Here is a 56,023-nt window from a genome sequence, read left to right as displayed (position 1 = left end):
TGCGCCCCGCATCCGCTGTGGGATGGTGTTGACGATGAGGCGCGTTTTTATTTTGTGCACAGCTACTATGTGGTACCTGAAGCTCAAGAGATCGTGTTGGCAGACTGTGAATATGGTGAGCGTTTTGCAGCAGTTATTGGGCAAAACAATGTGTTTGCAACGCAATTTCACCCAGAAAAAAGCCAGCAGGCTGGGCTGAAATTATTGGGCAACTTTCTTAGTTGGGATGGAACAGCATGCAATTAATACCTGCAATTGACCTTAAAGATGGCCAATGCGTGCGCTTGCGTCAGGGCAAGATGGATGACTCAACGGTTTTCTCAAAAGATCCTCTGGCCATGGCAGATCAATGGGTGGCCGCCGGTGCTAAGCGTTTGCACTTGGTTGATCTTGATGGGGCGATAGCAGGCTTTCCGGTCAATGCTGACATCATTGGGCGGATTGCTGAGGCGCACCCATCAATCGAAATTCAAATTGGGGGTGGAATTCGCAATGTCGATGTTATTCAAACGTATTTGGATGTTGGCGTTGATTTTGTGATTTTGGGTACCCAAGCGGTACGTGACCCAGATTTTGTAGATAATGCCTGCCTCGAGTTTCCTGGCCACGTGATCGTGGGGTTAGATGCGCGGGATGGGCGCGTGGCAACGCATGGTTGGGAGCAAGTCTCAGAGATTGCCGCTAGCGAACTAGCAAAACGCTTTGAGGATGCGGGAGTTGAGGCCATTGTGTTTACCGACATTGGGCGCGATGGAATGATGAGTGGTTTTAATGCAAAGGCCACCGCAGATTTAGCGCGCGCCATCGATATTCCAGTGATTGCCTCGGGGGGGGTTAGCAGCATGGCCGACGTTGAGCGGTTATGTGAAATCGCTGAGGCTGGCGTAACGGGTGCCATTGTGGGCAGAGCGCTGTACGAGCGCAGCCTAGACCTTGCCGAAGCACAAGCGTTGGCCGATCAACGGATGGGTCGATAGCCGGTGGCGCTGGCAAAGCGAATTATCCCTTGTTTGGATATCGATGGTGGCCGCGTTGTTAAAGGCGTTCAGTTTGTTGATATTCGGGATGCGGGCGACCCCGTGGAAATTGCGCGCCGCTATGACCGAGAAGGCGCGGATGAACTAACATTTTTAGACATTACGGCAAGCCATGAAGAGCGCGAAACATTGGTGGCCGTGGTTGAAGCTGTCGCAGCCGAAGTGTTCATACCACTGACCGTGGGGGGTGGCATTCGCACAGTCGATGATGTGCGCCGAATGCTGAACGCAGGCGCCGATAAAGTGGCGATTAACACCGCAGCGATTCACGACCCCGCGCTAGTTGCTAACGCCGCCGAGCGTTATGGCTCGCAATGCATTGTTGTGGCTATTGATGCTAAGCGCGTGGAAAGTCCCGGATCTGATATCCGCTGGGAAGTTTTTACCCATGGCGGCCGGCGCCCCACCGGGATTGATGCGTTGGCGTGGGCTGAGCAGATGGCCGCGGCAGGCGCAGGAGAGCTGCTGGTAACCAGTATGGATCGCGACGGCACTCGGCAGGGCTTTGATAATGCGTTAAATAAGGCAATTTCTGCTCGTGCGGGCGTGCCCTTAGTGGCCTCTGGTGGGGTGGGTAACCTGCAGGATTTGGTGGATGGCGTGATACAAGGTCATGCTGATGCCGTATTAGCCGCCAGCATTTTCCATTTTGGCGAATATACGGTTGCTGAGGCAAAAGCATTTATGGCAAGCGCGGGTATAGAGGTAAGGCAGTGAGTTGGCTGGATGAGGTCCGATGGAATGCAGATGGGCTAGTGCCGGTTATCACCCGTGATGTGGCAGATGGCGCCGTGCTCATGATGGCGTGGATGAACCGTGATGCCCTGCAGGCCACGGTATCCAAGGGTGAGGCGGTGTATTGGTCGCGGTCGCGGAAAAAGTTATGGCATAAAGGTGCCGAGTCAGGCCATTTCCAGCGCGTACAGCGAATGGCATTAGATTGTGATGGCGATACGCTGCTGCTCGACGTAGAGCAAGTAGGCGGCATTGCGTGCCATACGGGTCGGCGGAGTTGTTTTTATCGGCAGTACCAGGATGGCGCCTGGGTTGAAATATCCGAGTAGGTTTGTGATGAACGATGATATTCTAAATCAATTAGCCGGTGTGATTGCCGCCCGGCGTGATGCCGAGCCTGAAACATCCTATGTGGCATCGTTGCAGGCGGCAGGGCTTGATCGTATTTTGCGCAAAGTAGGCGAGGAGTGCACAGAGACGATCGTGGCCGCCAAAAATGGTGAGCCGCAATCAATCGTTTATGAAACGGCTGATCTGTGGTTCCATACGTTAATCATGCTGGCGCATCACGGCTTGGGGCCGGCGGATGTACTAGCAGAGCTCGAGCGTCGGTTTGGGCTCTCGGGAATTGAAGAAAAGGCGTCTCGAGCCGATCAATAAATTGGAGGTGAGTCTGATGGGTCCAGGTGGTATTAGTCCGTGGTCTCTATTGTTAATTTTAGCGATTGTCCTGTTGCTCTTTGGCACCAAGAAGCTGCGTAATGTTGGCACTGATCTGGGTGGAGCACTCAAAGGCTTTAAAAGCGCCATGAAAGACGGCGAAAAAGAAGCGAATGAGGCCAAAGAGAGCATTGAGGAGGTCACAACCGAGCATCGTGAGCAGGTTGACGATGCTGAGGGTGAGAAGAAAACGAACAACGAAAAGCCCTGAGCGTCTCTGGATAGGCTGCTATGTTCGATATTAGCTTCTGGGAAATCCTGATCATCGGGGCCATCGCTCTGGTGGTCGTTGGCCCAGAGCGTTTACCTAAACTCTTGCGTACCATTGGCCTTTGGGTGGGTCGTGCGCGTGCGTCCTTTCAGTCGATTCGTGATGAGGTTGAACGAGAGGTCAATGCAGAAGGGTTGCGCGAAACGAAGCGCGCCATTGAATCCGACACCCGCGATGCAATGAAAACGGTCGAGAAGTCCGTTAGTGAAGCCCAAGCTGATGGCGATCCGCCTGAAAGCGACAAGCCCAAAGGAGACAGCCAGTCGTGAGTGCGGTCAGCGAAGATGAAGATCGCCCCCTGCTGGCGCATCTTTTGGAGCTGCGCACGCGTCTTATGCGTGCCGCTGGCGTGGTTTTGGTGCTCTTCTTGGCCGCTTACCCATTTCGTGAGCCGCTCTATACGGCACTAGCGGGTCCGCTGATTGCGGTTTTGCCTGAAGGCTCATCAATGATTGCCACGCAGGTGGCCACTCCGTTTCTTATTCCACTTAAGGTGGCGCTGGTTGCCGCCTTTTTCCTCAGCATCCCCTATTTGCTCTATCAGTTATGGGCCTTTGTGGCGCCAGGGCTTTATCGCAACGAACGTCAATTAGTGTGGCCATTGTTGTTTTCAAGCGTTGTGCTGTTTTATGCCGGCATGGCGTTTGCCTATTTTTTGGTCTTCCCGCTGATTTTTGAATTCTTTGCGGCTGCTACCCCGGTTGGGGTATCGATGATGACGGATATCGGCGAATACTTGTCGTTTGTCATGAAGCTGTTCTTTGCGTTTGGTGCTGCCTTTGAAGTGCCGATTGCAACGATTTTGCTCGTTAAAACGGGAGCAACGACAAGGCAGTCGTTAGCGGCAAAGCGGCCTTACGTGATTGTGGCTGCCTTTACGATTGGGATGTTGCTTACGCCACCGGATGTGATCTCGCAGGTGCTTTTGGCAGTGCCGGTTTGGCTGTTATTTGAGCTAGGGATATTTCTTTCCCGTTGGTTTTCGCCGTCAGTACCCGCTAAAGAGTAACGCGGGTGGGGAGTGAGAAATTCCTGACCTAGAGGTCAGATAATGAACGGCTCCAAAATAAGTCACTGGGTTTTCTTGCGATTGGCCGTCGAGAACGGTATGGTTAGCGGCATTAATGTCAAGCCTGCTTGCGCAAACGTCAGGTGATCTTTTATGAGTGGTGCTTTCGAGCAGTTCCTGCAGAATTCCTACCTCAATGGCAGCAATGCCACCTATATCGAAGCTTTATACGAAAACTATTTAAGCGATCCAGACTCGGTTGAGCCTGTATGGCAGGAATATTTTCGTGATCTGCAGGCCAAAGAGCCGGGCCGATTGCGGGATGTGCCGCATGGCCCAATACGTGAAGCGTTTGAGGCGCTGGGGCGAAGTTCTCGTAACGGTCGCGCGGTTCTAGCCGGTGAGGGCATGGACGCCATGGCGGCGCAAAAGCAGGCGGCCGTGTTGCGACTCATTAACGGCTATCGCGTACGCGGTCATCAGCATGCAGATACCGATCCATTGCATTTGCGTGAGCTGCCGGTAGTGCCTGATCTTGATCCGGCCTTTCATGGTCTGGATGAGTCTGACATGGACACCGCATTCAACACCGGCTCTTTGTTTGCACCAGACCGTATGAAGCTGCGCGAAATCATTGATTTGGTGCGCTCAGTGTACTCCGGCAAAATTGGCTCTGAGTACATGCATATTACCGACACCGATCGGAAGCGATGGATTCAGGAGCGGCTGGAAAAACCCCGGGCAAGAACGGAATTTGATGCCGAGCAAAAGCGGGCATTACTACGCCGGCTGACGGCAGCTGAGGGCATTGAAAAGTACCTCAACAGCAAATATGTGGGGCAAAAGCGTTTTTCCTTAGAAGGGGGTGAGTCCACCATTCCGGTGCTTGATGAAATTATTCAGCGTGGCGGCCGGCACGGGGTTAAAGAGTTGGTCCTCGGCATGGCGCATCGGGGTCGGCTCAATGTGCTGATTAACGTGATGGGTAAATCGCCGGCTGAGCTGTTTGCTGAATTTGAAGGCGAGCATGCGCCAGAGCATGCGAATGCCGGTGATGTGAAATATCACATGGGCTATTCATCGGATATTCAAACAGACGGTGGGGCTTTGCATTTAGCGCTTGCCTTTAACCCGTCGCATCTGGAAATCGTTAATCCGGTGGTTGAAGGCTCTGTAAGGGCGCGGATGCAACGCCGTGGCGATGCAACGGGCGAGTCTGTACTACCCTTGCTGATTCATGGCGACGCGGCCATGGCTGGCCAAGGCGTGGTCATGGAAACGTTTCAGTTATCTCAAGCGCGTGGCTTTTATACCGGCGGCACCGTGCATTTAGTGATTAACAACCAAATTGGCTTTACCACCTCTAACCCGCTCGATACGCGGTCGACTTTTTACTGCACAGAAGTGGCCAAGATGGTTCAGGCGCCGATTTTTCACGTCAATGGAGACGACCCTGAGGCCGTCTTATTTGTGACGCAGCTGGCCATGGATTATCGCCGTGAATTCCACTCTGATGTGGTGATTGATTTAATTTGTTATCGCCGGCATGGCCATAACGAGGCCGACGAGCCGTCGGCAACGCAGCCGGTGATGTATCAGAAAATTAAGGCCCGCCCGTCGGTGCGCAAGCTGTACGCGGAGCAGCTCGAGCAGGAAGGCGTTATTGCCGCTGACGATGCCAAGGCCATGGAGCGAGAATATCGCGATGCCATGGATGCCGAGCAGGTGGTAGCGCCGGGTGCCCTGCCTCCGCAGCAAACCGATTTTAGTGTGGATTGGTCGCCCTATTTTGATGCGCAGTGGGATGAGTCGGTCGATACGGCTGTCACGCCTGACCGGGTGCGGCGTCTGCAAGAGGTGCTCCAACAACTGCCTGAAGGCTTTGAGCTTAATGCGCGCGTTGCTACGGTGATGGAGAGCCGCCGAAAGATGGCAGCCGGCGCGCTGGCCATGGACTGGGGTTTTGCCGAAACCATGGCCTATGCCACGCTGCTTGAAGAGGGCTATAACGTTCGGCTGACGGGGCAGGACTCGGGCCGCGGCACCTTCTTCCATCGTAACTCGGTGCTGCATAACGCAACCGATGGAGCAACACATACCCCGCTTAAGCAGATTGGCGAAGAGCCCGATAACTTTGTGGTTATCGATTCGCTGTTGTCTGAAGAGGCCGTGCTGGGCTTTGAATACGGTTATGCCACGGCAGACCCAACCACCATGGTGATTTGGGAAGGCCAGTTTGGCGACTTTGTGAATGGCGCGCAGGTGCTGATTGATCAGTTTATTGCCTCGGGCGAGACAAAATGGGGCCGGCTTTGCGGGCTTACTCTTTATCTGCCGCACGGGTATGAAGGCCAAGGCCCAGAGCACTCATCGGCGCGTTTAGAGCGGTTTTTGCAGCTATGTGCCGAAAGCAATATTCAGGTGGTGGTGCCCTCAACCCCCGCTCAGTTTTTCCACATGATTCGCCGCCAAATGCTGCGCCGCTGGCGTAAGCCACTGGTGGTGATGACGCCAAAAAGCTTATTGCGCCACAAGCTATCTACCTCGGTGTTAGATGATTTGGCGACTGGCGGTTTTCAGCTCGTGATTGATGAGGTCGAGCCCATTAAGGCGAGCGGTGTGAAGCGCGTGGTTTTATGCAGCGGCAAAGTCTATTTCGATCTGCTCGAAGAGCGCCGCCGCCAAGAAAGAGACGATGTGGCGATTGTGCGCGTTGAGCAGCTCTATCCGTTTCCGGAAGCGGCACTCTCAGCCCTACTTAAGCGGCGATATAAGACGGCTAAAGAGGTCGTTTGGTGTCAGGAAGAACCCAAAAATCAGGGCGCCTGGTATCAGATTTATCACCACTTAACGCAGTGCGTCACGCGTGAGCAAAAGCTGCGGTATGCCGGCCGTGATCCATCTGCTTCACCGGCAGTGGGTTATGCCAAGGTGCATCACGAACAACAACGAAGCCTGGTGGCGGATGCCCTCGGGTAAACCCGATTATTCAAGGAGAGCGAAAAGCCCATGAGCACTGAAGTCAAGGTACCTGCACTGCCCGAGTCGGTCAGTGAGGCAACGGTTGTTACCTGGCATAAACAGGCAGGAGACCGGGTAGAGCGCGATGAAAACCTGGTTGACCTTGAAACCGACAAAGTGGTGTTAGAGGTGCCTGCCCCAGAAGATGGGGTGTTAGGTGAGATCCTCAAACCCGAGGGTGAAACGGTTACCGCTGGCGAGGTGGTCGCCTTGCTGCAGGCTGGCGAGGCTGCGGCCGCACCCGCTGCGGCGCCCGCTGCTGCGCAGCCGGCAGCAGCAACAGAGGCACCCGCTGCCGATGCAGCGATGCCCAGCTTAAGCCCTGCCGTACGCAATTTGGTGGAGGAGCATGGCCTTGATGCCCGGCAAATCCCGCCAACAGGCAGGAATGGACGGTTGCTGAAAGAAGATGTTCTTAACTTTCTGAAGTCGAACGAGTCAGCGCCTGCTGCCGCTGCGCCCGAAGCAGCGCCCGCGCCCGCGCCGAGTGCTGAGCAGCCGAAAAAAGCAGCCGCGCCGGCCGCCGCCGCCATGCCAGCAGGCGATCGTGAAGAGCGCCGTGTGCCAATGACCCGACTGCGCCAGCGAATTGCTGAGCGATTAGTGGAGGCCCAACAAACCGCTGCCATGCTGACGACCTTTAATGAGGTCAACATGCAGCCGGTGATGGAGCTGCGTGCGCGCTATAAAGACCAGTTCTTAAAAAACCACGACACCAAGCTTGGTTTTATGTCGTTCTTTGTTAAAGCTGCGGTTGAGGGTCTTAAGCGCTACCCGGCGGTGAACGCGTCGATTGACGGCACCGATGTGCTGTATCACGGTTACTACGACATCGGTATTGCCGTGTCGACCGAGCGGGGTTTGATGGTGCCGGTGCTAAGAGACGCCGATCAGTTATCGTTTGCTGAAATTGAAGCGGCCATCGCAGATTTCGGACAACGCGCACAGGCCGGCAAGATTGATATCTCTGAGCTAACGGGCGGTACGTTTACCATTACTAATGGCGGTATTTTTGGCTCGTTGCTTTCAACGCCAATTCTCAATCCGCCCCAAAGCGGCATTTTAGGAATGCATAAAATTCAGGAACGCCCCATGGTTGAAAATGGCACCGTGGTGGCGCGCCCTATGATGTATCTGGCTCACTCCTATGACCATCGCATTATCGATGGCAAGGAAGCGGTGCAGTTTCTAGTCACGATTAAAGACATGCTCGAAGACCCGGCACGTTTGCTGCTTGCGGTCTGAGCCTAAACGGAAAAATTCGGGAGTCATTATGGCGAATCCCTACGACGTTATCGTAATTGGTGCCGGCCCTGCCGGTTATGTGGGCGCAATCCGCTGTGCACAGCTCGGCATGAGCGTGGCCGTTATTGATGAGTTTGTGCGCAAGGATGGTGAGCCATCACTCGGTGGTACTTGCTTAAATGTGGGGTGTATTCCATCCAAAGCATTGCTTGATTCCTCTGAGCATTATCATCGGGTACAGCATGAGCTAGCCGGGCACGGCATTAAGGTGGACGGCACCCGGCTTGATGTACCGCAGATGATTCGGCGCAAAGATAAAGTGGTGTCCGATCTGACTGGTGGCATTAAGCAGTTGTTTAAGGCTAACCGAATTGAGTGGTTGGCAGGGCACGGCAAATTGCTGGCAGACCGGCAGGTCGAATTCACGCCGCATAAAGGGAAAGCGAAAGTCTTTAGTGCCAGCAATGTGATTATTGCCACCGGCTCGCGGCCCATCGAAATTGGCGCCGCGCCACTGGATCATGATCGTATTGTCGATTCAGCCGGTGCTCAGGAATTCCAAGAAGTCCCCAAACGCCTTGGCGTGATTGGCGCGGGTGTGATCGGCCTTGAGATGGGCAGTGTTTGGAACCGACTTGGCTCAAAAGTTGTGCTGCTTGAAGCGCAAGATACATTTTTATCGCTGGTTGACCATCAAGTGGCCCGCGAGGCGCGCAAGCTGTTTGAAAAACAAGGGCTTGAGATAAAGACCAATTGTCGCGTTACCGATACACGCAAGGGTAAGACCATCAGCGTGCATTATGAGGATGCAGACGGTAAGCAAAATATTCAGGTCGATAAGCTGATCGTGTCGGTGGGCCGTCGCCCGCATACCGATGGTCTGGCGTCTGAAGATGCCAACCTGATTACGGATGAGCGCGGCTTCGTGAACGTCGATGACTACTGCGAGACCAATATTCCAGGTGTTTATGCTGTGGGTGATGTGGTTCGTGGGCCCATGCTGGCTCATAAGGGCTCGGAAGAAGGCGTGATGGTGGCCGAGCGTATCGCGGGGCACGCCGGGCACGTGAATTACGAGACCATTCCGTGGGTTATCTATACCGATCCAGAAATTGCTTGGGTGGGTCGCACCGAAAATCAGTTAAAAGCCGCTGGTACGCCGTACCGGAGTGGCACATTTGGTTTTGCGGCAACCGGCCGTGCTCGCGCCATGGATCGTGCCGATGGCATGGTGAAAATTTTAGCTCATGCTGAAACGGATCGAATTCTCGGTGTGCATATGGTCGGCCCACAAACGAGCGAGTTGATTGCCGAGGCCACACTTGCCATGGAATACGAAGCAAGCGCTGAGGATTTGGCGCGGACCATCCATGCCCACCCCACCTTGTCTGAAGCGGTTCATGAAGCTGCCTTGGCGGTGAACAAACGGGCGATTCATAAGGCGAACTAAAATGGCGGAAAATACTGCAGGATTGAGAGGGATTACAGCCGGCGAAACAGCGCTTTGCACGGTAGGCCAGGAAGGCACGGGCCTGACGTATTGCGGCTATGACATTCATGACTTAGCCGAGCATGCCGAGTTCGAAGAGGTGGCCTATCTGTTGCTGTATGGCCAGCTTCCTACAGCGGCAGAGCTAGACAGTTATCGCAGCCGCCTTCAAGGGCTTCGTCAGTTGCCAGCGGCCTTGCGTGAGGTGTTAGAACGTATTCCTGCTGACGCACACCCGATGGATGTGATGCGCACGGGCTGCTCCATGTTGGGCAATTTGGAAACGGAGCAGGATTTCTCGGAGCAGGATCAGCATATCGACCGACTGCTTTCGGCTTTTCCCGGCATCATCACTTACTGGTATCGCTACAGCCATCATGGCGAGCGCATTGAGACCGATAGCGATGAAGCCAGTATTGGTGGGCATTTTCTAAAGTTGTTGCATGGCAAAAAGCCTTCCGATCTGCATGTCAAAGTGATGCATGCCTCGTTAATTCTTTATGCCGAGCATGAGTTTAACGCCTCTACCTTTACCGCAAGAACCTGTGCGTCGACGCTGTCGGATCTGCACTCTTGCATTACCGGGGCGATTGGTACTTTGCGCGGGCCATTACATGGTGGGGCCAATGAGGCCGCCATGGCCATGATTGAGAACTGGCAGACCCCTGATGAGGCAGAAGCCGCCTTGATGGGCATGCTTGAGCGAAAAGAAAAGATTATGGGATTTGGTCATGCCATTTACCGTAAGAGCGATCCGCGGAATGCGATTATTAAAGAATGGTCACGCCAGCTAGCTGAGCAGGTAGGCGATACCCGGCTATATCCAGTATCCGAACGCGTAGAAGCCGTTATGCAGCGTGAAAAGGGGCTCTTCCCCAACGCAGATTTCTTTCATGCGAGTGCGTATCACTTTATGGGTATTCCTACCCCCTTGTTTACGCCGATTTTTGTGATGTCGCGGTTGACTGGTTGGGCAGCCCACATTAAAGAGCAGCGGGCGAATAATCGGATTATACGGCCGAGCGCTGATTACACCGGGCCAGAACTCAAAGCCTGGCAACCGATTGAGCAGAGGGGGTAAGAAGATGACAGAAGTAAAAGTGCGCAGCGCTGAGCGTCCAGAGCCAGATCCATTATTGCGGTCATTGGCTGATTATGTGACCGGAGCCCCAATTCAATCGGATGAGGCCTATTCCACTGCCCGGTACTGCCTGATGGATACGCTTGCCTGCGGCATGCTCGCGCTTGAGTACCCTGCTTGCACCAAGCTCTTAGGCCCTGTTGTACCGGGTGCTGAAATGTCGGGTGGCGCGCGTGTGCCAGGCACCCCCTATCAGCTCGATCCCGTGCAGGCAGCCTTTAACATTGGTGCGATGGTGCGGTGGCTCGATTTTAACGACACCTGGCTGGCCGCAGAGTGGGGGCACCCCTCCGATAATTTAGGCGCCATTTTGGCACTGGCTGATTATCAGGCGCGCACCGCCATTGCAGAGGGCAAAGAGCCGCCCACAATGCGTGATGTGCTAACCGCCATGATTCGGGCGCATGAAATTCAGGGTGTAATTGCGCTTGAAAACAGCTTTAACCGGGTGGGCCTTGATCATGTGTTGCTGGTTCGACTGGCTTCGGCTTGTGTCAGCATGGGCATGCTAGGCGGCACTCACGAAGATGTGATGACGGTTGCCAGCCACGCGTTGGTGGATGGCAGCTCTCTGCGCGCCTATCGCCATGCGCCGCAGGCCGGCCCGCGTAAGAGCTGGGCCGCCGGCGATGCCTCAGCGCGTGGTTTGCGTCTGGCACTGATTGCACAAACCGGTGAGATTGGTTATCCGGCCGCACTCTCCGCGCCAACCTGGGGTTTCCAAGATGTGCTGTTTGGCGGTAACGAGGTCACGCTGGCGCAGCCGTTTGGCAGCTACGTGATGGAAAACATTCTCTTTAAGATTAGTTTTCCGGCTGAGTTCCACGCACAAACCGCGGCAGAAGCTGCGATGACCCTGCATCCGCAGGTTGCTGATCGGATTGATGCGATTGATCGGATTGTGATCGAAACCCAGGAAGCCGGCGTGCGAATTATCGATAAAACCGGGGCGCTCAATAACCCGGCGGATCGGGATCATTGCATTCAGTACATGGTGGCTGTGCCGCTGATCTTCGGCCGTTTGACAGCGGCTGATTACGAAGATGCTGTGGCAGCTGACCCACGTATTGATGCGCTACGAGCCAAGATGGAAGTGGTTGAGAATAAGCAGTTCTCGGTGGATTACATGGATCCAGAAAAGCGCGCCATTGGTAATTCGGTACAGGTGTTCTTTAACGATGGCACGGCCACAGATCGGATTGCGGTGGATTATCCGATTGGGCACCGTCGCCGTCGTGATGAAGGCATTCCTGAGTTGGTCAAAAAATTTGAGGCGGCGCTGACAACGCGTTTTGCACCCAAGCAGGCAAGCCAAATCGAAGCGGTTTGCGGTGATCAAAACCGACTAGAAAAACTGCCTGTTAACGAATTTATGGCCCTATGGAGGGCATCATAGGCTCGTATTGGGTAGGTAAGCTCGTCGGCGGGCTGCTGGGCGCAATGTCCGGCGGCTGGGTCGGTGGCATTGTCGGTGTGATTGTTGGGCATTGGTTTGACCGTGCCCTGTCTGGGTCTGGGCGCTCTGCGCGCCCTAGCCAGCGTCAAAAATCGGTGCATGCGGCGTTTTTTCGCGGCGCCTTTGTGGCGATGGGGCATGTCTGTAAGGCAGACGGCCGTGTTAGCGAATCTGAGATTCGTGCCGTTGAAGCCATCATGTCGCATATGGATTTGAATGCTGAGCAACGTCAGCAAGCGATTGAATTTTTCCGCAACGGTCGTGATGATCAGGTGAGTCTTGATGAGGTTGTCAGCGAGTTTCGTCGGCTCGCCCAGCGGCATCGGCAGTTGTGTCAGTTATTTGTTGAAATTCAGATTCAAGCCGCACTGGCCGATGGCCAAATTGATGCTGCTGAACGCATCTTGTTGCAGAAAATTGCTTTTGGCTTGGGGTTTTCCGAGACGGATTACGCACGGCTAGAGCAAATGTTGCATGGGCATGCTGGCCGCCAACCGAGTCATAAAAACACGTTAGAGGCGGCGTATGACACGCTCGGTGTCCAACCAACCGATAGCGATGCAGACATAAAGCGTGCCTGGCGAAAGCTGATGAGTGAACATCACCCCGATAAGTTGGTTGCACGCGGTTTACCGGAAGAGATGATGCGTATTGCTAAGGAGCGAACGCAGGAGATTCAATCAGCCTACGAAACGATCAAGCAAGCGCGCGAGGGAACTCAGCGCCCATAGGCACACTCTGATCTTGCGATGACTTTACGCAACACCACAGAATCTTGGGGTAGCCCGGCTAAATGGCTGCACTGGCTGATGGCGCTCGGGATCCTCGGCACGATGACTCTGGGTGTTGTGATGGTCAATCTGCCCATGAGCGCATTGAAGTTTGAGCTGTATGCCATTCATAAAAGCATCGGCATGACCTTGTTGGTATTGGCGTTGCTTAGAATTTCGTGGCGGTGGATGAATCCAGTGGTACCGGTACTACCAAGTAGCCTGCCCGCCTATGAGCGTCGCTTAGCGGGGTGGGCGCATGGGCTTTTTTATGTGCTGTTATTTGCCATGCCAATTTCCGGCTATGTGATTAATTCTGCGGCTAATTTTCCCTTGAATGTGTTTGGGCTGGTGCAGGTGCCTAATGTGGTGCCTGAAAGTGAATCGGTAAGCGCCGTGGCAACCTGGGTGCATGCCAGCTTATTTTGGTTTTTTGCTGGATTGATCGCGATCCATGTGGCCGGCGCACTGCGGCATCACTTTATTTTAAAAGACGGCATCTTATTGCGAATGCTGCCCAAGCGATCATCAAAGGAGACATAATGCGTTTTTTTCTGTGCCTGTCCTTTTTAACGGCTTTGATTGCAATGCCTGCGTTGGCGGCCGACCCTTGGGATATTGATCTAGCTGAAAGTCGTTTGGCGTTTGAAGCCACCCAGCAAGGAGGGCAGTTTGAGGGTGAGTTTGAACAATTCTCAGCCGAGATGCGATTTTCTGCGGAGCAGTTAGAGGACAGTCACTTTGATGTTCGAATTGATGTGACGAGCATTCAAACCGGCAGTAGTCAGCGCGATCGAGAGTTACCGAAGCAGGCTTGGTTTGCGATGGATGAGTTTACTGAGGCCCGATTTGAAACCACCGAGATTCGCCAAGCCACAGAAAACGCTGATTACCCCTATGCCGCTGAGGGCACGTTGACCATTAAGGGGCATAGTGAACCGGTTGTTCTGCCGTTTGCTTGGAAAAGCACGGATACGGGACAGGCACACATGCAAGGCGAACTGGTGATCGACCGCACCACCTTCGGCATTGGCGAAGGGGACTGGGAAGACCCCTCCGCGGTTGGCCATGAGGTTCGCGTGATTGTGGATGTCCAGCTTAGTGCGGCGGGTTAAATGGCCCGCGCACGCTGAGTTCAAACTCCTTTGCGTTGTCGGCATCAATGCTGACTTCGCGGTGAATAACTCCGCCAGTACGTTGCCAATCTCCGGCGGCTTTGGTGATTACCCAGCGAGGGTCTAGCTGTTCTTCAAGCCGGACCGTGACGGGTTGGGATTCGGCGTTATTAACACTAAGGCGCCAAGTCAGTTCGATTTCGTTGGCCCCCTCCTGCTCAATACTCTCAAGCGTGCGGATGACAGCCACTTCGCTTCGACTGGGGATGATGGTAAAGGCCTGTCCATTGGCATTGGGCGCGGATAACTGAGATTGCCGGGCAATGGCCATTCGGCCATCTGGCAGTTCTTGGGCTACCTCGATGGCGCCAGCCGGCCATTGAAGATCAATGTCGTTAAATGCGATGCGTTGTTCCGCAGGATACCGAAGGGAAGTTACATCAATCACATCCGCCCTACCCCGAGCAACAAGTTGCGTTGTAACTGAGACGTCAATCGGGGCGCCGAGCGGCTGCCGAAGCTGACCATTGGGTGCAAGCGTGCTGCTGAGCGCTAGGTTTATCCACTCACCGTATGGGCTGTTGATTATAACCTCAGGGGTAGCAAATGCTTGGTCAGTTTGGTTAATGAGCGTTAAAAACCGAAGGAGCTGTGGGGCTTGCGAGTCGTTGGCGGGATCGTTCATCACCAGGCGATAATCGACCTCCCACTGCAGCTGAGGCAGCGCATAACGCAAAGTTAGGGGGCGGCTGCCTGCTTCGCTGGCAAATAGCTCCGCTTCTAACTGATCGTCATTGGTACGCAGGCGGATTAGGCTTCGGTCTTCGGGCAGTGTCCAATGCAGCTGTGTCAGGTCTGTTTGCAAGGGGATGCCCTCGATTTGGACCGTGTTACGACCCGGCAGAAGTGCTAAATCGCGCTGATCAGTGACTTGTGTGGGCCCGTTAGAGAAAAGGTTAATTGTCACAGCGATGCGATCACCCGGTGTGCTTCTGAGTTCGCCTGGGCTCATCTCAAGCGGAATCGATTCAATGGCAGAGCCTGTGTTGTCAGCGGTGTCGGCAGGCGCTGTTTGGGCGTGGATGCTATGAATGGGCAGCAGCAAAAGGCTAATAAAAATCCAATGCCTGTGCATGGCAGTGCTCTCCTAGAATAATGTAAACAGCCAGAGTAAGGCGGGTACCAAAAGGGCCGTGAGTGCGGCGTTAAGCCCCATGCCCAGTCCCGCATAAGCGCCGGCACGTTCACTGTGCTGAAAAGCACTGGCAGTGGCAATGCCATGCGCGGCCACGCCTACGGCAAAGCCTTTAGTGCTTGCTTTACGCTCACCCAGTAGCCGCAGTAAAGGCACACCCACAATTGCCCCGGTGATGCCGGTTAAAATAACAAAAACTGCCGTGAGGGAGGGAATCCCGCCAACGCGCTCAGCCACACCCATGGCAACGGGCGTTGTGGCCGACTTAGGTAATAACGAGAGAATGATCTCGCGCTCAAGCCCTAACCCGGTACCGAGCACTAGGGCTGCAACAATGGCGGTGGTTGAGCCGGCGATCAGCGCGATGCTAAGGGGTAACCAGAGCCGTCGCAGCTGCTGGGCATGCGAATACAAGGGTACTGCCAGTGCCACGGTGGCGGGTCCTAATAGAAAGTGAACAAACTGTGCCCCGGCAAAATACTGCTCATAGGTGGTGTTAGTGAGAGCCAAAATCCCAACCAGTAAGATGACTGCGATGAGCACCGGGTTGAGCAGCGCAAATCCATTGGCCGCCTTAAATAAGGCATGAGCGGCGGCATAACAGACGAGCGTGAGCGTAAGCCATAGCAGTGGCTGCTCGGCTAGGTAGACCCAGACCTCAAATAACTCAGTCATGTTGTTCTGCCTTTCTGCGGGTCAGTAAGCGCAGCGTAAGGGCGGTAACAACAATCGCCAGCATTGTGCTCGCGATAATGGTAATGCCCAATGCCGCCCAATTGGCCTCGATAATGGCCAAATAACTCATGACGCCCACGCCCGCCGGAACAAACAGTAACGATAGATGCTGAAGCAAGCCGGTTGCCAGCTGATTAAGTGGTGTAGGCGTGCTGCCACGAAGGCCTAACCCAATAAATAGCAACAGCATGCCAATGACGGGGCCAGGAAGGGGTAGGCCAAGTGCGCGCACCACAATTTCGCCGATCAGTTGCAGGGTCAGCAATAAAGCCAAAAACCCAATCACGACGCTTGCCGTTCCTTTAGCAGACAGTCGCGTGCGGCATTAAGTTGAGCGGCAAGATAGTCGGTGCCGCCGCGATCTGGGTGGATCTTTTGCATGAGTCGGCGATGGGCGCTCAGAATCTCATCTCGACTGGCATTCAGGGCAACGCCGAGTAGCTCTGCAGCCTCTTCTGGCGTCATTTTGCCGCGTTGTTTTGGCGTTTCACCCGATTGGGTTTGGGATTGGGCGCCTGTTTTTAAAGGCAGAAAACGCAAAATAGAGGCCAGTCGCCAAAGCACTGGTAAGGCCGCGCCAATGGCACCAAAAATCCAATTTAAACGCCCGGTGATTGCCAAAAAAACCGCGGCACCGCCAATCGCGCCCAGTACTAGCATAGGCGCTCTTGCGCGCAGCCAAGCACGCAGGCGCGGCGAGAGCATAAAGGCGATAAACGCAACCAGTAGCGCAATTGAGAAAATTCGCATCATGGCAGTGGTGCTTTGGTTTCGTTTGTCATAAAGCGATGCGCATGGCGCAGAAGCACCATAATCACGGCGGCAACGGGCAGTGCGATTAACACGCCAACAAAACCGAATAGCTGCCCACCGGCAAGCACCGCAAAAATGACAGCCACCGGATGTAAGCCAATGCGGTCGCCCACCAACAACGGAGTGAGCGCAACGGACTCAAGCGTTTGGCCGAGCGCAAAGACACCCCAAACGAGGATTAGCGGAATCAACCAATCGCTAAATTGGAATATGGCAGCAACGCTAGCGGCAGTAATGCCAACGATAAATCCGAGGTACGGCACAATAGCGGCTAGGCCTGAGAGCATGCCGATCAAAATACCCAGATCAAGGCCAATTAAACGTAAACCGACGCCATAGATAACGCCTAGGCTGATCATCACTAAAAGCTGGCCTCGTAAAAAAGCCCCCACCACTTCATCGCATTCCTGCCCGAGTTGGCGTGTTGTGTTCCGCCAGCGGGGCGGGAGGACATTAACGGCGGCTTGGAGCACCCGATCCCAATCACGCAGCAGATAAAAAGCAACAACCGGCACGAGTGTGAGCAATGCAATGGCGCCGACCAGGGCAAAGCCTGAGCGCGTTGCTTGAGAAAGAATATCGGCAACAAGATTGCCGGTAGACTGCCAATGCTCACTGATCGCGCTGCGAACGGCATCCAGATCAAGATCTCCGAGCTCTAAACCGGTGACCCGCTGTAGCCATGGCAAAAACTCGTTCTGCAGCCAAATGAGCATGCCAGGCAATTGCGATTGTAATAAATCAATCTGCCGGCCGATCATCGGTATGAGCAGCATCACACCAATGACAAAAAGACCGGTTAAGATGGTGAACACGATGATGACAGCCGCGGTGCGCCCTAGCCCCGCTTGTACAAGACGACGGGTGGGCGGGTTGGCCAAATACGCCAGCAGCGCGCCTGCAATAAAAGGCGTAAGAATGGGGCGGAGTAGATAAAGCGTGATGCCGCTTACTACCAATAAACCCAATGCGAGGGCGCCTCGCTGAATGCGCAGTGCATCATTCATCAAAATAGAATACCTCAAAGGCATACATTGCGCTGAATTTCGCGCTAAGGTATCAAATAACAAGGGTAAAATGCTTCCTGTTGGAGAAACATTGTGCGAAATCCCAACCAAGTTCTCATTTGGATCGGTGTATTTTTAGCGGCGGTTGCGGCGTTATGCGGTTTGTTATTTGCCCCGCTTAGTGAGGCTTTTTTTGCTAATCCCGTTTTTAACGGGATGATTTTGTTGGTGCTGTTTATCGGCCTGATTGTTAATAGCCGGCAGGTCTTAATCTTAAAGCCCGAAGTTGATTGGGTGGAAGGCTTTAGAAATAGCCAGGGTGGTCAGGCACCAGAGATTGCGGGCAGTCGGCTGCTGGGCTCCATGGCACAAATGCTTACCGGGCGCCAGGGTGATCGGTTTAGCCTCTCAGCAATGTCTCTGCGCACAGTGCTTGATGGCATACGCATGCGTTTGGACGAGTCTCGGGATATCTCCCGCTACCTGATTGGATTATTGGTTTTTCTGGGTCTGCTTGGCACCTTTTGGGGCTTATTGGATACGCTGCGCGCGGTGGGTAACGTCATTGGGGGCTTAGAGATGACGGCTGGTGGTGATGCCGGCGCGATCTTTAGCCAGCTGCGGGATGGCCTAGAAAGCCCACTCACCGGGATGGGCACAGCATTTAGCTCGTCCCTTTTTGGGCTGGCCGGCGCGTTAGTGCTGGGGTTTGTGGACCTGCAAGCCTCACACGCGCAGAGTCGCTTCTATAACGATCTTGAAGAATGGCTATCAGGTCAGACGCGCCTTTCCAGCGGCGCGCTCGGCGGCGATGCCGAGGGCTCTGTGCCCGCCTATATTCAGGCGTTACTGGAGAATACGGCTGATAGCCTAGATAAGTTGCAGCGTATTATGACGCGGGGTGATGAGGAACGGCGGGCGGTTGATGCCCGCATGATCGAGCTAACCGAAGAGGTGTCGCGCTTAGCGGATCAGGGTCGCAGTGAGCAAAAGGGCTTGATTGGGCTAACCCGCACGCAGGCGGAGCTGCAGGGCGTGTTAACCCGCCTTTCTGAGGCTACCGAGGGGCAGGCAGGGCAATCCACAGAGCAGATCGAACAGCTACGCGCCATGGTGCATGGCTTACACGATCTGCGGTCCGATTTAAGTGCAGATCGAGAACGTTTGCTGACTGAACTGCGCGATGAGATTCGGTTGTTGACACGCACCGTGTCGCATCTTGGCAATAACGAGCAAGACTGAGTTAAGGCATGTTAGGTAGCTCACGCCGTAATCGCGCTTCGGTCAATATCTGGCCGGGTTTTGTGGATGCGCTGGCCACGGTGTTGTTGGCGTTTGTCTTTATGCTGCTTTTGTTTGTTGTTGCACAGCTGTTTATGAGTACACAGCTAACCGATCGCAACCGAGCGCTGGAGGCCTTGCAGGCGGAGCTCAGCGAGATGGCGGATGCACTGGCTTTATCGCGCGGCCAGCAGGAGCAACTTGAAGACGAAGTCTCCAACCTCTATGCCGAATTGCATGCCACTTTATCGCAGCGCGATCAGGCGCAGGCCGACTTGGCCCTGAGTGAAGAAGCACTAGCTGCCGCCCGGGAAGAAATTGCGGTGGGTGAAGATGCGCTGACAGCCCGATTAATTGAAATTGCGAGCCTTCAGCAAGACATTGCGGCACTTAGAGAGGTGCGCGAGACACTGGAAGCGGAGATTGCCGAGCGCACCCGTGAGCTGGGTGCCGAAAGAGATCGGAGCATGGAGTTGGCCGCTGAATTGGCCGATGCCGAAGAGCGAACCGTGCTTGCGCAGCGTGAGATTGAAGCAAAAGACATGCGCATTCGCGATTTAGTGATGGAAGTTGCCGATCGGCAAGAAGCGTTGAATAGTGAACAAAGGCTCAGCGCAAGTGCTGAAGCACGCGTGGAGGCGTTGCGGCGGCAGTTACGGGCACTGAGAACCCAAATTTCTGCATTGGCAGAGACGCTAAGAATTGAAGAACAAACCGTTGCTGAGCAGCAAGCCGAAATCGATACGTTAGTCGAGCGGCTGAATATTGCCTTGGCGGAAGAAGTTCAGGAGCTTACCAGCTATCGCTCGGAGTTTTTTGGTCGCTTGCGCGAAGTACTCGGTGATATTGAGGAAATCGAAATCATCGGCGATCGGTTCCGCTTTCAATCTGAGCTGTTTTTCGAAACAGCCTCAGCGGAGTTAGGAGCAGAAGGCGAGGTACGCTTGGGGCAAGTGGCTAGCGTATTGCAACGCGTGGCAGAACGCATTCCCGATGAAATCGAATGGGTATTACAAGTTGAAGGGCATACCGATCGACGCCCGATTAATACCCCTGAGTTCCCGTCTAATTGGGAGCTTTCAAGCGCACGAGCGCAGTCGATCGTCTATTTTCTTATCGAGCAAGGCATACCCGCTGAGCGGCTCTCAGCCGTGGGCTATGGCGAATTTCAGCCGGTTGCGGATGGCGATGATGCGGAGTCATTCGCGCGTAATCGTCGCATTGAGCTCAGACTGACGAGCCGTTAGTTCAGTCGGCATGTCCATGCCGCTCATTTCCAAAAAGCGCCGTGCGGGCGGCGAGAGTGCCCGGCCGCGCCGCGAAATAGCACCATAGGTTCGCTTTGGAAAAATATCAGGCAATGATCGAATGGCAAGATTAGCCGGCGCCTCTGCCAAGCAAACGTTACTCACAATCGCAATGCCAAAGCCTAAGCTCACGTAGCGCTTAACGGCTTCCCAGCTGCCAACCTCTAGTTTGACGCGGTATTGAATGGCCTGTTGCTCAAACACTAAGTTAATTAGGCGCCACGTTGTCATGTCTCGAGGCGGAATGATGTAGTCCTGATTCGCTAAATCGCGGGTGCTAATCACATCACGCTCGGCTAACGGATGATCTGGAGGAGTAATAAGCGATAAGCCATACGAGTAAATGGCTTGATAGCGAAGCTCATTAGGTAAATCAAGAACAGCCCCTACCGCAAAATCCATCCGGTCGGTGCGCAGGGCTTCTAGCATGTCGCCAACCGATAGGTTGTGCAGGCGAACCTGCACGTTGGGATGCTGCGCCATAAAACGCTCGAGCAGCGGCGGGAGAAGATACAGTGTAGATGACTGTCCCGCGCCAATATCCAAATAACCGCCGTCTAAAGACTGGCTGCCTTTGGCAAATTGAGTTGGTAAATCATCAATGTTTGCCACCATGGTTTGCGCCATGGCATGGAGTGCCTGTCCATCATTAGTCAATCGAATTCTCGGGCCTCTGCGTTCAAAAAGAATCACGCCTAGTTCGCGCTCAAGGCTTTGAATTTGCAGCGATACCGAGGGTTGTGTGAGTTCGAGCCGTTCGGCCGCACGAGAAATGCTGCCAAGCTCTGCGGCAAAGCAGAATGCGCGTAATTGACGGAGCCGATCGTAGCGATATTTAGCCATAATTAGTATTGCCTAAATTTATGATATGTATTGTTTACATTGTCTTGTGTAATGTTGCAACGCCACATATCGTGACCCTTGGAATAACAAGAGGAGCGAGATTGATGGCTAAGCTACGGACTGCTGCAGAAATTCAAAAAGACTGGGAAACCAATCCCCGCTGGAAAGACGTTACCCGTCCTTATCCGGCTGAGGAAGTGGTTCGCTTGCGGGGAACGGTTCCGATCGAACATTCCCTAGCCGCGTTAGGTGCTGAGAAGCTTTGGGGTTATCTCACAGAGGGCAAGCTAGATTACGTGAATGCGCTGGGCGCGTTAACGGGCAATCAGGCCATGCAGCAAGTTAAAGCGGGGCTGCATGCCATTTATTTGTCAGGCTGGCAGGTGGCAGCAGATGCCAACTTAGCCGGCACGATGTATCCCGATCAGTCTCTCTACCCGGCCGATTCTGTGCCCGCCGTGGTGGAGCGCATTAATAACGCACTGCTACGTGCCGATGAGATTCATCATGCCGAGGGCAATGACGATGTTGACTGGATGCAGCCAATTGTTGCTGATGCCGAGGCCGGCTTTGGTGGCGTACTGAATGCATTTGAATTGATGAAAGGCATGATTCGCGCAGGGGCTGCCGGTGTGCACTTTGAGGATCAGCTGGCGTCGGTCAAAAAATGTGGGCACATGGGCGGTAAGGTTTTGGTGCCAACGCAAGAAGCCGTGCAAAAGCTGGTCGCCGCTCGGTTAGCGGCCGATACAATGGATACATCCACGTTGGTGGTGGCGCGTACAGATGCGCTGGCGGCCGATTTGATCACCTCAGACATTGATGAATACGATGCGCCTTATATTACGGGCGAGCGCACGGTGGAAGGCTTTTTCCGTACGGATGCGGGTGAGGCCCAGGCCATTAGCCGCGGATTGGCCTATGCGCCGTATGCGGATTTGCTGTGGTGCGAAACCGGTACGCCGGATTTGGCATTTGCCCGTCGGTTTGCTGAGGCTATTCATAAAGAGCATCCCAATCAGATGCTGGCTTATAACTGCTCGCCGTCGTTTAACTGGCGCGGCAAGCTGGATGAGGCCACCATTGCCAAGTTCCAAAATGAGCTTGGGGCGATGGGTTATAAGTTCCAGTTCATTACACTGGCAGGCTTCCACAGCCTGAATTACTCCATGTTTGAGCTAGCCCGTGGCTATAAGAGCCGGCAGATGGCAGCCTATTCAGAGCTGCAGGAAGCCGAGTTTGCCTCGGAAAAAGATGGCTACACAGCCACCCGTCATCAGCGCGAAGTGGGTGCGGGTTACTTTGATCAGGTTACCCAGCTAATTCAGGGCGGTGGTTCTTCGGTTACCGCCATGACTGGGTCGACTGAAGAGGAGCAGTTTACTCACGGCTAATCGTGGGTGGGCAGTGGATGCGGGCTGTATTAAAGGTGCAGCCCGCGATCCCATGCGGCAAGCACAGACTCGTGCAATGCCTCAGATACCGTGGGATGAGGAAAGACCGTTGCTAGCAATTCCGCCTCGGTCGTCTCAAGTGCCTGTCCTACTGCGTAGGTGCTGATGAGTTCGGTTACCTGAGCCCCGATGAGGTGGGCACCCAGCAGCTCGCCGGTGTGCGTATCAAAAATGGTTTTCACCAGACCCTCGGTTTCACCCAAGGCTTGCGCCTTACCATTGCCGATGAGTGGGAAGCGGCCGACTCGGATTTCGTAGCCCCGCTCAAGCGCACGCTGCTCAGTTAACCCAATGCTGGCTACTTGTGGATGGCAGTAGGTGCAGGAGGGAATTTGTTCCGGCTTTGGAAGATGCGCTTCTGGATTCCCTAGTAAACGTTCTACGCAAGCAATGGCCTCATGGCTGGCTTTATGAGCAAGCCAGGGGGCACCAGCCACATCGCCAATCGCATACACGCCCGGCTCTGCAGTGGCAGCGGACTCATCCGTCACAATGTGTCCGTCTTTGACCGTCACGGCCGTGTTCTCAAGCCCTAGTGATTCCACATTGCCGGTAATGCCAGCCGCCAGAATGGCGCGATCAACTTTTAATGTCGTCGCCGCGTCGTTAGGCCCGGTGAGTATGAGTTCAACGTGGTCATCGTTAGGTTGGCAGGCTGTTACGCGTGTGCCGGTGTGGCATGCAATGCCATCTGCTTTCAGCTGTTCAGTCAGCAGTTTTGAAATTTCAGCATCTTCAGTGGGCAGGATTTGGTTCGCCATTTCTATGACGGTGACATCGCTGCCGATGGTGGCGTAAAAGCTGGCAAATTCCACGCCAATTGCGCCGCCGCCAATCACCGCAAGACGCTTGGGTAGTTCGGTGGGTGTCATGGCTTCGCGCGCGGTCCATAGGCGATCGCCATCAGGTTTCAAACCCGGTAGCTCGCGGGGACGGGCACCGGTTGCCAAAATAATGGCATCGGCACTGAGGATGCGTTCGCCCGCGGTTTCGCTCACCTTAATACGGCCTTGGCCCAGCAGTGAGGCATGACCGCTAATCAGTGGGATGTCATGTTTGCGCAACAGCCCACGCACCCCCCGATTAAGTTGCCCTGCCACGGCCCGAGAGCGGGCAACGGCTTTTTCCAAATCAAATTTTGGGTGGGTGTCCAGTATGACGCCGAAGGCATCTGCCGTCTTGGCCTGGCGTAATAGATCCGCGGAATGCAGTAGGGTTTTGGTGGGAATGCAGCCCCAATTCAAGCAAACGCCGCCGGGCTCTGCGGCCTCGATGACGGCGCAGCTCGCCCCCAACTGTGCGGCGCGAATGGCGGCCACATAGCCGCCAGGGCCAGCACCAATAACGATGATTTGATAATCGGCCATTTAAACGAGCACCGAGAGTGGGTTTTCAAGCAAGTCGCGCAAGCAGGCTAAGAATTCAGCGGCAACGGCGCCGTCAATGGCGCGATGATCAGCTGAGAGCGTTAGCGTGAGCTGCTGACCTACGGCCAGTTCGCCTTCTTTTACAACGGGGCGCTGCTCAACCGCACCCACGGCCAAAATGGCGGCTTGCGGTGGATTGATAATGGCGGAAAATTCTTTAATGCCATACATCCCCAGGTTGCTGATGGTGAAACCACCGCCTTGATACGCACTGGGTGGCAATTGACCCGCCCGCGCGCGGCTGGCCAGATCAGCAACTTCGGCTGCCATGTTGACCAGCGTTTTTTCTTCGGCCTTGCGGATAACGGGCGTGATGAGCCCGCCCTCGGTTGCTACCGCAACGCTGATATCTGAGTGGGTGTACTGCAGCAGCCCCGTTTCCTGCCAGGACACGTTTACCGCGGGCTGCTCCTGCAAGGCGATTGCAACTGCTTTAATTAAAAAATCATTGACCGACAGTCGATAGGGTTGTTTTGCTTTTTCACCGCGGGCATTCAGTGTGCTCCGAACCTCGAGCAACGCCTCCATGGCGCAATCCAGTGTGAGATAAAAATGCGGAATCGTCTGCTTTGATTCCGTTAAACGACGCGCGATGGTCTTGCGCATGCCAGAGTGTTCTAAAAGTGCCTGTCCTGGAAGTGCCTGTCCTAAATGTGCCTGTCCTTCTAAATCCTCTACATCGATACGGACAACGCGGCCGCGTGGGCCACTGCCGGTAAGGGTGGTCAGGTCAATTCCGCGCTCTTTGGCAATGCGACGGGCTAATGGACTAGCAAAGGGCCGTGATGTTGAAGCAGGCTGTGGTGCTGACGCAGCCGGTGATGGTGCGGGCGCTGCAGGCATAGCCGCTGCTGCTTCTGCTGGCGTGGGCTCAGGCTTGGGCTCAGGTTCGGCTGGGGCTGCGGCGGCAGGCGGATTGGCTGTGGTTGATGGTAGGGCACTGGCATCTTCGCCGGGTGCGAGTAGCCAACCGATAACACGACCGACGGTCACTTCATCGGTGCCGTCGGGCACATCGATGCGACCGAGCACGCCACCCGCCGGGGCAGTCAACTCCATAATGGCCTTGTCAGTTTCAACCTCGGCAATGACGTCGCCCTCGGTGATGGAATCTCCCTCGGCTTTTAGCCAGCGAACCAGCGTGGCGCTTTCCATGCCAGCGGTGGCTGCCGTCATTTCAATCGATATTGGCACGGCGTTGTTCTCCTTAGTTCGCGTTGGCGGGAAGGGGGCGGCCCTGCGCTGCCATGACGTTGCGCAGGCCTTCTTCCACTTCTTCCACATCGGCACAGGCAGCGCGCTCAAGGACCTTCGAGATACTAGGCGATGCCTCACCACCCAGCACGCGCTGAATTGGCTGATCTAACCAATCAAAGAACCGGCGCTGAATTTCGTCGCTTAAAAATCCGCCCCAGGAGGTACCCAGCGGCCCCTGTTCCACAATCAGTACGTTATTGGTGCGCTGAATGCTCTCGCCAAGGGTGTCCCAATCAATGCCAGCGCGATCGAGGCTGCGCATATCGATCACCTCGGCATCAACGCCAAGCGCCTCTGCCGCCGTGCAGCAACGTTCAACCATCGATAAATAGCTGATCACCGTCACTGCACTGCCCTTACGAACCACTTTGGCTTTACCCAGCGGGATGAAGTAGTCCAAATCGTTGGTGGGTGAGGGGAAACGCGCGTTATAGAGGTCGGTATGCTCAATCACCAAAACGGGATCTTCGCACTGCAGGGCGCTATTCATTAGCCCGACGTAGTCATAAGGTGTACTCGGGGCAACAATGCGCCAGCCAGGGGACGTGGCGAACAGTCCGGCTGGGTCCATGGAGTGTTGAGAGCCGTAGCCGGTGCCCATGGCTACTTTGGTACGGAGCACGAATGGCATTGCGCTATCGCCGCCAAACATGTGTCGGGCCTTTGCGATTTGGTTGAACACCTGATCAGCGGCTACCCACATAAAATCGGGGTACATAAACTCGACCACGGGGCGATAGCGCCCATCCATTGCAATGCCACCGCCAAGTCCGGCAAATGCATTTTCGCTGATGGGTGTGCCTAGGCAGCGGTCAGGGAAGTCTTCAGATAGCCCACGAGTGGCCCCATTGGTGCCGCCTTTGAGGCGATGCACATCTTCGCCCATCACCACGATGCGGTCATCTTGGCTCATACGCCGATGCATAACCTCGGCTACTGTATCGACAAAGCGCCGACTCTCTAAGTTGCCGGTGTAGTCCTCTTGTTCCACATACCGCACGCCCTCAAACTCGGTAAGATCTCCACGAATATGGGCATCACGAAAGTCAGCGGACGGCCATAGATGCTCACGAATAGCGGGTTTTTCACCACTGCTATCAACCAACGCTTCAGTGGCTTCTTGCATCGCATCACGCGCGGCGGTGTTGAGTGTTTCTATGCCTGTTTGATCGATCATGCCTTGGTCGATCATTTGTTGGGCGACGCGGTTAATGGGGTCACGCGCGCGCCATGCGTCTTCTTCCTCACGGGTACGGTAGCCAAAGGCACTGCCGGGTAGTGGGCCGTTTTGATGGAAAAAGCGATAGACATCTGCCTCAACAATGGTCGGGCCATCGCCGCGACGCATGGTTGCGACGGCCTCTTCCATCGCCAAATTCACGGCCAGTGGGTCCATGCCATCCACTTTCCAAGCGGGAATGCCAAAGGCCTGGCCGCGGGAGGAGAGTCGCGGCTCGGCAGTCACTTCGCTAATTTCGGTTGAAACGGCGTATTGGTTGTTTTCAATAAAAAAGCACAATGGCAGCTTCCAGGCAGCAGCCAGGTTCATTGTCTCGAGGACCGAGCCAATATTGGCGGCGCCGTCGCCAAAATAGGTTACCGCCACGTCTCCTGTGCCTGCGTGGCGATGTGCCCAAGCCGCCCCGGCTGCCATGGGCACGCCGCCACCAACAATTGCGTTGGTGCCTAATACGCCAGCTTCATCCCAGCGCAGATGCATTGAGCCACCGCGCCCGCGACAAAATCCTTGCGCTAGGCCCATGATTTCCGCAAGCGTTCGGGTGAGTAAGGTTTGGATGTCTGGGTTAATGGGGTTGGCTGGATCCATGCCGTCAGGCATTAAATAGTGTAGCGCTTTGCCTAAAAAGTGATGATGGCCACGATGGGAGCCGTTAATTTGGTCGCTTGCCCGCAAAGCCAAAATGGAGCCCACTGCGCCGCCTTCCTGCCCGATGCTTGAATGCGCGGGTCCATGCACAAGCCCTTTACCAACCAGTTCGAGCACGGCCTCTTCAAAAGCACGAATGATCTGCATGCTGGTGAGTAGCGTGCCAAGATGCTTGGCGTTTGTGCCTGTCCAATCAGTGGTTGTGCTTTCAAGCACACACCATGGCGCAAGCGCCTCAAGTCTCTCCTTACTTGGCATGAAGGCCTCCTCCTGCTGCGGTTAGTGCCGCTTGTTTTCTATTATCTTGCTACGTGTCAGGTTATCATACAAGTTCAAACGATTTAATGAATAGGGTGAATAGGGGACAGCCATGCCAAACGCCGCTTTAACTGCCGTGATCACCGGTGCTGCTGGAGAAATTGGTATTGCTATTGCCGAGCGACTAGCCAACGCAGGCTATCGCCTTGTACTCAGCGACCTTGATTTATCGCGGCTCGATACGCTAGCCGCCGACCTCCCAGCTCATTCCGTACTCGCCACGCAGCGCCACGACGTCGCCTCAATGGCTGATGCCGAAGCCTTGGCAAAAACCTGTGCCACATTAAGGACAGGCACTTTAAGGACAGGCATCGATTGTGTGGTCTGCTCCGCCGGTTTGTATGAGGACTTGGCGATTGAAGAGGTTGGGCCCGAGGAATGGCGGCGCAGTATGGCCGTGAATTTGGATGGCACGTTTTATACGGTGCAGGCGCTGCGGCCCTACTTGAGTGAAGGCAGTGCGGTGGTGAATATTGCCTCGGTGGCGGGGCATCGGGGCAGTGTGAGCCACACCCCCTATGCGGCTGCTAAAGGCGGCGTACTCACGCTAACGCGCAGCTTGGCTCAGGAGTTGGCGCCGAAAACGCGGGTGAATGCGGTGTCGCCCGGTTTAATTGATACCCGCATGATTCAGGCGCTGGATGCTGATAAGCGCAACGCGATGGTGGCGGCAATGCCATTGCAGCGTTTGGGGACTGCCGCCGAGGTGGCTGATGTGGTGGTATTTCTCGCTAGCCCCGCGGCGGGTTACATTACCGGCGAGACGATTCACGTTAATGGTGGTCATTACCTGCATAGCTAACGTCAGGGAGAGTCAAGTTATGGCAGTCAGCGAAGCCCGTCCAATCAAACGGCCTGAGGCCCTACCGACCGAGGTGGCCCGGTTGCTCAGGGCGGCTATCGAGCAAGGGCAATTCCGTCCAGGCGAGCAGCTACCCACGCAGCAGGCGCTTGGTGATACCTATGGCGTGAGTCGCTCTGTGATTCGTGAGGCGGTTTCGCTGCTCAAATCCGATGGATTAGTCATTTCTCAACAAGGGCGTGGACAGTTTGTTAATCCGGAAGGGAGCAGCGTTTTTCGGCTGGATGCCGATATTGAAGATGCCAATAGTCTGCCCAGCCTGATTGAATTTCTTGTTTCTGTTGAGTCGCAGGCAGCAGGACATGCCGCACGCCGTCGAACCACCGCGCAGCTTGCTGAAATTACCCAATGCCTTGATGCATTATCGGCGGCAATTGCCAATCAAAGTGATGGTATCGCTGAAGATTTGCAGTTTCATCGCGCTATTCTGGCGGCTACGCAAAATGAATACTTTATCGGTTTTGGTGATTTTTTAGAGGCTCGAGTGCGAGGCTTGATTCGCACCGCGCGAATGAACACCGCCCGCCAAGATGGGCTTGTTTATCAGGTTCAGCAAGAGCATGAAGCCATTCATGCGGCGATTGCTGCGCAAGATGCCGAAGCCGCTCAGCACGCCGCGCAGCAGCATTTACAAAACGCTGCTGCGCGATTGCGTGGCTACCGTGCAAATCAGACGCCGTAGCGTTTATCGAGTTCTAAATAGGCATCTGTGCCGATAATTTCTTCGCGGCCTTTAAAGGTGACCATGCGATCAGACATGGCGCCACTATCACCATCGCGTGCGATCACAGCCAGCGTATCCTGCATCGCCTTAATGGCGGCACGTTGAGTGTCGCTGGGAATAATAATGATGCTATAGCCAAGCTCGCCCAGACGATCAGCCGGCATTAACGGCGTTTTGCCGCCATGGAACATATTAATGAGCTTGGGCTGAGGCAGATCTTTGGCAATTTGCTCAATCTGCTCAACAGAGGTGGGTGCCTCAACGAAGATCACATCAGCGCCGGCGTCCATGTAGGCATGAGCGCGTTCCATGGTTGGGCCATAGCCCTCAACGGCCAGCCCGTCTGTACGCGCAATGAGCACACTATCGGGATTTTCTAACGCATCTCTTACCGCAATAATTTTTTGCGTCATCTCGCGAGTTGGCACGATGGATTTATCATCGTAGTGTCCGCAACGCTTGGGAAATACCTGATCTTCTAAATGAAAGCCGGCCACGCCAGCACGCTCAAAGGCCCGGGCTGTTTTTTGTGCGTTCAGCGCATTGCCATGCCCCGTGTCTGCATCGCCAATCAAAGGAATGGTGGTGACATCCACCATAGACTCGAGTCGTTTTACAATTTCATCAAGGCTCATCAGCCCTAAGTCAGGGATACCGGTGCTCCGCGCAATGCCACCCCCTGTCGCATAAACCGCGGGAAAGCCGGCTTGCTCAACCAACCGGGCAGACAAACCATCGAAAGCCCCGGGCGCAACCACAGGCGCGTTGTTTTCAAGCAACTGGCGTAATTGACGGGCGGTAGACATGATCTTGCTCTCCTTGTCATTAGAATTCTGCGGATATTGTCGCCTAACTTGGTCGTGAGAAGAAATTCTATCATCGGTCATTCTGGAATTGCCGAGGTCGCAAACTGAAAACCCCGTTCAAACATCGTGTTGCATGATCGGTCGAACAAACGGTTGGCTACATAATGGATGGGGAGATTGAAAGAATGAGCAAAGGACATCAGTACATCGGCGTGAACGACGCCAACACGGTTCACGTCAATAGCGTGGACCAATCAGACCGCAAGGTTCCAATTAATTTGCGTCAGTCGGGGCGAACCCCTGTTGAAATGCTGATTTCTACGCGAGTGCGCAAATCACCCTATTGGCATCTGGCCCATCAGGCAGGGTGCTGGCGTGCCACCGTCTATAATCGGATGTATCACCCGCGTGGTTATGTAAAGCCGGAAGACGGCGGCGCGATGGTGGAATATGACGCGCTGGTGAATCACGTCACCATGTGGAACGTGGCCGTTGAGCGTCAGATCCAGGTGAAAGGCCCGGATGCCGAGGCCTTTGTTGATTATGTGATTACGCGTGATGCCACCAAAATTAAGCCAATGCATGGCAAATACGTCATCTTGTGTAACGAAGATGGCGGCATTCTTAATGATCCAGTGCTGCTGCGTATTTCAGAAGACGAGTTTTGGTTCTCGCTATCCGATAGTGATCTCGAGTTCTGGTTGCGGGGCGTGAATATCGCCAAGCAGTTTAACGTCAGCATCGCTGAGATTGACGTGGCACCGGTGCAGATTCAGGGGCCGAAGTCAGAAGATCTGATGGCTGATCTGCTGGGTGATGAGGTGCGGAGTATTCCTTATTATGGCCTGATGGCCGGCAAGGTGGGCGGCCGTGATGTGATCGTTTCACAAACCGGCTTTACCGGTGAGAAGGGCTATGAGATCTATCTGCGGGATGCCACTCTTTATGCCGAAGATATGTGGAATGCGGTGTTGGCTGCCGGTAAAAAACATAACCTGATGGTGATTGCGCCAGCGCATCATCGCCGTATCGCCGCAGGTATTTTGTCTTGGGGTCAGGATATTGACCAAGAGACGCTGCCGTTTCAGTGCAACTTGGCTTATCAGGTGCCGCGTAATAAAGCGGCAGACTACATTGGCAAGGCAGCGCTCGAGGCCGCTCGCGCAAAAATTGAAGCTGGCAATCCGCCGTTTAAGCTTAAAATGGTGGGTATTTCATTCGGTGGCCTGCCGATCACCGACTATGCGCCTGATTTTTGGCTAATTGCCAAGCCGGGTGGTGACGAGGCGGTGGGTTATGTCAGCTCGCCTTGGTACTCCCCAGAGCTGGAGACCAATATCGCGCTGGCCTGGGTGCCGGTTGAGATGACAGATTCGGGTACCGCGCTGGAAGTCTGGCTACCCGATGAGTACACCCAGGGTCTGCCGTCTAACCGGATTGCCGGTCAGGTTCGAGACGTACCGTTTAGGCCGTCCGTTAACCCCAACGCCCGTGAGGTGGCAAAAACCCGCGGTCTGGATTACGCAGACTAACGAGGCGTGATGTTAAGGCTGCTCATTGCCTGATTTGGGCATGGGCAGCCTTTTTCTTTGCCACCATTTATGCCCTTCGGCAACTGCGATGACGGGCAGGCTCACTAAAATGGCAAGGATCCATTCGCGGACACCCAATGAGTGGGTGTCAAACAAAAACTGCATCGGGGGTGCATACGTAAATGCGATTTGCGCCAAAATAATGAAAACTCCCGCCATCGGCACGTAGCGATTCCCCAAAACTCCCGATAGATTGAATGAGCTCTGGTGCAGTCGTCGCGCTGAGAACAAATACCACACCTCAAACAAAACCAGCGTGTTAACTGCCAATGTCCTTGCTTCGGCTAGCTCGGCGCCTTGTGAACGCTCCCACAAAAAAATGGCCATCGTGCCGATTACCATGGTGCAAGCGACAAGGATTAGTCGAGATCCCATCCCCTTAGGAATTAAAGGCCCATCGGCTGCCCGTGGTGCACGCCCCATAACTCCTTCTTCTGCCGGTTCAAAGGCCAAAGCCAGGGCCAATGTGACGGCGGTGATCATGTTGACCCACAAGATTTGTGGCGGGGTGATGGGTAACGTCAGTCCAATAAATACCGCGGCCACCAGTATTAACGACTGAGCGGCGTTAGTTGGCAGCATGAACAGTATCGATTTGACGATATTGTCGTAAATGACACGTCCTTCACGAATCGCTGCTGCAATCGTGGCGAAGTTGTCATCAGCTAGTACAACCTCTGAGGCCTCACGCGCTGCATCAGTCCCCTGCTGCCCCATCGCCACACCCACATCGGCGCGCTTCAGGGCGGGCGCATCGTTCACGCCATCACCAGTCATGGCAACGATTTCACCATTTGCCTGCAGTGCTTTAACCAGACGTAACTTATGGGCGGGAGAAACGCGGGCAAATACCGATGCCTGTCCCGCTTTAGCAGAAAAATCGGCATCGCTGAGAGCGTCTAGTTCAGCGCCGGTAACGCCCCGCCCGGTATCCTCCAAGCCCAACTGTTGCCCAATTGCTGCCGCGGTGTGGGCATGATCTCCAGTGATCATCTTCACGCGAATACCGGCGCGACGGCATGCAGCGACGGCCTTAATGGCCTCTTCACGGGGCGGGTCAATGATCGCTACAAGGCCGAGCAAGGTCAGGTCTTCGGGTTGATGATCAAGGTCCATTTTAAAATCATCGTGCGAGACGATACGCTCGGCCACAGCTAATAATCGCAGCCCCCGCTCGGCCATGGCTTCTGCTTTTCTATGCCACTCGTCCTCATCGATGCCTTGGCATCGTGGAACCACCGCCTCTGGCGCACCTTTAACAACTAATCGATGCTCACCATTAATGTCATGCAGGCTTGCCATGTAGCGGTGGGTAGAGTCAAACGGAATACCCTCCAAGCGCGGATGGGCTTGTCTTAGTGCATTCGGTTCTAAACCAAGGGTTTGCGCATAAACCAATAAAGCGGCTTCCATCGGGTCGCCACTGATTTTCAGTGAGTCATCTTTGTTCACGCTCACAGTGGCATCGCTGCAAAGACTGACCGCCTCGCCCAAGCGTTGCTCAGAGCCATTGGCGATGGCCACTTCTTGGACAGTCATCTCATTACGCGTCAGAGTGCCGGTTTTATCGGAGCAAATCACGGTAATCGAGCCCAGCGTTTCAACAGCGGGCAGGCGGCGAATAATGGCATTGCGACGTGCTAGGCGCTGCACCCCAAGCGCTAGCGTGATGGTCATAATGGCTGGCAGACCCTCGGGAATAGCTGCCACGGCAAGACCAACCGCTGCCATAAACATCTCTACCGCCGAGAACCCGTGCAACACCACGCCGGCCACTGCGGTGATGGCACTAACGGCCAAAATAATGACGGAGAGTTGTTTGCCTAAACGATTGAGTCGCCGGAGTAATGGGGTGGTCACGTTCTCAACGCTTGCGAGCATTTCTGTGACTTGGCCAAGTTCAGTTCGATCGGCAGTGGCAACCACTATGCCTGTGCCTTCACCTGTGGCGACAAGCGTGCCTGCGTAGGCCATTCCATGCCTGTCCCCTAGCGCCGCCTCAGAATCCACCTGCGCGCCGGTCTTTTCAACGGGCACAGATTCTCCGGTGAGCGCTGATTCGTCAATGGAAAGGCCGCGGGCTGTTGCAATGCGCACGTCTGCACTGATGCGCCCACCAGGTTCTAAAATCAGAATATCGCCAGGGACAACTTCGGTGGCGCTAATCGTTTCGCGCTGACCATTGCGACGAACCATCGCCTCCGGCGCAAGCATGCTGCGGATGGCGTCCATTGCACTTTCGGCCTTGCCTTCCTGAATAAAGCCAATAAGGGCATTAATGATGACGACGAGCGCGATAACGGCGGTGTCGATCCAATGACCGAGCGCGGCGGTGACCAGCGCTGCGCCAATCAGGACATAAATCAGTATGTTGTGAAATTGCGCTGCTAGACGAGCTAGCCAACCGCGTTGGGCTGGCGCAGCGGCAACATTGCGTCCGTATTGTTTTAGGCGGTCAGCGGCCTCGTCATGCGTGAGGCCGTCGTGACGGGTATCAAGATGCTCAATGGCTTTTTCGGCCGAGTGCGCATGCCATTGAACCCGATCAGTGTCTTTTTCCACAGCAAACATCCTGTTGATTGCACTGCAACATTGACAGGATATTGTACCGGCGGTTCAGCCTTGAGGGACGCCCTCTCCATTAATAATCCGTTTACGAATGGCGGAGGAGAGCTGCTCAAAACCGATAACAGCGACCAAAATGAGTAGGATGATGGCAGCGGCCTGATCGTAGCGGAACAGGCGCATGGAGGTAGACAACTCCACACCAATACCACCGGCGCCGACAAGCCCTAACGTAACGGCAGAGCGAATCGCCTTTTCTACGCTAAACAGCGATGTGGCCGTCATCGAGGCAAAGCTCTCTGGAATGATGGCGCCGAAGATGACCGAGAGTCGCCCTGCACCCGTCGCCGTCAGCGCCTCGCTGGGTCCTTTACCCACTTCCTCAAATCGTTCTGAGTAAAAACGAGCGGCAAAGCCAATCGTATCCATAATGATCGCTAGAATACCGGCCAGTGGGCCTAGGCCAACCGTTACCACGAATATCAGCGCCCAAATGAGATCAGGGATAGTACGGGCAACGGAGATCACAAATCTCGCTAACGTGCGCACAATGGCGTTGGGCGCCGTATTGCGCGCTGCCAAAAGCGCTAGTGGTACAGATAACAGACACCCAAAGGTGACACCGACCACCGCGATATTGAGCGTTTCGAGCATTGCCCAGGCCACCGATTCATGACGCGAGAAATCGGGAGGAAATGCCTGTCCCAGAAAGCGCACGATGTTGCTGGCACCGCGGACGAGACGATCTAAAGTTACATCGGCCGCGATCAGTCCCTGGATAAAAAACGCTGCAAAGCTAATCGCGATGACCCAAGTAACAACGGAGGGCCGACGAAAGCGCGGCGGCATAGCGGGGTTTGTCGTGTTATGCGGTTTCATAAAGGGCATTAATGGCAGATAGTTCAATAGTTTCAGCGGGAGCATCAAGTGCAGTCGCACCGGCCTTGATGCCAACGATGCGATCAGCAAACTCTCGCGCAAGCTCGACTTGGTGCAGTGTGCAAAGCATGGATAGCTGTCGCTCTCTGACGATTTCCCATAAAAGCTCTAGCACTTGGCGCCCGGCGCGCGGGTCTAGGCTGGCAACGGGTTCGTCCGCAATAACGATGGTGGGCGATTGCATTAGCATTCGCGCGATGGCCACACGCTGTTGCTGCCCGCCCGAGAGTTCAGCAGGCCGATGCATGGCCCGGTCAGACATGCCAACACGCTCAAGGCAGGCCATGGCGCGCTCTCGGTCTTCCGCACTGGCCAAGGGGCTCATGCAACCGATCAGCCCAAACGGCCTTTGGCCTAGTAGACCCAAAAGCACATTCTGAAAAGCACTTAATTGGGGGACGAGATTGAACTGCTGAAAGACGTATCCCATTTGCCGACGAATGGCACGAAGACCGCTGCCTCGCGCGCCGGTGACTGGCTTACCGAAAACCTCAACAGAGCCTTGTTGAGGGCGTTCGAGTCCATTAAGGACACGCATTAAAGAGGATTTGCCGCAGCCGTTGGCCCCGAGCAGCACTACCCCTTCAGAAGCATTGACCGTTAAAGAGACACCCTTCAGAACCTGAAGGGTGCCATAGCTTAAGTGAATTGACTCCGCCTTAAGCGGTTGAACGTTGCTCATCCTTCGTCTAAGGAAATTCCTGCAACCTCATAGGCTTCACGAACAACGTCATAAATAGCAGGGTCAGTTTCAAAAGACAGGTACGCATCCCGTTCGATGAACTTGTCTGCATTACGCTCGGTGGAGGTGAGGGAGTCCCACACTTCGTCAACGTTGGCAGACAGAGTTTCGCGAAGGGCATCACGACACTCTTGAGGCAGCGAAGCACGCATCACCACAGGGTCGCCAGGCAACGTATCAGTTTGCGCTAACAGGCGATACTCGGTGTCTGGGTCCTGCTTGCGGATGGCGTCCCAATCCTTATTACCGCCACCCATGGCTTCTACGTCACCGTTGATCAGAACCTGAATACGTGCATCACCTGCCATCACAATGTCCATGCTATCGGTGTCAAGCCCGGCTTCGGCAAGCAGCATCATGGGGAAGATATGACCGGAGGTAGAACCCACATCTTTCAGGGCAACCCGACGATCACCCAGATCAGCTAAGGACTGAATGTCGCTATCCGCACGCACCACAAAGCTGGAGCCGTAGTGAGGGCGAACCAGCGAGAAAAGGACATCCATCTCTGCCAGCTGCTGGAATAAGACAAACTCAGAGGGACCGGCAAAAACCATGTCAACCTCGTCGAACTGTAATGCGGTACCGGCAGCCGTCCGGTTGGACAGCGAGTAGAGCTCTAGCGGAACGCCGGTTAGCGTTTCGAAAGACTCGGCAAACGGGGCGAAGGCCTCCGTTAAATCACCCATGCCTTCAATGCCGGTATCAGCCATTTTCAATGGGGATGGGCAAACATCGGCAGGTGATGCCAATGCCGTACCGCTAACCCCGAGGGCCATTACCGTTGAAAGAGCAACTGTATTAAATTTGTTAAGCGCCATGATTCTTTGTCCTCGACTATTTTTGAGTACCAGAAACATGAAAGCTAACAAGCCTGTATGACAACGCGATGACGAATTGATGAATTACTTAATCGGCCCGCGATTCAAAAGCAAACGCCTTTCAATGGCGCGTTCTCGCCAAAAAATGCTCATACCTGAGCAAATGATAATCGCAATTCCCACCAGAGCGATGGGGTTGGGGAGGTCGCCAAAAATCCAGTATCCCAATGCGGCGGCTGCAACAATCTCTAGATACTGAATGGGCGCTATGATGCCGGCAGGCGCCATTGAGAGCGCAAAGCTCATGAACACATGCGCAATGGTGGCGGCTACGCCGACCCCGAGCAGCAGCCAATAAACTTCAGTATTTGGCCAACTTAGCGTGAGGGCTTCGATGCCGAACCAATGCCCAAGCCCGAGTAATGGCAGCATCAGCAAGCTTGCCGCAATGGCGGTGTAAGCCTGTAAGGTAACCGGGTGCATGCGTATTGCCATTGCGCGCGTTAAAAGCATGTAAAAAGCAAACATTACCGCGGTGCCGAGCGGCAGGAAGGCAGCGGGACCTAAAACCGCGAAATTCGGCTGAATAACCAGCATGGCGCCACCCAAGCCGACTAAGCATAGGGCAAGGCGTTGCCAGCCCACGGGTTCATGCAAAAATATTGCGCCCAGCAAAATCAGAATAAATGGCTCGACAAAGAAAATGGCAACGGCGTCTGCTAATGGCATGATTGCTAAGGCGGCAACAAAAAACCCAGTGGCCGTTAAAATAAGCGCCGCCCGGGCAAATTGCAGCAGAATTTCCTGACGCATAGGGCGGTGCAGCCAGCCATTAATGGTACTGAGCGGCAGCAATAAAAACCCTTGCACAATAAAGCGGGCCGCAACAATTTGCGCAACGACAACATGGGCTGCGCTAAGCTTTGAAAAGGTATCAATTAAAGGGGCGGTAATCGTGAAGCCGACCATCATTAAAATGCCGAGCGATATGCGATCTGGGCGCATGATGACCTCCCCCTGTTAGACTATGGATTGTATCCGTTCTTGAGCCTTTGCGGGGTTTTTTGGATTGAGTAAACAAACAGGCTGGCGTGCCCATCCCTTGGCTCCGCAGTGGTGGCCCACCTGGTTGGGCTTTGGCATCTTACGCGCGTTGGTTTTTGTGCTGCCGATGCAATGGCTTTGCACGTTTGGGGCGGGTCTTGGGCGTTTGGCAGGAAGGCTGTTGCCCTCTCGCTTAGCGATTGTCAGGGTCAATCTTCGGCTGTGCTTTCCTGAATTAAGCGAGCAAGAGCGCGAGACGTTGGCGCGATCGCATTTTGCTTCTGTAGGCCGTGGCGCAATGGAAGCTGCTGAGGCCTGGTGGGGTCGCGACACGGAGCTGGCTCGCCATACTCGATTAGAAGGCTTAGCAAATGTAGAGGCGGCGCGCGCTAAGGGTAAGGGCGTTATTTTGTTGCTGGCACATTTCACCACGCTTGAGATGTGCGGGTGGATTTTGTCGCGACACATCCCTGATCTCGATGTGGTTTACAAGCCAACACACAACACGGTTGTTGAGCGGTTGATGTCCAAAATTCGGCGTGCGAATTTGGGTGGGCTCATTGCCAGCAGTGATTTTCGGGGCATTGTTCGCGCGCTGCGTGCGCAGCGTATTCTTTGGTATGTGCCCGATCAGGATTTTGGACGTCGTCGCACCGTATTCGCTCCATTTATGGGTGTGCCGGCGGCCACTTTGAATATGACCTCACGCCTAGCGGAGCGCACCGGTGCTGTGGTTCTTCCGGTGCAATCATTACGGTTACCAAATGGTGATTGGGTAGTGCGGATTGAACAAGCCCTGTCAGACTTCCCATCGGGTGATGATGTTGCCGATGCCACCGCGGTGAATGCAGTGATCGAACGCCATGTCAGAGCGGCACCGGAGCAATATTTCTGGGTGCATCGGCGCTTTAAAACACGCCCTGACCCCGCGGAGCCGTCGCCCTATCAGGCGTTGTAGTACTCCGCCAGGTACTTCTCTCCCTCATCACAGAACAGCGTAACAATTGTTTTTAATGCGGGATTATTCTCACGAATTCGCCGTGCAGCCACCAAATGGGCACCTGAGCTGGGGCCTACCAGTAGCCCGTGTTCATTGGCTAGCCGGCGCATTTCTTCAATGGCGGTGTCACTGGCGACGCTGATTAACCCATCCACCTCATTACGATGGTTACGAATGATTTCGGGGATAAAGCCATCAGCAATGCCTTCAATTTGATGATGACCTACTTCTGCGCAGGCGATAGTGCATGATTCGGCAGGTTCAAGGCCAATGACCTGACAATCCGGGTTTCGCGCTCGCAACGCCTGGCCAAGCCCAATTAAAGTGCCCCCGGTACCAATTCCGCAAACCAGCGCATCTGGGCGGGCTTCTGCGGGAAGCTGCCTGAGTAGCTCATCACCCAGCCAGCGCCGATTTTCTTCAACATTCCATTCATTGGCGAATTGGCGCGGGCAGAAATATCCTGGCTTGCGGCCATATTCCTCAGCGATTGCTAATGCCTCGTTAACGTGAAAATCGCCAGTCAGAATAACCTCGGCACCATGCGCTCTAGAGATTGCAACCCGGGCAGAACTCATGCCGTTGGGCATGACGACCTGCATTTTGTAACCCTTTACTGCAGCTACCATGGCCAGCGCGTTGCCGGTATTGCCGCTCGATGCCTCGATGATCGTATCGCCTGGTCTGAGCAGCCCTTCACGCTCAGCGCGAGCAATAATGTAATGCGCAATACGCGCTTTGATAGATCCCGATGGGTTGAGAAATTCGCATTTGCAATAAATCCCATCCACCTCTACCAAGGGCGTGTTGCCAATCGCATCAAGAATATTATGGGTAACCGCACTGCGTGATTGCGGGATGACCTCTGCCGCTAATGTTGCCATCTGCTCCCCTTCCGTCAGATACGTACGATTGCAGGATTATGCCGAGCTGACTGGGGAGTCAACGCCTGATTGACGCCGTGGTCGTTTTGATGACAGCAGATGCCGCAATCAGGCTAAATCGAGCGTTGGTTGACCCTTGCAGACACCTCAGCGGCGGTTTCAATACGCTCGGAGTAGCGGTTGACGAGATCATCGCGAATGTCGCGAGTTAAAAGCGTGAATTTCATGAGCTCTTCCATGACATCCACAATACGCTGGTAATACGGCGAAGGTTTCATGCGACCAGCCTCATCAAACTCAAGGTAGGCTTTGGGCACGGAGGACTGATTAGGAATAGTAATTAGCCGCATCCAGCGGCCTAGAATGCGCAGTTGGTTCACCGCATTAAAACTCTGTGAGCCGCCGCAAACCTGCATAACCGCCAGAGTTTTTCCCTGCGTGGGTCTGACACCCCCCATATTGAGCGGTATCCAGTCGATTTGGGCTTTCATGATGCCCGTCATGGCGCCATGACGCTCGGGGGAGGACCAAACAAACCCATCGCACCAAGTTGCTGAGTCGCGCAGCTCAGCCACCTTTGGATGTGTTTCATCAGCAGCATCGGGCAGCGGCAGTCCGGTGGGATCATACAGGCGCGTTGTCGCCCCGAGATACCGCAGAATGCGGGCAGCTTCTTCTGCCGCCAGCCGACTGTAAGATCGCTCACGCAGCGAGCCATAAAGCAGCAGTATCTTCGCCGGCTCAGCGGCTGGCATTGGCGATAATTGTGTTGTATCAAGAAGTGGCAGCGTATCGTTCATCGGAATAGCATAAAACATAACGAACGATAAATCTTTTGGCTGCATTCAGCCCGTCCTGTCACAATTACAACTATGGTACGTTGGGTTTTTTTAATCATTTGCCTTTGGCCGTGGATTGTATTGGCAGGGACGCCTTTGGACAGCCAGGTTGCTTACTTGGAAGATCCAAGCGCGGAAATGCCGATTGAAGCGGTTCGACAGGCAGATCAAGCAGGCGCCTTTACACCGTATGCTGAAGACGGTTCGATTAACTTTGGCTTGACTGACTCCGCGTACTGGCTGCGTTTTACCTTAGAGGGTGCTGACCCCGCCCCCACCACTTATCTAATCGAAGTAGCCTTCTATGCATTAACCGATGTGGCTTTGTATTACCCAGATGGACAGGTGGTGAAAACGGGTAAGCATCAGCCGGCCGGTGAGCGCCCTTGGCCCCATCGACACTTAGTTTTTCCGGTGAATTTAACCCAAGGCACACCCGAGGTTTTCTATTTACGCGTTGCCTCTGATGGATCTCTGACCGTACCGCTTCGGCTGTGGACAACTGAGGCCTTTGCAAGCCATACGCAGCATAGCTACCTTTGGATTGCGGCTTACTATGGCGCCGCGTTGGCTTTGCTGTTTTATAACTTCTTATTATTCGTTTCTCTAAAAGATCGTAAGTATCTGCTTTATTGTGGATTTTTGTTTTTTACCGGCTCAGCGATGTTCTTAATGAACGGCTTTGCCGCTTACGCGCTTGCACCACTGGGCTGGCCAGAAACGATAGGAACCAACACCTTTTACTCGTTGGCGGCGGTTTTTGCGGTTTGGTTTTTAAGGGATTTTTTAGATACCCCGCGTGAAATGCCACGCATTGATTGGCTGTTGTTGGCATTAACCGTCACCTTTGGGCTTATTGCCGTTTTCCCGCTCTTTGATGTGCCCGTGCGGATTGGCGTTGGGATGCTGAGCGGTCTTGGCGTGATAACCGGCCCCATTTTAATTGGTGTGAGTGTTTTGAGTTACTGGCGTGGGCATCTAGGGGCACGCTTTTTGCTGCTGGCATGGACCGTATTGTTAGCGGCGGTTTCTATTCAAGCGGCACGCAATTTCGATTTGATTCCCACCAATGCGCTAACGTCCAACTTGCTACAAGTGGGTTCTTTACTGGATATGCTACTGCTATCTTTTGCGCTAGCCGATCGAATTAATGCAGAGCGACGGGCGCGAGAATTGGCGCAGGATCGTGCTTTACTTGCGCAGACTGAATTGGTTGAGGTGTTACGCGGCTCTGAGCAGCGGCTAGAAGAAACGGTAAAAGAGCGAACCGCAGAGATTGAATCCGCACTAACGCGTGAGCGAGCCATATTCGATCGCTACGTGGAATTTGGTGCGTTAATCGCCCACGAGTTTCGTAATCCGTTGGCGATTATCGTGAATCAAGCCCAGCTGGGCCAGATGAGTCAGAGGCGCGATAAAGATCCGACTCAGCGCCTTAAGATGATCGAGCGGGCGGCAGTTCGGCTGCAGCATCTCTTTGAGCAGTGGCTGCAAAGCGACCGGCTTCAGGATGGACAGGCAAATCTTGCGCTTCAGTCAATTGACTTATCGGTATGGCTGCCCGAAATGCTTGCGCCAGAGCAGATGCATATCAAGCAACCCATTGAGTGTTGGGCAGACGAGCTGACAGTAACCGCCGATAAAGTATTGCTGGGGACGGCCTTGTACAACTTAATCGATAATGCCGCTAAATATTCTCCGGAATCTGCAGTTATTCAGGTTCGCACGGTGCGCGATCATGACAGAGTGGGTATTGAGGTGACGGATACGGGCCCCGGTATTCCTGAAGCCGAACAGATGAAGATTTTTGATAAGCATTATCGCGCTTCAGAAAACACCAGTAGCCGTGGCTTGGGCATCGGTTTGTACTTTACTCGTCAAATTATGCAAGCACACGGTGGTGAGGTAACGGTAGCTAGTCACCCAGGCAGCGGCAGCGCGTTCACCTTGTGGCTACCGATGCCAAATGAGACTACTCAACCCACTCCAGATCGCTTGTAAAGGCATAGCCAACTGAACGAGCTGTTGAGATAGGGGGGTCGCAGTTTAGCGAATCAGTAATTTTACTGCGAAGGCGTCGCACTAAAATTTCCAGCCGCCGCTGATCATAGACTTTAGGATCTTCACCCAGGCGGAGAATGATATCGTGCCGGTTAACCGCTATCCCTGGAGTCATTGCCAGTGCTTCCATGAAACGCCGCTCCGAGGCGGTGAGTTTAATCGAATCACCGTGGGGTGCGGTCAATGTCCATGTGAGCGAATCAAGCTGCCAGGCTTTAACATAAGCCAGACGTTCTGTTAGGTTTTTAACGCTCATGCCGAGCTCAACCAGATTGACGGGTTTAACAAAATAACTGTCTGCGCCAGCGAGCCGACCGGCAATTCGCTCGTTGTCTGAGCCTGCTGCGGTCACCATAATGATGCCACGCTCCTTAAGCTCGGGGCGGCGACGCAGCCAGCTAAGCCCGCCCTCTCCTGGCAAGGTTAAATCGACCACAAGCACGCGTGCGTCTTGATGCGTCAGCCAAGCGTCTGCCTCTTCTACAGAACCGACACCGATTGCATCATGCCCCATGGATTGCATGAATTCGACCATCGTGTCGCGAAGGTCTTTTTCATCTTCTAGGATTAAGACATCCTGCATTCAAACCAATCCTTGAGTTAGCCGCACCTTAGTATAGGGTGCGTAGTTATGAGTCACAATGTACCCGCCAGATTTGCCCGTTATATTGGCATCGATTACTCGGGTGCTAAAACGGCTGATGCTAGCTTGCCGGGTCTGCGAATCTATCAGGCGGAAGGCGATACGCCTCCGCGGGAGGTGCTGCCGCCGCCAAGTGCCCGACGTAAGTATTGGTCACGTCGTGGCGTATTTAATTGGCTTAGCAAGCAGTTAGCTGTAGGGCCACCCACCATTATAGGCATCGATCATGGCTTTTCGTTCCCGTTGGCCTATTTTGAGCGCTATGCACTAGCACCGAATTGGCCGGATTTTTTGGCAGATTTTCAGGCGCATTGGCCGACCGATCAGGATGAGATTACCGTAGAGAAGATTCGTCGTAGCGCATCAGACGGGCTAGCCAATCGCAGTGGCAGTGCCCGATGGCGCCGGCTATGTGAGCAGCGCACCAAGGCAAAGTCGGTCTTTCATTTTGATGTGCCAGGGTCGGTAGCAAAATCGACACATGCCGGATTGCCTTGGCTACGGCGGCTACGTGAACAGTTTCCTTCGTCGCTACATTTTTGGCCGTTTGATGGCTGGCTGCCGCCGGCAGGTCATTCGGTTATAACCGAGATTTATCCTTCACTATGGAGCCATGCACTGCCGCGTGCAGATCGCACGCCCGATCAACAAGATGCCTATGCAGTTGCAACCTGGCTTCAGGTAACCGATCAGCAGGGCCTTTTGCCCGAGTATTTTCAGCCTTTGCTCAGTCCGTCCGAGGCAGAAATGGCCGGCATCGAAGGATGGATTTTGGGCGTTAAGTAAGGATTTGGTGGGCCCAGTAGGACTTGAACCTACGACCTACCGATTATGAGTCGGCTGCTCTAACCAGCTGAGCTATGGGCCCGTTGATCTTCTCTTTACTGCTCGTCAAGAAAACTTCTTAGGCTATCTGAACGAGTGGGGTGACGGAGTTTGCGTAGTGCTTTGGCTTCAATTTGGCGGATACGCTCACGCGTTACGTCAAACTGCTTGCCGACCTCTTCGAGGGTGTGGTCGGTATTCATGTCAATACCAAAGCGCATGCGAAGTACCTTCGCCTCACGCGGGGTGAGGCCGGAGAGTATCTCGCGAACCGACTCACGCAGGCCCTCACGGGTGGCCGAGTCTACGGGTGACATCACTGAGGTATCTTCGATGAAATCACCCAGATGAGAGTCTTCGTCATCACCAATGGGTGTTTCCATGGAAATCGGCTCTTTGGCAATTTTTAATACCTTGCGAACCTTGTCTTCTGGCATTTCCATGCGCTCGGCCAACTCTTCCGGATGCGGCTCACGCCCCATTTCTTGGAGCATTTGGCGAGAAATTCGATTGAGCTTATTAATCGTCTCAATCATATGCACTGGGATACGAATGGTTCGCGCCTGATCCGCAATTGAGCGGGTGATGGCCTGCCGAATCCACCAAGTCGCATAGGTAGAGAACTTATAGCCACGACGATATTCAAATTTATCGACTGCTTTCATTAAGCCAATATTGCCTTCCTGAATTAAATCAAGGAATTGCAGGCCGCGATTGGTGTACTTCTTGGCAATCGAGATAACCAAACGCAGGTTGGCCTCGACCATTTCCTTTTTGGCGCGACGGGCTTTCGCCTCACCAATCGACATTCGGCGATTGATTTCACGAATTTCAGCGGGTGGCAGCCCTGTTAGCTCATGAATGCGGACGAGCTCAGCCTGTTCTGCCGCAATTAGCTCGCGCTGCTCGGCAATTGCACTGCTGTATGGCTTTTTCGTTTTAATAACCGAGTCAACCCAGTTTGGATTGGTCTCATTACCCGTAAAGCTTTCTAAAAAGGCCTTGCGTGGCATGCCGGCTTGTTTGGTGGCAACGCGCATAACCTCGCGCTCTGCGGTGCGAACACGCTCAACGGCTTTACGCAGGTTATTTGCCATGCCCTCAATCACTTTGGGCACAAGCTTCATCGATAAAAATAGCCCGGTCATTTCTTCTCGGATGGCGGGCAGTTTTTTGCTGGCATGGCCTTCCGAGTCGAGCACTTCGATCATTTCGTTATGCAGGATTTCGATGCGCTCGAGTACTTGCGCGGCGCGCTCGGGGTCTACCGTTGTATCTGGTGCGGGCGCTTCTTCGTCTTCTGCGCGGGCCTCTTCGGCTTCCCGCGCCGCCTCAGCAGCTTCTGCCTGATGAGTCGCTACGATGTCGGGCACGTTTTCAACGAGTTCGGTGACGTCTCGAAACCCGGCTACAACATCGGCTAAGCGCATCTCACCATTTTGAATGGCATGGTGGAGCAGCATCAGGGTGCGTGAAGATTCTGGATAGCCTGATAGGGCGCGCAAAACCTGGTCAAGCCCGTCTTCGATGCGCTTGGCCAGATCAATTTCGCCCTCGCGGGTGAGCAATTCAACGGTGCCCATCTCGCGCATGTACATACGCACGGGATCGGTAGTACGACCGAATTCGGCATCCACAGCGGCAAGCGCAGCAGCGGCCTCTTCTGCCTCATCCTCGTCAGTCGATACGGCGCCATCGCTAAGCAGCAGCGTATCGGCATCGGGCGCGGTTTCATGCACCGTGATGCCCATGTCATTAATCATGCCAATGATATCTTCGATTTGCTCAGGCTCTACAATGTCATCGGGCAGATGATCGTTGACCTCGGCATAAGTCAGGTAGCCCTGTTCTTTGCCGCGGGCGATGAGTTCACGAATTTGGGATTGCTGGTCGTGGCTTGCCATAAACTACCGGTGCTGATGTTGATTGGGCGGATCGCTATTTATGCGGAACCGAGTATTCTAGCATCTTATTTCTTCAGTGCCATCCATTCTGACCATTCCTCGGGAGTAAGTTCTCCTGATTGTAGCCGTTCATTAAGCTGTGTAAGCCGTTGTTGTGCCGTTTGATTGGCGATTCGTCGCATAATATCGGCAAACTCCTCTGTGCGGCCTGCTTCAGGCACCAAATGATCCCACGTTGCCAGTTTCCATAAAGCCGTTTCATGCTCAGAGTCGCGAAACCGTTCCAACAGGGCACTGGTAGTGATATGGGGGTCAGTGCGGCTTAATTCAAGTAGCTGTTTGAGTAACGCTAAGCCAGGAATGGACTGCGTGTCATGTAACGGGCCTAGATCCTCGACTTGGGTTGCGAGTGATGGCGATTGCAGTAACAACGCAATGGCTAGCCTAACGGGTGTGCGACGCACCGGTTGATCGGCGGTGGTTCCCGCCGTATCAAGCTGGCCGTCCGGCGGTGATTTGATGCGTTGTTGTTGATCGACGACCTGTTCCAGATAATCCCGCTCGATGCGGGCAAGCCCGGCCAGTCGATCAAAAAGCATATGGCGGTAGACATCAGGTGGCAGCCGTCGCAACAAGGGCGTTGCCTTCTCGATCAGTCGTGCGCGCCCATCCATCGTTTGTAGATCCACCTCGTCGCTAACGCTAGCAATCAAAAAGTCCGACAACGGCGTGGCCTTTTGCAGGCGCGCGGTAAACGATGCCTGTCCTTCTTGGCGAATAAGGCTGTCCGGGTCTTCGCCTTCGGGCAGGAATAAAAATCGAATTTGTCGGCCTTGTCGCATAGCCGGCAGTGCATTTTCCATCGCGCGAGCAGCCGCTCGCCGCCCTGCTTTATCGCCATCAAAGCAGAAAATCACATCGCCGGTAATTTGAAAAAGCCGCTCAACTTGTCGCGTTGAAGTGGCAGTGCCTAGGGTAGCCACGGCTCGCGGTACGCCATGTTGTGCGAGTGCCACCACATCCATGTAGCCTTCCACCACCAAAATATCGGGCGGGCGGCGGTCAGCTTGCAGTACTTCATACAGGCCATAGAGCTCTTGGCCTTTTTGAAAAACGGGAGATTCAGGGCTATTGAGGTATTTAGGCTCACTTTGATCGAGTACCCGGCCACCAAAGGCGATGGTGCGCCCACGTCGATCACGGATTGGAAAGATGATGCGGTCGCGAAAGCGGTCATACACCCGGTCGGCTTCTTTTTCTACAATCAGCCCAGCACGGTTCAATGCCGTGCGATCCGTTAGCTTGTCGAGCAGGTTACGCCAGCCCGGAGGCGCAAAACCGATGCCATATTGTTTTGCAATTTCGCCGCTTAAGCCGCGTTGTTGTAAATACTTCACGGCACGTTCCGCTTGAGGATGATCGCGCAGCCACTGGCGATAAGCATCCGCCGCGCGCTGGAGCGTGCTGTATAGGCTTTCTTGTTCTGGCGGTGGGGCACTGTCGCGAGCCGATTCGGGAATTTCCATACCTGCTATTGCGGCTAATTGCGCTACCGCTTCGCGAAAGTCTAGCCGGTCATATTCCATCAAAAACCGTATGGCGGTGCCGTGTGCGCCGCAGCCAAAGCAGTGGTAGAACTGTTTTTCAGTGCTGACGGTAAAAGAGGGGGTTTTTTCGCCATGAAAGGGGCAAAGCCCAGAGTGATTGCTGCCAGAGCGGCGTAATTGCACACGTTCGCCGACCACCTCGGCAATATCGATGCGCGAGAGCAGCTCGTCAATAAAATGATCAGGAATGCGGCCAGCCATTGCTACAGTTTACGCCGGGTAGCAGGCCGGTGTCTCAGTTGAGTTGCGCCTTTACCCGTGCGCTGACCTGGCTCATGTCGGCACGCCCTTGCACCTGGGGTTTGAGGATGCCCATGACCTTGCCCATGTCTTTTACCGACTGAGCCCCCGTGGTGGTAATGGCCTCTTGAACGAGCGTATCGATTTCCTTATCGCTGAGCGGTTGGGGCAGAAATTCGGCAATGATTGCCATTTCTGCCCGCTCAACTACTGCCAGATCTTCGCGATTGGCTTGTGAATACTGGGATTCTGACTCTCTGCGCTGTTTAACCATTTTATCGAGAATGGCTAAAACATCGGCATCGGTCAGTTCTCGACGATCGTCAACTTCTTTTTGCTTAATCGCGGCAGTGATCAATCGCAACGTGCCAAGCCGGGTTTTTTCACCGGCTCGCATGGCTGCTTTGACGGACTCATTAATTGCCGCCTTCAGATCACTCATAGAGTATGACGTTTAGTACAGGCGCTGAGTGCGCTGGCTTTCTCGCTGCACACGCTTGGCCGAACGCTTGACCGCAGCGGCTTGCTTGCGCTTGCGCTCCTGCGTGGGCTTTTCATAAAACTCACGCCGGCGAACCTCTGAAAGAACGCCTGCTTTTTCACATGAGCGTTTAAAGCGGCGCAGGGCAACTTCGAATGGCTCATTTTCCCGAATCTTCACACTCGGCATAAACTTTTCACCTTACCGTTTTGGCAAAATCGACGTAGACTAAATCGTCTTTCCCTTAATCAGCCGAGCAGTTTAAACACCACCTTAACTAAATGCAAAAAAACTGATGATTATCCTTGGGCTTGAAACCACCTGTGATGAGACGGGCATAGCGCTGCATGATGCGGCCGCGGGGCTATTGGCGCATCGGTTGTTTAGTCAGGTAAAGCTGCATGCCGAGTATGGCGGTGTTGTTCCTGAACTGGCGTCGCGTGATCATATTCGGCGAATCCTACCGTTGGTTGAGCAAACGTTAGCCGAAGCGGAATTGCAACCTTGCGATATTGATGGCGTTGCCTATGCCCGAGGGCCTGGCTTGGCCGGCGCCTTATTGGCGGGCGCTGCGGTGGCTAAAGGGCTGGCGTGGGCATTAGACCGACCGGTGCTTGGGGTTCATCACATGGAAGCCCATTTGTTGGCACCCATGCTCGAAGCAGACCCACCCGCATTTCCATTTTTAGCGCTTCTGGTGTCAGGCGGGCACACATTGCTTGTTGAGGTGGCCGGCGTTGGGCGCTATCACGTTTTAGGTGAGTCACTCGATGATGCGGCTGGTGAGGCATTTGATAAAACGGCAAAGTTGCTGGGGTTGCCCTATCCGGGTGGCCCGGCGCTCGAGAAGTTAGCGGCCGTCGGTGAGCCGGGCCGCTGGGTATTTCCCCGCCCTATGGTTGATCGCCCCGGGTTGGATTTTAGTTTTAGTGGTTTGAAAACAGCGGTGGTTAACGCGGTGCATAACACCACGTTAGATGAGGCAGCGCGGGCGGCCATTGCGCGGGCTTTTCAAGATGCGGTGGTGGATACTTTTGCGATTAAGGTCAAACGGGCATTAGTGCAAACGGGTTTGAAACGCTTAGTGGTTGCTGGCGGCGTGGGCGCCAATACGGTGCTGCGAGAACGGCTGCAGGCGGTGGCGGGAGCCGCCGGGGGGCGTGCTTACTATCCACGGCTTGCATTTTGCACAGATAACGGCGCAATGATTGCGTATGCCGGTCAGCAAAGGTTGTCGATGGGCGAGCAGGATGTTGGAGAGGTAGAGGTTCGGCCTCGCTGGCCGTTGGGGGAATTAGCGGCTCCTTTGGCCAATGCGGGGCTCGGTCCCGTCTAAAAGACGCCGAATGTTGTCTTGATGCCGATACAGAGTTAAGGCGGCCATCGGTATCATGGCAAGGGTAATGACGAGGGGCGCTGGGCTGAGTAGCAAGTAAATGGGCGCAAGCACCGCCGCGGCTAATGCGGCCAGTGAAGAGCGCCGGCCTACCGCCGCCACTAGCAGCCAAGTGAATAAGGCCGCAAGCCCTGCGGGCCAAGACCAAGCCAGCAAAACACCAAACCCGGTTGCCACCCCTTTGCCGCCCCTAAAACCGTGAAAAACCGGGTAAAGATGACCGATAAATGCCGCCAGACCCGTCAGCGCGATGATGCTTGGGATCATATTAAACGCATGGGCGAGCCAAATAGCGAGCATGCCTTTGCCGCCGTCGCCAATTAACGTCAAAACAGCCGCTTTTTTCCCGCCGAGACGCAACACATTGGTTGCCCCTGGGTTGCCGCTACCTGCATCACGCGGGTCACCTAAGCCAAGTGCGCGCGCTACGAGCACGCCGGCAGACAGCGATCCCAACAAATATCCGGCAGCGACTATAATTATCTCGATCATGCCGGCATTGGATACGCTCGGCGGAATTCGGTCAAGCTGCCTCTTGTGTTGTGCACGCGGAAATGGAATCCTCGCGCAGCCATGGATACGCTTTTTGTGCAAGAACTTGAACTGCGGGCTGTGATCGGCGTGCATGACTGGGAGCGAACCTTCGCTCAGCGGCTGCGCGTGGACTTGGTGTTGGGCGTTACCACAGAGATGGCGGCCAAAACGGATGATCTAGCGCATGCCGTAGACTACGCGGCGCTGGCTGAGCGATTGCAAGCATTAGCAGCGCAGTCAGCCTGTGAGCTGATTGAGACACTAGCAGCGCGCTTAGCAGATGAGGTACTTGAGCAGCCTGGTGTGCACTGGGTTCGGCTGACCTTACACAAACCGGGTGCATTACCGGCCGCTAAAAGTGTGGGCATAACCATTGAGCGCCCCATAGAACACTCCGCAGGGGAGGTCGCCTCATGACGCGTACCTATCTAAGCATCGGCAGTAACATCGAACCAGAAAAAAACGTGCGAGCAGCCGTGAAAGCACTGCAAGCACAGTATGGCGACATAGTTATATCGCCGGTCTACCAAACGCCGGCCGTCGGTTTTGCGGGCGACGATTTTTATAACTTAGTGATTGGCCTTGATACCGCTGACTCGGTAGAGGCATTAGCCACTGCGTGCCGGGCTATCGAAACAGCACAGGGGCGGCAGCGCGAAGCGCAACGCTTTAGCGCGCGTACGCTCGATATTGATATTTTGTTGTTTGGCGATTTAGTGAGAGCGTCAGCGCCGAGTTTGCCGCGCGATGAAATTCTCAAATATGCCTTTGTGCTTAAGCCACTGGCAGATGTGGCGCCGGATGCGCGGCATCCGATTGATGGGCGACGTTTTGCTGACCTTTGGGCCGCATTCTCTGACGAGCCAGAAGATCTTGAGCCAGTGCATTTGGATTTTGCTTCGGCCTGATGGCGCATCGGCCCACTCCTTCGTTACCTGAGCCCGATAAAATTGCGGTTGAGCACAGTCATCAGCTCAATGAGCGCATTAAAGCAGCGATTGCGATGGCGGGCGGAGCGCTCGATTTCTCCGATTTTATGAGCCTTGCCTTGTATAGCCCGGGTCTTGGTTATTACAGCGCGGGCCAAGCCCGTTTTGGTCGGGGTGGCGATTTCATTACCGCACCATTAGTCAGTAGCTTTTTTGCCAAAGCAATCGCAGGCCAAATTGGGATGGTGCTGGAGTCTTTAGGCGATGGCGATGTATTGGAATTTGGCGCCGGCAATGGGCAAATGGCCTATGACCTTTTATGTGAGCTTGATCGATTGGGGTGCTGTCCAAAGCATTACTATGTGGTCGATGTGAGCGCGGATCTTAGAGCCAAGCAGGCAGAAACACTTGCTGAATTACCAGCGCATTTGCGCGATCGGGTGGCATGGCTTGATCGCCCGCCAAAGGGTGGGTTTCGGGGGGTGGTAATTGCTAATGAGGTACTCGATGCCTTACCGGTCAGGCGATTTCAGCGCGATATTAGCGACGTTAGTGCTTTAGTGGTGGGCGAAGAGGCCGGCAAGTTATGTTGGCGTAAAAAGCCTGCTGATCAGGCATTGGTTAACGCGGTAGCGGAGATTGAGAGGGACATTGGTGAGCCGTTAGCGGAGGGTTATCAATCAGAATGGTGCCCATCGTTAGCGCCGTGGGTCACAGAGCTGGGCCGTCTGCTTGATGAGGGGCTGATTTTATTAATTGATTATGGCTATCCGCGACGGGAGTTTTATCATCCGCAACGCCGGATGGGCACTTTGGTTTGTCATTACCGGCATCAGGCGCATGATGACCCATTTTTTTGGCCCGGTTTGCAGGACATTACCGCGTTTGTTGATTTTACAGCAGTCGCCCGAGCCGGCGTTGAATCAGGGTTAGAATTGGCAGGCTTTGCAACGCAAGGTAATTTTTTGGCGGGTGCTGGGATCGGCCAGATTTTAGAGCGCGAAGCAGCAGGCGACCCCAATCGAGCAGCAGAGCTTGCACAACAAGTAAAGCCATTATTATTTCCCGATGAAATGGGCGAGCGATTTAAAGTGATGGGGCTTTCCCGTGCACTGCCGTTTGCGCTGCCGGGCTTTTCTTTTGTTGATCATTGCGACCGACTTTAGTACTACTATTAAAAGGGTACTAAAATAGTGGCAATTGGGGGCGCAAAGGAATGTCGCGCAAAAATAAAAAACAAGGGGCAGCCATTGCCGCTTTTCGCCGGTTAAAACAAATTAATTCTACGCTAATGGCTTACGCGCCACGCCCTGTGTGCGAGCGCTTGGAAAAAACCGGCATCGCCGAACAGTCTGACCAAAGCCCGCGTCACTGTCATGTCTGCGTTTTATTTTCCGATATTCGAGGTTTTACTGAGCTCTCTCGCATTCTTGACGATGCGGGTTTGTTATTAACGGTGCAGACCAGCTCGGAGCGGCAGTCCAAAGTGATTGAAGCCTTTGGGGGCTATGTGGACAACTACGCTGGCGATGGGCTGATGGCAATTTTTGAGGGGGAAGATAAGGTTGCAAAGGCTTGTGATTGTGCCCTTGAGCTCATCGTTGCGGCCGCACAGACCGAAGATGGCGGTAGTCCCGTTTCTGTGGCGGTAGGCGTGCATGTTGGTGATGTCATGATGGGTGAGGTGGGCTCGAGTGAACGACGAAGCTATACCGCGATTGGTGAGACAGTGAACGTGGCGTCAAGGCTTTGCGATCACGCTCGCACGCCGGAGGTAATTACTTCAAACGCGGTTCGCATAGCGTTGCAAGAAGAGCCTAGCATGGCATTTGATGGACTGAGTTCTGCGATCATTCCTGGCGCTGAGGCCCACATGCCCGTTTATCGGCTGCGTCGTTGCTGAAGGCGGTAGACCCGCTCCGCATGAATGGCCTTGGCGATGTCGGGTCCGCGGAGGCCACGGTCGACAAGCGGTTGCACGGCAATATCCTGAGTTATCGCTAAGGCGCGCTCAAGCTCATCGGTGTCCGCGTTGGCGTTCGTACTTTGAGCGCGAGTAATGGCCTGGCAAGCGTCAGTAAAGTCAGCCAGCCTGTCGGGGCGACGATAAGCATCTAAAGAGACCAACAACTCAACAACTGCTTCGGCGTTTAGCGAGGCCAGTTGTTGGTATTTGCGATAATGCTCATGGACTAAAACCGCTAGGTCGCGACAGCTGCGCGGGGCTCGTAGCCGATCGCACACCTTGGCCACATCATCATCAATGCGATGGAGGAGAACGGCAAAACGCGCCGCTAATGCCGCGTTCGATGCAGCTGCTTCTCGGAGTGCGGCACACACCAACCCTAGCTCGTCCTTCTCGATATCGAGTGCGGGTAGGATGACGGGCAAAAGGTGACTGTCCTTTAAAGCTTCAACAAAAATATCCGGTCGCGATGTCATTAATGCCTTGGCCATTTCCTGCCAGACACGCTCAGGCACGAGCGCATCCGCTTCATGCTCAGCAACCATACGCTGGCACAGTGCCAGCGTATCCTTAGCGATGTGAAATCCAAGGTCTGCAAAGCGGGCAGCAAAGCGGGCAAGGCGCAAAATACGAACGGGATCTTCGCGAAAAGCTGGCGATACGTGCCGAAGCTGACGCGCGGCCAGATCTGCCTGTCCACCCCAGGGATCGATCAGCTGCCCCTGCGCCGTTTCTGCGATTGCATTAATTGTTAGATCGCGGCGCTGCAGATCTTGCTCGAGCGTGACGCTAGCATCCGCATGAAAGGTAAAGCCGTGATAGCCCGGCGCTACCTTTTGCTCGGTGCGGGCAAGGGCATATTCTTCGTGGGTGTCCGGGTGAAGGAAAACGGGAAAGTCTTTGCCAACAGGCTGAAAGCCACGAGCAAGCATCTCCTCGGGCGATGACCCCACGACGACCCAGTCGCGTTCTGTGACAGGCAACCCCAACAGGCGATCGCGCACCGCACCGCCTACCGCATAAATCTTAAGGCCCTCGGTGATGCTCACCGTGGCCTAGCCATGCCGTCCTGCGTCACGTCGCCACTCGTCATAACGACCCCGTGGGCTATGCCCGCCGATGTAATCCGGCGCGATGGCCTCCAGCGCGGTAGGGTGGATGTCCAATATGAGCAACCCATTTTCAGTGCAGACGTTATCAACCTGTGCGGAGAGGTAGTTGTCGTAGGTGTAGGGTTTACCCGGTGCATGTTGCATGATTTTGCCCTGCAGCTTGGAGAGCCCATCAGACAAGCCAATGATGAGGCGACGACGGCCCAGCAGCTGCGCGACGTACCGCACAAGGGTTTCCAGCGTATAAACGTGAGGCCCACCGAGCTCATAGGCCTTCCCGAAGGTGTCTGCATCGTCGATCACCTTAATAAATGCAGTGGCAACATCATCGACGAAAACCGGCTGAAAACGGGCATTTGGTGTGGGTAACGGCATGACAGGTGACACTTTGAGCAAGTTGGCGAAGGTATTTAAAAAGCTGTCATTTGGGCCGAAGACCACCGAAGGTTTAAAAACGGTGACTGCCATCTCGGTGCTATTTGCTGCTAGCGCAAGCTGCTCACCTTTGGCTTTGGTTTGCTGATATCGGCTAGGTGCATCTTCTGCTGCGCCCAGTGAGGACATGTGCAATAGCCGCTTCACGCCGGTTGCCGTGCAGGCAGCCAGAATTTTTTCAACCAACTTAACGTGGATGTCCTCGAAGCGGCGCCCCGGTTTTTTGTCCTCGTTGAGAATGGCGATGAGATTGATCACCACATCTGCGCCTGTGAGTGCCTCGTTCAGTGCCTCAGTGTCATGAACATTGACCTCAACTAATTCAAGATTGGGGATAGGTAGCAGATGGCGATTGCGTTCACGATGGCGGGTGAGTACGCGAATATGAACGGCTGTATTGGCCAGATGATTGGCAATGCGTCGGCCAATGAAGCCTGTCCCGCCAAGAATGCAGATAGTTTGGGTGCGCGACATTGATGCGCTCCTGTGAAATAGCTCTCGATATAGCGATTGTAGAGTAATCCAGCCTGTGCTCGCATGCTTTCTGTATACTTCGTTGGCATTTAGGCGAGGGAGCGAGCAGTGCTTGATTTTCTGCTCTACATGATTGCGGGGGTTTTCGTTGGATTAACGTCTGGGCTGTTTGGTCTTGGCGGTGGCGTTGTGATGGTGCCGGCCATGCTCCCGATTTTTGCTGCGCAGGGCATGAGCGAAGATGTTGCGATGCACGTTGCGGTCGGTAGTTCGCTAGCCACCATCGTGTTTACGGGTATTTCATCGGCCCATGCCCATTGGCGACTCGGCAACCTTGTCATTAGCGTACTGCCCTGGTTGGTGCTGGGCTTGGTTTTGGGCGCGTTAACCGGGTCGCAGGTTGCCGCCGCGCTTTCAGGAGAGGCACTCAAAATTATCTTTGGCGTATTTCTGCTGCTGTTCTCTCTGCGAATGTTTTTTGGTGTTCAGCCAGAGTCTGCGCGCGGTATGCCGGCGCCGTTTATTGTGTCGGTAGTCGGGTTTTTGATTGGGTGTCTTTCTAGCCTTGTTGGGATTGGTGGCGGCACGATGGTGGTGCCCTTTTTGCTCTGGACGGGCGTAGCCATGCGCCAAGCGGTAGGAACCTCAGCTGCTGCGGGAGTTTTTATTGCGGTGGCCGGATCGGTTGGGTTTATGCTGGCAGGCACCGGTGATGATCAACTGCCGGCCTACAGCACGGGATATATCTACTGGCCGGCGGTATTTGGCGTAGCGGTCGCAAGCGTGTTCTTGGCGCCGATTGGCGCGCGTTTAGCCAGTCGCCTGCCGAGCCGGCTGTTAAAACAGGGCTTTGCGATATTTCTTGCGCTTGTCGGGCTTCGCCTTTTATTTAGCTGAGCGCTCAGCTAAGGCCTAATTTCTTTTCCAAATAATGGATATTGGCCCCGCCACGGCGGAATGCTTCATCCTTCATGAGCTTCTGCTGCAGGGGAATATTGGTCTTAATACCCTCGATGACCATTTCGCCGAGCGCCGTATGCATACGAGCGATGGCGGTATCGCGC

At 54.4% G+C, this 56,023-nt stretch carries 57 protein-coding genes and 1 tRNA gene (2 of these 58 cut by a window edge); 31 read left to right on the top strand and 27 right to left on the bottom strand.

Annotation, left to right across the window (positions count from 1 at the left end; genetic code table 11):
* From hisH to GH984_RS06290, 16 genes are all read left to right on the top strand, one after another.
* Positions 1 to 246, top strand: partial view of an imidazole glycerol phosphate synthase subunit HisH gene (gene hisH / locus GH984_RS06365; protein ID WP_153719376.1) — the end only. The gene continues 393 nt to the left of window position 1, outside the view; the window shows 246 of its 639 coding nt (coding positions 394-639); its start codon lies beyond the left edge, outside the window; it ends in the stop codon at positions 244 to 246.
* On the top strand, positions 237 to 977 hold the full coding sequence (gene hisA, locus GH984_RS06360; protein WP_153719375.1) for a 1-(5-phosphoribosyl)-5-[(5-phosphoribosylamino)methylideneamino]imidazole-4-carboxamide isomerase: 741 nt from the start codon (positions 237 to 239) through the stop codon (positions 975 to 977). Before hisH ends, hisA begins: the two co-directional genes overlap by 10 nt.
* Positions 978 to 980: 3 nt before the next feature.
* Positions 981 to 1,754, top strand: a complete 774-nt coding sequence (hisF, locus tag GH984_RS06355) for an imidazole glycerol phosphate synthase subunit HisF (RefSeq protein ID WP_369691974.1) — start codon at positions 981 to 983, stop codon at positions 1,752 to 1,754.
* Entirely contained in the window at positions 1,751 to 2,101 is a 351-nt protein-coding gene (gene hisI / locus GH984_RS06350; protein WP_369691973.1) for a phosphoribosyl-AMP cyclohydrolase, read from the top strand. Before hisF ends, hisI begins: the two co-directional genes overlap by 4 nt.
* A 7-nt stretch (positions 2,102 to 2,108) precedes the next feature.
* Positions 2,109 to 2,432, top strand: coding sequence for a phosphoribosyl-ATP diphosphatase (locus tag GH984_RS06345; protein WP_153719374.1), 324 nt, complete (start codon positions 2,109 to 2,111; stop codon positions 2,430 to 2,432).
* Between the two features lie 16 nt (positions 2,433 to 2,448).
* On the top strand, positions 2,449 to 2,703 hold the full coding sequence (gene tatA / locus GH984_RS06340; protein WP_153719373.1) for a twin-arginine translocase TatA/TatE family subunit: 255 nt from the start codon (positions 2,449 to 2,451) through the stop codon (positions 2,701 to 2,703).
* A 20-nt stretch (positions 2,704 to 2,723) separates the two neighbouring features.
* On the top strand, positions 2,724 to 3,032 hold the full coding sequence (gene tatB, locus GH984_RS06335) for a Sec-independent protein translocase protein TatB (RefSeq protein WP_153719372.1): 309 nt from the start codon (positions 2,724 to 2,726) through the stop codon (positions 3,030 to 3,032).
* On the top strand, positions 3,029 to 3,772 hold the full coding sequence (tatC, locus tag GH984_RS06330) for a twin-arginine translocase subunit TatC (RefSeq protein WP_369691972.1): 744 nt from the start codon (positions 3,029 to 3,031) through the stop codon (positions 3,770 to 3,772). The genes tatB and tatC overlap by 4 nt, the downstream gene beginning before the upstream one ends.
* Before the next feature lie 153 nt (positions 3,773 to 3,925).
* Positions 3,926 to 6,751, top strand: a complete 2,826-nt coding sequence (locus GH984_RS06325; protein ID WP_153719371.1) for a 2-oxoglutarate dehydrogenase E1 component — start codon at positions 3,926 to 3,928, stop codon at positions 6,749 to 6,751.
* 30 nt (positions 6,752 to 6,781) lie between these two features.
* Entirely contained in the window at positions 6,782 to 8,038 is a 1,257-nt protein-coding gene (odhB, locus tag GH984_RS06320) for a 2-oxoglutarate dehydrogenase complex dihydrolipoyllysine-residue succinyltransferase (RefSeq protein ID WP_153719370.1), read from the top strand.
* A 28-nt stretch (positions 8,039 to 8,066) separates the two neighbouring features.
* Positions 8,067 to 9,488: a dihydrolipoyl dehydrogenase gene (gene lpdA / locus GH984_RS06315; protein WP_153719369.1), complete on the top strand. Its 1,422-nt coding sequence runs from the start codon at positions 8,067 to 8,069 to the stop codon at positions 9,486 to 9,488.
* A 1-nt stretch (position 9,489) separates the two neighbouring features.
* Positions 9,490 to 10,608, top strand: coding sequence for a bifunctional 2-methylcitrate synthase/citrate synthase (prpC, locus tag GH984_RS06310; protein WP_153719368.1), 1,119 nt, complete (start codon positions 9,490 to 9,492; stop codon positions 10,606 to 10,608).
* 4 nt (positions 10,609 to 10,612) lie between these two features.
* A complete protein-coding gene (locus GH984_RS06305; protein ID WP_153719367.1) occupies positions 10,613 to 12,064 on the top strand; it encodes a bifunctional 2-methylcitrate dehydratase/aconitate hydratase in 1,452 nt (483 codons plus the stop codon).
* Positions 12,049 to 12,855, top strand: coding sequence for a co-chaperone DjlA (gene djlA / locus GH984_RS06300; RefSeq protein WP_153719366.1), 807 nt, complete (start codon positions 12,049 to 12,051; stop codon positions 12,853 to 12,855). The genes GH984_RS06305 and djlA overlap by 16 nt, the downstream gene beginning before the upstream one ends.
* A gap of 18 nt (positions 12,856 to 12,873) precedes the next feature.
* On the top strand, positions 12,874 to 13,437 hold the full coding sequence (locus GH984_RS06295) for a cytochrome b (RefSeq protein WP_153719365.1): 564 nt from the start codon (positions 12,874 to 12,876) through the stop codon (positions 13,435 to 13,437).
* Positions 13,437 to 14,009, top strand: a complete 573-nt coding sequence (locus GH984_RS06290) for a YceI family protein (protein WP_153719364.1) — start codon at positions 13,437 to 13,439, stop codon at positions 14,007 to 14,009. The genes GH984_RS06295 and GH984_RS06290 overlap by 1 nt, the downstream gene beginning before the upstream one ends.
* Here GH984_RS06290 and GH984_RS06285 read toward each other — a convergent pair.
* From GH984_RS06285 to GH984_RS06265, 5 genes are read right to left on the bottom strand one after another with little or no spacing between them, the layout of a single operon-like run.
* Complete coding sequence (locus GH984_RS06285) at positions 13,993 to 15,144, bottom strand: hypothetical protein (protein WP_153719363.1); 1,152 nt, start codon at positions 15,142 to 15,144, stop codon at positions 13,993 to 13,995. The two genes, GH984_RS06290 and GH984_RS06285, sit on opposite strands and share 17 nt — an antisense overlap.
* 12 nt (positions 15,145 to 15,156) lie before the next feature.
* Positions 15,157 to 15,879 carry an LrgB family protein gene (locus tag GH984_RS06280; protein ID WP_153719362.1) on the bottom strand — a complete coding sequence of 241 codons (723 nt, stop codon included), beginning with the start codon at positions 15,877 to 15,879 and terminating at the stop codon, positions 15,157 to 15,159.
* A complete protein-coding gene (locus GH984_RS06275; RefSeq protein WP_369691971.1) occupies positions 15,872 to 16,225 on the bottom strand; it encodes a CidA/LrgA family protein in 354 nt (117 codons plus the stop codon). The genes GH984_RS06280 and GH984_RS06275 overlap by 8 nt, the downstream gene beginning before the upstream one ends.
* The gene (locus tag GH984_RS06270; RefSeq protein ID WP_153719360.1) at positions 16,222 to 16,692 is read right to left on the bottom strand and encodes a J domain-containing protein; all 471 of its coding nucleotides are present in this window, start codon (positions 16,690 to 16,692) and stop codon (positions 16,222 to 16,224) included. Before GH984_RS06270 ends, GH984_RS06275 begins: the two co-directional genes overlap by 4 nt.
* Positions 16,689 to 17,759 carry an AI-2E family transporter gene (locus GH984_RS06265; protein ID WP_153719359.1) on the bottom strand — a complete coding sequence of 357 codons (1,071 nt, stop codon included), beginning with the start codon at positions 17,757 to 17,759 and terminating at the stop codon, positions 16,689 to 16,691. Before GH984_RS06265 ends, GH984_RS06270 begins: the two co-directional genes overlap by 4 nt.
* A 93-nt stretch (positions 17,760 to 17,852) precedes the next feature.
* Here GH984_RS06265 and GH984_RS06260 point away from each other — a divergent pair, with 93 nt between their 5' ends.
* Positions 17,853 to 19,001, top strand: coding sequence for a flagellar motor protein MotA (locus GH984_RS06260; protein WP_369691970.1), 1,149 nt, complete (start codon positions 17,853 to 17,855; stop codon positions 18,999 to 19,001).
* 8 nt (positions 19,002 to 19,009) lie between these two features.
* A complete protein-coding gene (locus GH984_RS06255) occupies positions 19,010 to 20,287 on the top strand; it encodes a peptidoglycan-binding protein (protein ID WP_153719358.1) in 1,278 nt (425 codons plus the stop codon).
* Here GH984_RS06255 and GH984_RS06250 read toward each other — a convergent pair.
* Positions 20,240 to 21,190: a LysR family transcriptional regulator gene (locus GH984_RS06250; protein WP_153719357.1), complete on the bottom strand. Its 951-nt coding sequence runs from the start codon at positions 21,188 to 21,190 to the stop codon at positions 20,240 to 20,242. The genes GH984_RS06255 and GH984_RS06250 overlap by 48 nt on opposite strands.
* A gap of 104 nt (positions 21,191 to 21,294) precedes the next feature.
* Between GH984_RS06250 and aceA the strand changes: the two genes are divergently transcribed.
* A complete protein-coding gene (gene aceA, locus GH984_RS06245) occupies positions 21,295 to 22,584 on the top strand; it encodes an isocitrate lyase (protein ID WP_153719356.1) in 1,290 nt (429 codons plus the stop codon).
* 29 nt (positions 22,585 to 22,613) lie between these two features.
* On the opposite strand, the gene lpdA (GH984_RS06240) is transcribed toward aceA, so the two are convergent.
* From lpdA (GH984_RS06240) to GH984_RS06230, 3 genes are read right to left on the bottom strand one after another with little or no spacing between them, the layout of a single operon-like run.
* A complete protein-coding gene (lpdA, locus tag GH984_RS06240) occupies positions 22,614 to 24,011 on the bottom strand; it encodes a dihydrolipoyl dehydrogenase (protein ID WP_153719355.1) in 1,398 nt (465 codons plus the stop codon).
* Positions 24,012 to 25,265 (bottom strand): dihydrolipoamide acetyltransferase family protein, encoded by a 1,254-nt coding sequence (locus GH984_RS06235; RefSeq protein ID WP_216643631.1) that lies wholly within the window; start codon positions 25,263 to 25,265, stop codon positions 24,012 to 24,014.
* Between the two features lie 13 nt (positions 25,266 to 25,278).
* Positions 25,279 to 27,474 (bottom strand): alpha-ketoacid dehydrogenase subunit alpha/beta, encoded by a 2,196-nt coding sequence (locus GH984_RS06230; RefSeq protein ID WP_153719354.1) that lies wholly within the window; start codon positions 27,472 to 27,474, stop codon positions 25,279 to 25,281.
* A gap of 112 nt (positions 27,475 to 27,586) precedes the next feature.
* Here GH984_RS06230 and GH984_RS06225 point away from each other — a divergent pair, with 112 nt between their 5' ends.
* Positions 27,587 to 28,336, top strand: a complete 750-nt coding sequence (locus tag GH984_RS06225; protein WP_153719353.1) for an SDR family NAD(P)-dependent oxidoreductase — start codon at positions 27,587 to 27,589, stop codon at positions 28,334 to 28,336.
* A gap of 19 nt (positions 28,337 to 28,355) precedes the next feature.
* Positions 28,356 to 29,078, top strand: a complete 723-nt coding sequence (locus GH984_RS06220; protein ID WP_172973188.1) for a FadR/GntR family transcriptional regulator — start codon at positions 28,356 to 28,358, stop codon at positions 29,076 to 29,078.
* Here the strand turns inward: GH984_RS06220 and GH984_RS06215 are convergent.
* Positions 29,066 to 29,926, bottom strand: a complete 861-nt coding sequence (locus tag GH984_RS06215) for an isocitrate lyase/PEP mutase family protein (RefSeq protein ID WP_153719351.1) — start codon at positions 29,924 to 29,926, stop codon at positions 29,066 to 29,068. The genes GH984_RS06220 and GH984_RS06215 overlap by 13 nt on opposite strands.
* Positions 29,927 to 30,111: 185 nt before the next feature.
* Here GH984_RS06215 and GH984_RS06210 point away from each other — a divergent pair, with 185 nt between their 5' ends.
* Positions 30,112 to 31,458, top strand: a complete 1,347-nt coding sequence (locus tag GH984_RS06210) for a glycine cleavage T C-terminal barrel domain-containing protein (protein ID WP_153719350.1) — start codon at positions 30,112 to 30,114, stop codon at positions 31,456 to 31,458.
* 12 nt (positions 31,459 to 31,470) lie between these two features.
* On the opposite strand, the gene GH984_RS06205 is transcribed toward GH984_RS06210, so the two are convergent.
* From GH984_RS06205 to GH984_RS06185, 5 genes are all read right to left on the bottom strand, one after another.
* Positions 31,471 to 34,089, bottom strand: a complete 2,619-nt coding sequence (locus GH984_RS06205; RefSeq protein WP_153719349.1) for a cation-translocating P-type ATPase — start codon at positions 34,087 to 34,089, stop codon at positions 31,471 to 31,473.
* A 45-nt stretch (positions 34,090 to 34,134) separates the two neighbouring features.
* Positions 34,135 to 34,989 carry a phosphonate ABC transporter, permease protein PhnE gene (gene phnE, locus GH984_RS06200; protein WP_253939149.1) on the bottom strand — a complete coding sequence of 285 codons (855 nt, stop codon included), beginning with the start codon at positions 34,987 to 34,989 and terminating at the stop codon, positions 34,135 to 34,137.
* Positions 34,949 to 35,704, bottom strand: a complete 756-nt coding sequence (locus tag GH984_RS06195) for a phosphonate ABC transporter ATP-binding protein (RefSeq protein ID WP_153719348.1) — start codon at positions 35,702 to 35,704, stop codon at positions 34,949 to 34,951. Before GH984_RS06195 ends, phnE begins: the two co-directional genes overlap by 41 nt.
* Positions 35,701 to 36,585, bottom strand: a complete 885-nt coding sequence (locus GH984_RS06190; protein WP_153719347.1) for a phosphate/phosphite/phosphonate ABC transporter substrate-binding protein — start codon at positions 36,583 to 36,585, stop codon at positions 35,701 to 35,703. The genes GH984_RS06195 and GH984_RS06190 overlap by 4 nt, the downstream gene beginning before the upstream one ends.
* A gap of 84 nt (positions 36,586 to 36,669) precedes the next feature.
* Positions 36,670 to 37,590 carry a DMT family transporter gene (locus GH984_RS06185; protein ID WP_153719346.1) on the bottom strand — a complete coding sequence of 307 codons (921 nt, stop codon included), beginning with the start codon at positions 37,588 to 37,590 and terminating at the stop codon, positions 36,670 to 36,672.
* Positions 37,591 to 37,654: 64 nt separating this feature from the next.
* Between GH984_RS06185 and GH984_RS06180 the strand changes: the two genes are divergently transcribed.
* Positions 37,655 to 38,587, top strand: a complete 933-nt coding sequence (locus GH984_RS06180; RefSeq protein ID WP_253939148.1) for an LpxL/LpxP family acyltransferase — start codon at positions 37,655 to 37,657, stop codon at positions 38,585 to 38,587.
* On the opposite strand, the gene GH984_RS06175 is transcribed toward GH984_RS06180, so the two are convergent.
* Positions 38,575 to 39,513 carry a PLP-dependent cysteine synthase family protein gene (locus tag GH984_RS06175; RefSeq protein ID WP_153719345.1) on the bottom strand — a complete coding sequence of 313 codons (939 nt, stop codon included), beginning with the start codon at positions 39,511 to 39,513 and terminating at the stop codon, positions 38,575 to 38,577. The two genes, GH984_RS06180 and GH984_RS06175, sit on opposite strands and share 13 nt — an antisense overlap.
* A gap of 113 nt (positions 39,514 to 39,626) precedes the next feature.
* Positions 39,627 to 40,358 (bottom strand): arsenical resistance protein ArsH, encoded by a 732-nt coding sequence (gene arsH / locus GH984_RS06170; protein ID WP_439959283.1) that lies wholly within the window; start codon positions 40,356 to 40,358, stop codon positions 39,627 to 39,629.
* A 27-nt stretch (positions 40,359 to 40,385) separates the two neighbouring features.
* On the opposite strand from arsH, the gene GH984_RS06165 reads away from it, so the two are divergent.
* Entirely contained in the window at positions 40,386 to 42,353 is a 1,968-nt protein-coding gene (locus GH984_RS06165; RefSeq protein ID WP_153719344.1) for a sensor histidine kinase, read from the top strand.
* On the opposite strand, the gene GH984_RS06160 is transcribed toward GH984_RS06165, so the two are convergent.
* Positions 42,325 to 42,996, bottom strand: a complete 672-nt coding sequence (locus GH984_RS06160; protein ID WP_153719343.1) for a response regulator transcription factor — start codon at positions 42,994 to 42,996, stop codon at positions 42,325 to 42,327. The two genes, GH984_RS06165 and GH984_RS06160, sit on opposite strands and share 29 nt — an antisense overlap.
* A gap of 48 nt (positions 42,997 to 43,044) precedes the next feature.
* Between GH984_RS06160 and GH984_RS06155 the strand changes: the two genes are divergently transcribed.
* Positions 43,045 to 43,842, top strand: a complete 798-nt coding sequence (locus GH984_RS06155) for a hypothetical protein (RefSeq protein WP_153719342.1) — start codon at positions 43,045 to 43,047, stop codon at positions 43,840 to 43,842.
* Between the two features lie 5 nt (positions 43,843 to 43,847).
* Here the strand turns inward: GH984_RS06155 and GH984_RS06150 are convergent.
* From GH984_RS06150 to rpsU, 5 genes are all read right to left on the bottom strand, one after another.
* Positions 43,848 to 43,924 (bottom strand) — tRNA-Ile (locus tag GH984_RS06150).
* A 13-nt stretch (positions 43,925 to 43,937) separates the two neighbouring features.
* Positions 43,938 to 45,785, bottom strand: coding sequence for an RNA polymerase sigma factor RpoD (gene rpoD / locus GH984_RS06145; protein WP_153719341.1), 1,848 nt, complete (start codon positions 45,783 to 45,785; stop codon positions 43,938 to 43,940).
* A 65-nt stretch (positions 45,786 to 45,850) separates the two neighbouring features.
* Positions 45,851 to 47,593, bottom strand: a complete 1,743-nt coding sequence (dnaG, locus tag GH984_RS06140) for a DNA primase (RefSeq protein WP_153719340.1) — start codon at positions 47,591 to 47,593, stop codon at positions 45,851 to 45,853.
* A 34-nt stretch (positions 47,594 to 47,627) separates the two neighbouring features.
* Positions 47,628 to 48,074, bottom strand: a complete 447-nt coding sequence (locus GH984_RS06135; protein ID WP_153719339.1) for a GatB/YqeY domain-containing protein — start codon at positions 48,072 to 48,074, stop codon at positions 47,628 to 47,630.
* Between the two features lie 12 nt (positions 48,075 to 48,086).
* The gene (gene rpsU / locus GH984_RS06130) at positions 48,087 to 48,302 is read right to left on the bottom strand and encodes a 30S ribosomal protein S21 (RefSeq protein WP_153719338.1); all 216 of its coding nucleotides are present in this window, start codon (positions 48,300 to 48,302) and stop codon (positions 48,087 to 48,089) included.
* Positions 48,303 to 48,408: 106 nt separating this feature from the next.
* Between rpsU and tsaD the strand changes: the two genes are divergently transcribed.
* The gene (gene tsaD / locus GH984_RS06125) at positions 48,409 to 49,449 is read left to right on the top strand and encodes a tRNA (adenosine(37)-N6)-threonylcarbamoyltransferase complex transferase subunit TsaD (protein ID WP_153719337.1); all 1,041 of its coding nucleotides are present in this window, start codon (positions 48,409 to 48,411) and stop codon (positions 49,447 to 49,449) included.
* On the opposite strand, the gene plsY is transcribed toward tsaD, so the two are convergent.
* Positions 49,408 to 50,001, bottom strand: a complete 594-nt coding sequence (gene plsY / locus GH984_RS06120; RefSeq protein ID WP_153719336.1) for a glycerol-3-phosphate 1-O-acyltransferase PlsY — start codon at positions 49,999 to 50,001, stop codon at positions 49,408 to 49,410. The two genes, tsaD and plsY, sit on opposite strands and share 42 nt — an antisense overlap.
* An 81-nt stretch (positions 50,002 to 50,082) precedes the next feature.
* On the opposite strand from plsY, the gene folB reads away from it, so the two are divergent.
* Genes folB through GH984_RS06100 form a run of 4 tightly spaced genes read left to right on the top strand, consistent with a single transcriptional unit; the run spans position 50,083 to position 52,875 of the window.
* Positions 50,083 to 50,460, top strand: a complete 378-nt coding sequence (gene folB / locus GH984_RS06115; RefSeq protein WP_153719335.1) for a dihydroneopterin aldolase — start codon at positions 50,083 to 50,085, stop codon at positions 50,458 to 50,460.
* Positions 50,457 to 50,951 carry a 2-amino-4-hydroxy-6-hydroxymethyldihydropteridine diphosphokinase gene (gene folK, locus GH984_RS06110; RefSeq protein ID WP_153719334.1) on the top strand — a complete coding sequence of 165 codons (495 nt, stop codon included), beginning with the start codon at positions 50,457 to 50,459 and terminating at the stop codon, positions 50,949 to 50,951. The genes folB and folK overlap by 4 nt, the downstream gene beginning before the upstream one ends.
* A complete protein-coding gene (locus GH984_RS06105; RefSeq protein WP_153719333.1) occupies positions 50,951 to 52,138 on the top strand; it encodes a class I SAM-dependent methyltransferase in 1,188 nt (395 codons plus the stop codon). Before folK ends, GH984_RS06105 begins: the two co-directional genes overlap by 1 nt.
* Before the next feature lie 50 nt (positions 52,139 to 52,188).
* Positions 52,189 to 52,875 (top strand): adenylate/guanylate cyclase domain-containing protein, encoded by a 687-nt coding sequence (locus GH984_RS06100; RefSeq protein WP_153719332.1) that lies wholly within the window; start codon positions 52,189 to 52,191, stop codon positions 52,873 to 52,875.
* Here GH984_RS06100 and GH984_RS06095 read toward each other — a convergent pair.
* The gene (locus GH984_RS06095; RefSeq protein ID WP_369691969.1) at positions 52,854 to 53,987 is read right to left on the bottom strand and encodes a tRNA nucleotidyltransferase/poly(A) polymerase-related protein; all 1,134 of its coding nucleotides are present in this window, start codon (positions 53,985 to 53,987) and stop codon (positions 52,854 to 52,856) included. The genes GH984_RS06100 and GH984_RS06095 overlap by 22 nt on opposite strands.
* Before the next feature lie 6 nt (positions 53,988 to 53,993).
* Positions 53,994 to 54,959, bottom strand: coding sequence for a complex I NDUFA9 subunit family protein (locus GH984_RS06090; RefSeq protein WP_153719331.1), 966 nt, complete (start codon positions 54,957 to 54,959; stop codon positions 53,994 to 53,996).
* A 108-nt stretch (positions 54,960 to 55,067) separates the two neighbouring features.
* Between GH984_RS06090 and GH984_RS06085 the strand changes: the two genes are divergently transcribed.
* Positions 55,068 to 55,856, top strand: a complete 789-nt coding sequence (locus tag GH984_RS06085; RefSeq protein WP_369691968.1) for a sulfite exporter TauE/SafE family protein — start codon at positions 55,068 to 55,070, stop codon at positions 55,854 to 55,856.
* Between the two features lie 4 nt (positions 55,857 to 55,860).
* Here GH984_RS06085 and accC read toward each other — a convergent pair whose 3' ends face one another.
* Positions 55,861 to 56,023, bottom strand: the 3' end of a protein-coding gene (accC, locus tag GH984_RS06080) for an acetyl-CoA carboxylase biotin carboxylase subunit (RefSeq protein ID WP_153719330.1). Its footprint extends 1,181 nt past the window's final position; the window shows 163 of its 1,344 coding nt (coding positions 1,182-1,344); the start codon falls outside the window, past its right edge; the stop codon is at positions 55,861 to 55,863.

This window comes from Spiribacter salilacus, from assembly GCF_009649225.1.
Lineage (GTDB): Bacteria > Pseudomonadota > Gammaproteobacteria > Nitrococcales > Nitrococcaceae > Spiribacter > Spiribacter salilacus.
The sequence above is the reverse complement of the archived record's forward strand: the minus strand, read 5'-3'. Positions and strand labels throughout refer to the sequence as shown.

Bases quoted from the DNA above. Each gene is read 5' to 3' on its own strand.
- hisA (WP_153719375.1), top strand. From the start codon at position 237: ATGCAATTAATACCTGCAATTGACCTTAAAGATGGCCAATGCGTGCGC.
- GH984_RS06345 (WP_153719374.1), top strand. From the start codon at position 2,109: ATGAACGATGATATTCTAAATCAATTAGCCGGTGTGATTGCCGCCCGG.
- tatA (WP_153719373.1), top strand. From the start codon at position 2,449: ATGGGTCCAGGTGGTATTAGTCCGTGGTCTCTATTGTTAATTTTAGCG.
- tatB (WP_153719372.1), top strand. From the start codon at position 2,724: ATGTTCGATATTAGCTTCTGGGAAATCCTGATCATCGGGGCCATCGCT.
- GH984_RS06325 (WP_153719371.1), top strand. From the start codon at position 3,926: ATGAGTGGTGCTTTCGAGCAGTTCCTGCAGAATTCCTACCTCAATGGC.
- odhB (WP_153719370.1), top strand. From the start codon at position 6,782: ATGAGCACTGAAGTCAAGGTACCTGCACTGCCCGAGTCGGTCAGTGAG.
- lpdA (WP_153719369.1), top strand. From the start codon at position 8,067: ATGGCGAATCCCTACGACGTTATCGTAATTGGTGCCGGCCCTGCCGGT.
- prpC (WP_153719368.1), top strand. From the start codon at position 9,490: ATGGCGGAAAATACTGCAGGATTGAGAGGGATTACAGCCGGCGAAACA.
- GH984_RS06305 (WP_153719367.1), top strand. From the start codon at position 10,613: ATGACAGAAGTAAAAGTGCGCAGCGCTGAGCGTCCAGAGCCAGATCCA.
- djlA (WP_153719366.1), top strand. From the start codon at position 12,049: ATGGAGGGCATCATAGGCTCGTATTGGGTAGGTAAGCTCGTCGGCGGG.
- GH984_RS06295 (WP_153719365.1), top strand. From the start codon at position 12,874: ATGACTTTACGCAACACCACAGAATCTTGGGGTAGCCCGGCTAAATGG.
- GH984_RS06290 (WP_153719364.1), top strand. From the start codon at position 13,437: ATGCGTTTTTTTCTGTGCCTGTCCTTTTTAACGGCTTTGATTGCAATG.
- GH984_RS06285 (WP_153719363.1), bottom strand. From the start codon at position 15,144: ATGCACAGGCATTGGATTTTTATTAGCCTTTTGCTGCTGCCCATTCAT.
- GH984_RS06280 (WP_153719362.1), bottom strand. From the start codon at position 15,879: ATGACTGAGTTATTTGAGGTCTGGGTCTACCTAGCCGAGCAGCCACTG.
- GH984_RS06270 (WP_153719360.1), bottom strand. From the start codon at position 16,692: ATGATGCGAATTTTCTCAATTGCGCTACTGGTTGCGTTTATCGCCTTT.
- GH984_RS06265 (WP_153719359.1), bottom strand. From the start codon at position 17,759: ATGAATGATGCACTGCGCATTCAGCGAGGCGCCCTCGCATTGGGTTTA.
- GH984_RS06255 (WP_153719358.1), top strand. From the start codon at position 19,010: ATGTTAGGTAGCTCACGCCGTAATCGCGCTTCGGTCAATATCTGGCCG.
- GH984_RS06250 (WP_153719357.1), bottom strand. From the start codon at position 21,190: ATGGCTAAATATCGCTACGATCGGCTCCGTCAATTACGCGCATTCTGC.
- aceA (WP_153719356.1), top strand. From the start codon at position 21,295: ATGGCTAAGCTACGGACTGCTGCAGAAATTCAAAAAGACTGGGAAACC.
- lpdA (WP_153719355.1), bottom strand. From the start codon at position 24,011: ATGGCCGATTATCAAATCATCGTTATTGGTGCTGGCCCTGGCGGCTAT.
- GH984_RS06230 (WP_153719354.1), bottom strand. From the start codon at position 27,474: ATGCCAAGTAAGGAGAGACTTGAGGCGCTTGCGCCATGGTGTGTGCTT.
- GH984_RS06225 (WP_153719353.1), top strand. From the start codon at position 27,587: ATGCCAAACGCCGCTTTAACTGCCGTGATCACCGGTGCTGCTGGAGAA.
- GH984_RS06220 (WP_172973188.1), top strand. From the start codon at position 28,356: ATGGCAGTCAGCGAAGCCCGTCCAATCAAACGGCCTGAGGCCCTACCG.
- GH984_RS06215 (WP_153719351.1), bottom strand. From the start codon at position 29,926: ATGTCTACCGCCCGTCAATTACGCCAGTTGCTTGAAAACAACGCGCCT.
- GH984_RS06210 (WP_153719350.1), top strand. From the start codon at position 30,112: ATGAGCAAAGGACATCAGTACATCGGCGTGAACGACGCCAACACGGTT.
- GH984_RS06205 (WP_153719349.1), bottom strand. From the start codon at position 34,089: ATGTTTGCTGTGGAAAAAGACACTGATCGGGTTCAATGGCATGCGCAC.
- GH984_RS06195 (WP_153719348.1), bottom strand. From the start codon at position 35,704: ATGAGCAACGTTCAACCGCTTAAGGCGGAGTCAATTCACTTAAGCTAT.
- GH984_RS06190 (WP_153719347.1), bottom strand. From the start codon at position 36,585: ATGGCGCTTAACAAATTTAATACAGTTGCTCTTTCAACGGTAATGGCC.
- GH984_RS06185 (WP_153719346.1), bottom strand. From the start codon at position 37,590: ATGCGCCCAGATCGCATATCGCTCGGCATTTTAATGATGGTCGGCTTC.
- GH984_RS06175 (WP_153719345.1), bottom strand. From the start codon at position 39,513: ATGGCAACATTAGCGGCAGAGGTCATCCCGCAATCACGCAGTGCGGTT.
- arsH (WP_439959283.1), bottom strand. From the start codon at position 40,358: ATGCAGCCAAAAGATTTATCGTTCGTTATGTTTTATGCTATTCCGATG.
- GH984_RS06165 (WP_153719344.1), top strand. From the start codon at position 40,386: ATGGTACGTTGGGTTTTTTTAATCATTTGCCTTTGGCCGTGGATTGTA.
- GH984_RS06160 (WP_153719343.1), bottom strand. From the start codon at position 42,996: ATGCAGGATGTCTTAATCCTAGAAGATGAAAAAGACCTTCGCGACACG.
- GH984_RS06155 (WP_153719342.1), top strand. From the start codon at position 43,045: ATGAGTCACAATGTACCCGCCAGATTTGCCCGTTATATTGGCATCGAT.
- rpoD (WP_153719341.1), bottom strand. From the start codon at position 45,785: ATGGCAAGCCACGACCAGCAATCCCAAATTCGTGAACTCATCGCCCGC.
- dnaG (WP_153719340.1), bottom strand. From the start codon at position 47,593: ATGGCTGGCCGCATTCCTGATCATTTTATTGACGAGCTGCTCTCGCGC.
- GH984_RS06135 (WP_153719339.1), bottom strand. From the start codon at position 48,074: ATGAGTGATCTGAAGGCGGCAATTAATGAGTCCGTCAAAGCAGCCATG.
- rpsU (WP_153719338.1), bottom strand. From the start codon at position 48,302: ATGCCGAGTGTGAAGATTCGGGAAAATGAGCCATTCGAAGTTGCCCTG.
- tsaD (WP_153719337.1), top strand. From the start codon at position 48,409: ATGATTATCCTTGGGCTTGAAACCACCTGTGATGAGACGGGCATAGCG.
- plsY (WP_153719336.1), bottom strand. From the start codon at position 50,001: ATGATCGAGATAATTATAGTCGCTGCCGGATATTTGTTGGGATCGCTG.
- folB (WP_153719335.1), top strand. From the start codon at position 50,083: ATGGATACGCTTTTTGTGCAAGAACTTGAACTGCGGGCTGTGATCGGC.
- folK (WP_153719334.1), top strand. From the start codon at position 50,457: ATGACGCGTACCTATCTAAGCATCGGCAGTAACATCGAACCAGAAAAA.
- GH984_RS06105 (WP_153719333.1), top strand. From the start codon at position 50,951: ATGGCGCATCGGCCCACTCCTTCGTTACCTGAGCCCGATAAAATTGCG.
- GH984_RS06100 (WP_153719332.1), top strand. From the start codon at position 52,189: ATGTCGCGCAAAAATAAAAAACAAGGGGCAGCCATTGCCGCTTTTCGC.
- GH984_RS06090 (WP_153719331.1), bottom strand. From the start codon at position 54,959: ATGTCGCGCACCCAAACTATCTGCATTCTTGGCGGGACAGGCTTCATT.